Source organism: Acinetobacter sp. CS-2 (genome assembly GCF_016599715.1).
In the GTDB taxonomy this organism is placed as follows: domain Bacteria; phylum Pseudomonadota; class Gammaproteobacteria; order Pseudomonadales; family Moraxellaceae; genus Acinetobacter.
Map to the genome: position 1 here is coordinate 2,238,350 of NZ_CP067019.1, position 57,671 is coordinate 2,296,020.

A 57,671-nucleotide genomic window follows, 5' to 3' on the forward strand; every position below is an offset into this window, starting at 1 on the left:
TTGCTAACAGCACTTGATAACACTTTATGTGGCTGAATTGATGGTTCACTAAAAGAAACCAATGACACAACTTCTGCCTGAGTTAAGGGAGCACTAAAAATAGATATCGCCGTCAAACTCATAGCAACTGTATTTAATAAAAACTTCATTTCTCTAATCCTCAAATTTAATTCATTGATCTGATTCATCTGTTTTTTATGAGTGATCTTTTAAAGGGAGAAAAGATAAAAAACAGAGTTAGTATCGATTTAATACTAACTATACACAGGCAAAAATGTATTGTCACTATCTTTTTAGTAGTAACTATTTTATTTTTAGATTATGATGAAAAAATCAAGCCGGAATTGATTGGTTCAGGCGACAAAGTTTAAGTAAGGAACATGTATGACCAGCAGAGTAGTTCTCATTACAGGCGCATCATCGGGTATTGGGTTAGCAACCGCAGACCTTTTACATGAGGCAGGATTTATTGTTTATGGCACAAGCCGACAAGCAAAAAACTCATCAAACTATAAATTTCATCTGATTGAGTTAGATGTAAATCAAGACGACTCCGTCACTCACGCCATTGAAAAAGTGATTGCAAATGAAGGCCGAATTGATGTCTTAATTAATAATGCTGGGTTTGCAATATCACCCGCTGGTGCTGAAGAAAGTTCAATGCAACAAGCACAGGCTATTTTTGATACTAACTTTTTCGGTGCCGTTCGAATGACTCGCGCAGTTATTCCACACATGCGTCAGAAAAACTCAGGACTTATTTTAAATATCAGTTCGATTCTTGGACTTGTGCCTATGCCTTTTGGCGCTCTTTATGCTGCATCTAAACATGCACTGGAAGGTTATTCTGAATCTTTAGACCACGAGTTAAGATCACAAGGCATTCGTGTATCTCTGATTGAACCTGCTTATACCAATACTTCTTTAGGATTAAACTTACTTGAAGCAGACAATAAAGTTTCTTTTTACGATCAAATGCGTGAAAAGTTACATCGACAAATGATTAGCTCTATAAATAAGTCAGATGACCCACGTGTGGTTGCCCATACCATTTTAAATGTCATTGAAAGTCAACATGTTTTACCACGCTACACAGCAGGTAAAACTGCAAAAAACTTAAAAGCATTACGACGCTTTGCTCCTGTAAAAGTCTTTGACAAATTAATTCAGCGAAATATGAAGGTGTAGTACAGAACCAAAATCTAAAACATTAAAAAGTTCAAAACAATAGAGGTTCCAAATGAAAGCAGCTTATATAACCCGCTACGGCAATATTAATGATGTACAAATTGATGAACAACCGAGACCATCTCTAACCGAAAATGCGGTTCTTGTTAAAGTGCATGCAGCCAGTATTAACCCACTCGACTTAAGAGTTTTAGAAGGTGAATTTAAAGCAATTCTGCCCGTCCGATTTCCTTTCATCTTAGGCAATGACTTTGCAGGTACTGTCGTAGAGGTAGGCTCGAAGGTGTCGCAATTTAAAGTCGGAGATGAAGTCTATGCCAAGACCGATCTGAATGGTGCTTTTGCAGAATATACAGTCGTTCAACAGTCATCACTAGCGCTTAAGCCACAAAATATTTCGATGGAACTTGCAGCGTCTCTCCCGCTTGTTTCCTTGACTGCATGGCAAGCCTTGGTCGAAATTGCGAAAGTTAAAGCAGGACAAAAAGTATTAATTCATGCTGGTTCAGGCGGTGTCGGGTCAATTGCGATTCAGCTTGCCAAACATTTAGGTGCTACGGTTGCAACCACGACAAGTGAGAAAAATATTCCTTGGGTCAAAGCATTAGGTGCAGATACGATCATTGACTACAAAACGACTGATTTTGAGCAAGAACTTAAAGACTACGATGTAGTTCTAGATACTCAAGGTGGAAAAATCTTAGAAAAATCACTGAACGTTCTTAAACGCGGTGGACGTCTTATTAGTATTTCAGGACCTCCCGATCATGCTTTTGCAGAGGCAGTTAATCCAAACTGGTTTCTAAAATGTGTTATTCCGCTTTTAAGTTGGTCAATCCGGCATAAAGCAAAAAAACGCGATATTTCCTATTCATTTCTGTTTATGCAGCCGAATGGTCAACAGTTATCTGAAATTTCAAAATTAGTCGAGTCTGGAAAAATAAACCCAGTGGTCGATAAGACTTATACATTTAGCGAGATTAAAGATGCTTTCCACTATGTAAATACTGGACGGGCAAAAGGCAAAGTCATTTTAAAAATTTCTGAATAAAAGTGGAGATAAATATGAATTATCAATTATTTGGTCAAACAGGTTTAAATGTTTCACAAATTGCTTTAGGGACTGGTAACTTTGGCACAGGTTGGGGGTATGGTTCCTCACAAGAAGACGCCAAATTAGTATTGGATGCATATCTGGATGTAGGCGGCAATTTTATAGACACAGCAGATGTTTATCAATTTGGACAATCTGAGCAAATTCTAGGTGACTTATTACAAGGTATTCGCCACGAGGTTGTCTTAGCCACTAAATTTTCGGATGGTGCTTCGCTTGATACCAATCAACTACATAAAGGAAATAGCCGAAAAGCAATGCTTTATTCAGTTGAGCAAAGTCTACGCAGATTGAAAACGGATTATATTGATCTTTACTGGGTACATCATCCTGATAATGTTACACCGAGCGAAGAAATTCTAAGAGGGCTAGAGGATTTGGCTCGTGCCGGAAAGATTCTCTATGCAGGTTTATCAAATTTTCCAGCATGGCGACTATCTCGTGCAGCAACTATTGCAGAACTTAAAAATACAGTGCCTATTGCAGCGGCACAATTCCAACATAGTTTGGTCTATCGTGAGCCTGAAGCCGATTTAATTCCAGCTTCTCAAGCATTAGGATTAGGGATGGTGACATGGTCTCCTTTAGGTGGAGGAATGCTTACGGGTAAATATCGAAAGGGTGAAAAAGGCCGTGAAGAGGGTTTTGGCGGTAAGGTTTTTCAGCAAGAAAACTCGATTCAACGTACAGCAATTTTAGATGCAGTGCTTTCAATTGCTAATGAATTAAATGTATCTGCTGATCAGGTGGCGATTGCTTGGGCAGGTACACATGGAACTGTGCCAATTATTGGTCCAAAATCTCTACAACAAGCAAAAAGTAATTTAGGAGCAATTGATGTTGTATTGTCACCTGATCAAATCCAACTACTCGATTCAGTCAGTCAAATAATAACTTCAGATCAAAAGCGATTACCTATATTAAATATTGATGTAAAGCATAAAGCCATTATTGCTTAAATTTTAGTCACTATATTAGACATTCTCAATTCTTAGTATTCAAACTGGACTTATAGTTATGGAAGTAAATGACGTTCTCAAAGAATGGGAAGAAACTGAACAGAAAATTCTTAAGCATCTAGGCCCACCAGATTCTGTGCACTTATCAGAGTTAACTCAACGCTCAGGATTAGAGGTTTTTGAGGCTATTTTTTCTGGTGAGCTTCCCTCACCTCCAATTGGAGAAACGCTCGACTATATTCCTGTGCATATGGAATATGGGATTGCAGTCTTTCAAGGCCGACCACAACGCAAACATTACAATCCATTAGGTAGTGTGCATGGGGGCTGGTTTTGTACTTTACTTGATTCAGCTGTTGCTTGCGCTATTCATACTACACTCCCTGCTGGGAAAGCTTATACCACGCTTGAACTCAAAGTAAATATGGTACGTGCACTAACAGATGCGACCCCTCTTGTACGAGCAGAGGGAAAAATCGTCCATGTCGGACGCCAAACAGCGACTGCTGAAGGACGAATAATAGGGCCTGATGGAAAATTATATGCACATGCGACAACGACATGCCTTATTTTCGATGCTCCTGAAAAAACATCATAACAAATTTTAAAAACGCAGATTTTTTGATTCAACATCATTATTAAATTTAGAGGTGTAACATGACAGATAAAACTCTTTTTAGTTCCTATCAATTAGGCAACATTGAACTCAACAATCGTATTGTAATGGCTCCACTCACACGCAACCGCGCAGGGAAAGGACTTATACCAAGTGAGTTTGCTGCTGATTATTATGCTCAGCGTGCTAGCGCAGGTCTTATTATTACAGAAGCGACCCAAGTTTCTCCACAAGCTCAAGGATATCAAGATACACCTGGGCTATACACGACTGAACAAATTGATGCTTGGCGAAAAGTAACAAATGCCGTACATGCAAAGGGTGGAAAAATCTTTGTTCAATTATGGCATGTTGGGCGAATTTCTCATGTTGATTTGCAACCTAATGGGGCAAGTCCTGTCGCCCCGTCAGCGATTCGGGCAGACACAAAGACTTTTGTAAATAATACATTTACTGAAGTATCTGAACCCCGAGCATTAGAATTATATGAAATTCCCGCCATTATTTCAGATTTCCGCCAAGCGGCAGCGAATGCCATTACTGCTGGATTTGATGGTGTTGAAATTCATGCTGCGAATGGATATTTACTAGAACAATTTATAAAAGATGGTGCCAACCAACGTACTGATATATATGGTGGATCTATCGAAAATCGAGCACGATTATTACTTGAAGTGGTTGAAGCTATAGTCAGTGAAATTGGTGCTCATCGAACAGGTGTCCGTATATCTCCTGTATCTCCTGCTAATGCTATAAGTTGTAGCGATCCTCAACCTCAGTACAATTACATTACTGAACAACTCAATCAACTCGGTATCGTCTATTTGCATGTCGTTGAAGGTGCTACAGGCGGACCACGTAACATAGCGCCTTTCGATTACTCTGCTATACGCAACCGTTTTGAGCAGACCTATTTAGCCAATAATGGTTATGATTTAGAACTTGCGAATGCTCACCTTGAATCTGACGAAGCTGACCTATTTGCTTTTGGAAAATTATTTATTAGCAATCCAGACTTAGTTGAACGTTTAAAACACGGCCTTCCATTGGCTGAGTTAAATCCGGCAACATTGTACGGTGGAGGGGCGGAAGGTTATACCGACTATCCCAGCTATATAGGTTAATGCATATAACGACTAACAGTGAATATTGTCTCGATGTAGTTATTCATTATTAATAAATGACTTGTATTGAGGTTTTCTCAGCATTTGTATAAATAATTGATATGATCTTTGGCAAAAAATAAAGGAGGTAAATTACCTCCTTTTGCTAATTCAAAGCCTGTACCGACTGTTGCAACCGTTGCTGAATATCCTCAATAAAAACATTATATTGTTTAAATTAATCGATTTTTAGCCTCTAACTGACTTAGAATTTAAATAAAAATCATCGACTGTATCCAATCCCTCCTCAGAGTTTACTCTTCTGATAGATCTGATTTATTGAAATAAATAAATTAAAATTTAACTCAAACCAAAAGTCTTTCTAATACTTTTATCAACTGGGCCACTCGGCATAAATCGACGCAATTTACTTAATAAAGAGGCTTGCCCAGATGGTGTACGGCGCATTTGCCAATTATTGAGTGCCGCTGTAACAATTGTCTCAGCAACACTATCGGGCTGAGGTGCTTGATCAATCTGTTTTAAGATGGCATGAGTAGCTAAGTTGCGCTCATTGTCATATTCAGGAATTTTAGAACTTGCTAAAGGGCTATTCTTATCCAAATTGGTTTTAGTAAATGAAGGCTGAACAATTGATACACGAATTCCAAATTGGCGAAGCTCATGATCTAAAGACTCAGATAGCTAAAGGGCAAGAAGCTGAAATGCTTGCAGCCTATCAATTAGCCGTCTTACATGCAGCAGAAGATGTAGAAAATTCTTTAACAACCCTGTCCAAACAACAAGAGCAGTTAATCGCTCTTCAAGATGGAGAAAATGCATTAAAGCATGCACAGAAAATTGCTCTAATTGCCTATAAAAAAGGGATTAACAGTCGAATAGAAGTATTAAAAGCAGATTCAAATGCTTTGCAATTTTCAGATAGAAAGCTTCAAGCACAAACTGATTCAGCCCTTGCCGCTGTAGCAGTTTACAAATCTCTGGGTGGCGGCTGGCAACCTCAAAAATTTTAAGACAACCCTATTGCAATTGTAGGCACATAATTCATAAAACGAGAATCTGTTATGCTAGAACAATCCGTACGCCAGTCTTTAAGTACACACGATTTAAATCATGCCATCTTAAACGCCCCAATTCCCCTTGTAGTGGCATTATAAATATAGTTTGCTTTAGACAGCATTTTTTAAACTGCATTCCTTTATCTTCCGAATACAACTTAACGAAGCCAATTCAATCCAAATTTTAATGTGGGGGTAGGTTGAGAGGTAAAACTACAGATAAAAAATAAGCCCTTGTAAAAACAAGGGCTTATTTAGATATTTGGCGGAAGCGGTGAGATTCGAACTCACGGAGGACTCACACCCTCGTCGGTTTTCAAGACCGGTGCATTAAACCGCTCTGCCACGCTTCCAATGGCGGCTATAATATAAATAAAATTCCATCTTGGCAAATACTTTTCTATATTTTTCTTACCAACCGCTTAAAATAAAAACAAAATTTGTTAATCTGCTGAATTTTCAGGCTTTTCATAACGAATTTCATTCACATACCAGAGTTTTTCACCCGATGGAGTCAGCACCTTTACTTCATCATCTACCTGCTTGCCCAGTAAAGCCCGTGCCATAGGTGAATCAATGGAAATATGCTGTGGATGATGATCATAAATTTCATCTACACCAACGATGCGCAAGGTTTTTTGCTCACCGTCCTCGTTTTCAATATCCACCCAAGCACCAAAATATACTTTGCCCTCTTGCTCAGGTGAAAAATCAATAATTTTGAGCTCTTCTAAACGCTTGCCCAAGTAACGGACACGACGGTCAATCTTGCGTAAAATTTGCTTGTTGTATTGATAATCCGCGTTTTCCGATCGATCACCAAGACTCGCTGCCCAGTTCACTTTCCGGGTAATTTCTGGTCGCTCTTCGTGCCACAAGTATTGTAATTCTGCGACTAATTTGTCATGTCCAGCACGTGTAATTAAGTTAGATTTCATGATGATTTTTGAAGTTTTGCTTACAATTTCTTTACAAGAATGAGCTATTCTATCCCGTATTTACACACAACTAAAGTTTATAAAATTAATTCTTCAATAAAATTAATTTGTTATGCTACATTTTTCTAAAAATTTTCGTACAAAATTTGACAAGTATATTTTTCAGCCTTATTATGCGCCCATGTTTTTAGTTTGCTTAATTTTTAATCTATGTAGAAATTCTACATGATTCTCCTTTTAATCCTATGTCATTTTGAATGACGTCATGACTGCCCAACCCTTATTGAATTTATCAAACTTGTAAAAGTCTGAGGCCTGTTTGCCTTTGCTTTTAGGGCATAAATTACTTGTAGCGGAGACAACATGCACAGTAGTTCAACTTCTGGGGCGAGGCTTTGCCTTAAACCTTTAACTTCTTCTCTCTCGTTAAAAATTCTTGCATTTAGCACCGTGTTATTTCCATTCCATAGTATCAATGCAAGTAAGTCATTCCAGTACGATGCTGTGGTCAGCGGTAAACAGCTCACCGTGGTTTCAGTTGAAAACCCAACCACAGTATTTAAAGATGGCTCGCACCAGCATGGTTTTGGTTATGACCTGGCACGTAACTATGCCAACAGCTTGAATGTCAAGCTGGTGTTTAAAACTGTACCTGATAATGCCACAGCACTGAAATGGGTTTCACAAGGTAAAGCCAACTTTGCCATGACCACTGCAAATATCAGTGAAATTGAACAAAAGCGTTTAACCTCTTTTTCAGCAACCTGTGGTGATATAAGCAGCCTGCAACAGAATGGTCTAAATACCAGCCTGAACTGGGTCTTTAAACATGCAAATGATCCACTTGCCCAAACTGCAAGTGGCTTTGTCTGTCAGGGCAAACAGTCTGGTACAATTCGCCAATTGGCATCGTTCTATAATCAGAATGTGGTACAAGAACATTCATGGGATAGTATCCAACGTGACTTAAATCAGCGTATGCCGATTTATAAAGCCAGCTTTAAAAATACCGCAGCAAAATATGATTTAGATTGGCATTTGCTGGCAGCAATTGGTTATCAGGAATCGTATTTAAAACCGAATTCCGTTTCCCCGACCGGTGTTCGCGGATTGATGATGCTGACCAATAGCACTGCCAAAGCCATGGGGGTGAGTAACCGAACCGATCCGGCACAAAGTATTGAAGGCGGTGCGAAATATTACGACCAGATGTTAAGTCGATTTTCAGATGTCCCTTTGCCTGACCGTAACTGGTATGCGCTGGTTGCCTATAATATGGGACCGGGGGCAGTCGAGCAGATTCAAAACCGCATTCAGGCTCAAGATAAAAATCCGAACAACTGGGTTAACTTGTATAGTTATTTAGAGCGTAACAAGGCCAGCAATGGTCGTTACCGTCAAGCGGTACAATATGTAACCCGTATCCGTGCCTATCTAGAACATATTAAAACTTCAGAGTTAGTAAATATTTAATATCTTTCATAATATCTTCCAGATAAAAAAAGCTTACCCTAGGGTAAGCTTTTTTGTGCTTAAAATAACTTAAGCGATAGTTCTGAAGCAAAAAGCCCTTAAACTGTTTGCTCAAGCACTTTTTTGAATAAATCTTTTTGCTCTTGGCTTGGCTTGGCTGTTTGTAAAGCCATCAATTGAGACATATCGCCTTGAACTTTGATTTTACCAGTCATGAAGGCTTGCATTGCAGCAGCCATATCAAATTCAAGGAACACTTTACGCAGAGTTTCCCCATCCATGTTCAACGTGGTTTTCGCATTTGAAGATAGACCTTTTTTGATTGCACCACCATCAAGAGACAATTCTGTATTGCCTTGAGCATCAGACACCACCAGGTTGATGGCTAAATTTGCCAGTGCAGGTGGCAAGTTTAAATCACCAGCTTGCGCAGTTAATGTTTCTACAGTTGAAAACCAATCATCAGTTAAAAAGGCAGGCATGATCTTTCCTCAATTTATTTGTGCATTTGTGTCGCCTATCCAGACAACATCTTTGTGAAGCTATTTTGCTTGAAGCTTGTTATAGCATGTAAAATTGTTTTCTGCTTAACGTTTTTTGTACGATGCGTTCAATTTTTAAGTTTTTAATACATTTATTAAAGAAATCAGATATATAAAGTTAAATAAAATAGACACCAATGCTAAAATTGGTGTCTAAAAATGCGCTTAGTCCGCAACAAAACCTAAATTAACCATATTGATCCGTTTGTTTTGCCCTTCTTCTTCAGTTGAACAGCTGCCAGTGAAATCAATTTCACGCTGTGCATCTAAAGCTTCAAAGTCAAACAGTTCACGGTCAGCCAATTGTGAAGGCGATACATTCTGCATAGCACCAAAAATACTGTGTAAACGTTTTGGATACTGCTTATCCCATTCACGCAGCATGTCATTAATCATGGCACGCTGTAAATTTTCCTGTGAACCACATAAGTTACACGGAATAATCGGGAACTGGCGCATTTCTGCATATTTGATGATGTCTTTTTCTTCCACATAAGCCAGCGGACGAATCAGGATATTTTTCTTGTCAGATGACAACAGTTTCGGTGGCATGGCCTTTAAGCTGCCACCATGGAACAGGTTCAAGAAGAAAGTTGCCATAATGTCATCACGGTGATGACCCAAAGCGACTTTGGTCGCACCAATTTCTTGAGCAAAGCCATACAATGAACCACGACGTAGACGTGAACACACTGCACAGTAGGTTTTACCTTCAGGCGTCAGTTTTTTAGTAATACTATAAGTGTCTTTTTCCAGAATATAATAAGGAATTTTATTTTCCTCTAAATAACGTGGTAAGACATCTTCAGGGAAACCCGGCTGCTTTTGATCCAGGTTTACTGCAACTACATCAAAGTTGATCGGTGCAATGCGTTTAAATTGCAACAAAATATCCAGCAAGGTATAACTGTCTTTACCCCCAGAAATACAGACCATTACCTTGTCGCCATCTTCGATCATTTTAAAATCACGAATGGCATGACCGACTTGACGGCGAAGCTTTTTCAACAAACGGTAATATGCCGAACTAGTGGGCAGTTCTGGTTTGAAATTAAATCCTTGTTCGGACTCAACTGGCGAGTACATAGACGAGATTTACCCATAAATAAAAATACCGCGTAATTTTATCCGATTCAGTCTGAACACGCACCAAAAGAATGTAATTTCTGCAAATTGTTTATTACTACCCTTTTCATCTAAAACTCTCACGTTTATTTTGACCTGACGAGTTCAGTTTTGAGCCACAATGCTTGCCATTTGTACTTTTCCACAGTTGTCCACAAAACCTGTGGATAACTTTGTGGATTTTAAAACACTTGACAAGGTGTCAGACCTGTTATTTAAGGCTTCTATTTAAATTGATCATTTTTTGATCAATTTAAATATTAATTAAAATCAATTGTTTATATGTGTCAAGTTATCCTGATTAAAAAAAAATTAATATTTTTTTTGATTACTATCTCAACAAACGGTACTTGATTTTTACAAACTATTGGTAAAATTAATGGAGTAATACTTTCCATCTTGTTTTTTTTTGTTAAACTCCACTTGTACTGTTTGGAACACATGTTTTCTATTTATAAAAATGAAAAATAACTTTGTAAAAATTGGACTTTATTTTTTGGGGTGTGTAGCAGTTCAATCTGTTGCAACGACCAGTCATGCCGGCCAGACCATTTATCAATTAAAAGATTCGAATGGTACGACCTTGCTCACCAACAAGAAAAATCGTTACAACCATCTCAAAGTCGAGAAAAAAACGTATTACCCAGACAGCAATATCCATAGTTATAGTAACTGGGGTTCATCCGAAGCTTCGGTACTGCCGAGTTATAGCCGCAATAAAAATGCTTTCGATTCCATTATTAAACAAGCCGCGTCTCAACATGGCATATCTGAAGGTCTGATTAAAGCAGTCATGCATACTGAATCAGGCTTTAATGTCAATGCACGCTCACCTGTCGGTGCCCAAGGCCTGATGCAGCTCATGCCTGCGACGGCAAGACGTTTTAATGTTTCAAATGCCTTTGATCCCTATCAAAATATTATGGGTGGAGCAAAATATTTATCCTGGTTAATGAAACGCTTTAACGGCAATACCTCACTGGTTCTGGCCAGTTACAATGCGGGTGAAGGCAATGTAGCCAAATATGGCGGTATTCCACCTTTCAGAGAAACCCAGGACTATGTCAGACGTGTGAGCAGCCGTTTCAGCAACTTATATGCCAATGGCTTGGGTCATAGTTCGAACTCAACAAAATCTGGTTCCGATGGCGGCAAAATTATTGCCCAATCCAACAATGATAAATCCGCTTCATCACATGCAGCCCGTCGTTATAGTTCACAGCGTCAAATTATCATGGCATCCGATGGCAGTTTCACCGATGCCCCCGGCTCGTATGCCACGGCACATGCAACAGCTTCCGCAAGAATTTCAATTGTTGACAATTAAATTGTTTTAGAAACTGCGCCATTATCGAGTTTTCTTAATTTTTCCTTGAATTTTTAAGACTTACACCTCATATTTAGAAAGATGATTTTTGATTTATAAATCAGATTATTTTTTTATTATAAGAGGATTTTCCCAATGATGCGGATTGGTTTGTTCTTGCTAACCAACCTCGCGGTACTGGTAGTAGCTGGCATTATCTTGTCACTCTTCGGTGTCGGTAGTTACCATGGCGCGGGTGGCTTAAATCTAGGCAACCTGATGGTCATCTGTTTTGTCTTTGGTATGGTTGGCTCTCTCATTTCGTTGTTTATGTCGAAATGGATGGCAAAAAAATCTACCGGGACAGAGTTGATCGACCCCAATGCTCCGCGTAACCAGGCTGAAGCATGGTTATTACAAGAAATTGCGCAATTATCGCAACGTGCCGGCATTAACATGCCAGAAGTGGGTATTTTCCCATCTTATCAGTCCAATGCTTTCGCTACAGGCTGGAATAAAAACGATGCATTGGTTGCCGTTTCAACAGGCTTGCTCGAACGCATGAATAAAGACGAACTTCGTGCGGTGCTTGCGCACGAAATTGGTCACGTTGCCAATGGTGATATGGTCACGCTTGCCTTGATTCAAGGTGTAGTCAACGCCTTTGTCATGTTCTTTGCACGTGTGGTCGGTGACTTTATTGACCGTAATGTATTTGGTCGCGAAGATGGTGAAGCACCAGGCCTGGCTTATTTTGCCATTACCATGGTACTGGATATCGTGTTTGGTATTCTGGCCTCAGCGATTGTCATGTGGTTCTCTCGTCACCGTGAATACCGTGCTGATGAAGCGGGTGCACGTTTAGCCGGTAAACAGGCGATGATTTCTGCGTTACTGCGTTTACAGGCAGAATCAGAATTGCCAGATCAAATGCCGAAAGAAATGAAAGCTTTCTCTATTGCAGAAGGCAAAGAACAAGGTTTCAGCTTGGCTGCATTGTTCCAGACCCACCCTAGTATTGAACAACGTGTGGCTGCATTACAACAGTTAAATTGCCCATAATCTGTTTAGATAGACGGGATATAAAAAGCCTCCATGATGGAGGCTTTTTTGTGGCTAGATCCGCTAATAGACGGTCATTGAAATCAATGATTCACGCCACTTATGAGCGCTATATTGACAGCAATATCGTCGATTGATTGATCTTGCATGACCTTAAATATTCAGTGATTGCCACCATTGCCATAACCAGCCAAGTCCCAGCCATATGGCCATAATTAATAAAATGATAACAATAACGCCCAATAAGTCAGGAAGGTGCAGCCAGATCCAGGCCACGACAGGATTCCGCCAAAATGCAGAAGACTGCTGCTTCTGTTCCAGTCGTTCATGCAAAAAGGGATGGGTGACATGTGACTCACTACGAATCTGATATTCCTCACGAATATGATCATGCACAATGGCTAAGGCTTTACGACTAGGACGAATAAAAACGTCAAAAATCGTTCCAGCAACGGGAATAAAACCGACCACCGCATCCATCATAGCCAATCTCAGCACTGGAGTCAGTTTGCTTTGCGGTACACCAATTTGCTTGGCTTTATAAATGGCATAACAGGTCAATACAAAACCGGCAACATCGCCAGCCACAGGAATGGTACTTAAGGCAGCATCTGCCCCCACACCTTGTTTGGTGAATGGAATCCGTACAACCGAATCCATCATATTCGCGAACTTGGCTAAATCGCGTTCCAAACGTACGACTTCCTGTTGGCTCAATTTTTTTTGTTGTTGCTCTGGCATTGCCACATTCCAAAAAAATAATGATCTAAATAATCGAGATTACATCATGTCTTTTCTACATGCTGTGTATAGATATGATTAATGTAGTGAAAGCCGGCTGAAATCAAGCTACCTCAGCCTAATTTGACTGAGACATTTACAAAGATATCTTAACTATTGAACAGTCTTATATAACAAGAAAATCCTTCAATATTCTCTTTTCGCTAAAGGAATATTGAAGGATAGAACTAATCAGATTATGTTTTCGGTTTGGTTTTCAACAGGGTACGAATCAGCACATACATAAAGGGAATAAAAATCAGCACCAAAACGGTCGCAAACATCACTCCACCTAATACGCTCACCCCGATTTCCTGACGGCTAGCAGCCCCTGCACCAAAGGCAAATACCAACGGAATTACCCCTGCACCAAAGGCCAGAGAAGTCATCAGAATTGGGCGTAAACGCAGACTGGCCCCTTCCAGTGCAGCCTCAATCACACTGCGACCTTGTTGCTCGGCAAGTGCGGCAAACTCGACAATTAAAATGGCATTTTTACAGGACAAACCCATTGTGGTGAGCAAAGCAATCTGGAAATAAATGTCGTTTGGAAAACCGGCAAAATAACTGAACAGGATATTGCCGCCAATCCCCAAAGGAATGGCACTTAATACCGTCGTAGGAATAGACCAGCTTTCGTACAGTGCCGCCAGACATAGGAAAATAAAGCCGATTGACAGCACATACAGCAATAAAGCCTGATTACTGGACTGTTTTTCTTCATAGGACAAACCGCTCCATGCCACGTCTATCCCCGGGTGCTGTGCCACCAGTTGCTCAACATCCCCCATTGCCACGCCCGAGCTGACATCCTTGGCAGTATCCGCTTCCATTTGTAGGGCGGTATAGCCCATATAACGGTTTACCACATCTGGCCCGCCACTCCAGCTGACCGTGGCAAAATTGCTAAAAGACACCATCTGATTCAAGTCATTGCGCACATACCAATATTGCAGGTCTTCAGGTTTAGAACGGAATTCGGCATCGCCCTGCATCATCACCCGTTTAATCCGGCCGCGATCAATAAAATCATTGATATAGCTGCCACCCCATGCACTCGCCAAGGTACTGTTAATGGCGGTTTGTGACAGTCCATTGGCCATCGCCAGTTTCTGGTCAATATTGACCTTCAAACCGGCTTTATCAGGATTTGAACGCTTATCCAGATTTTCAAAAGTGCTGTATTGTTTTGCCTGCTGCTGCAATTGCTTAAACTGGCTATCCAGATAGGCACGACCTTGACCATTGATATCACGAATCCAGAAATCCAGCCCGTCAGTCTGGCCTAAACCACTGACCGAAGCCGGCATCGTCACATTAATCTGTGCATTCGGATTCTTTTTAAAATGCTTTAAGGCGCGTTCCCGAATCGCTTGGGCTGAATTTTCTTTGCCAGAACGCTCATCCCAAGGCTTTAAGGCAATAAAACCCTGACCTAAGTTTTGTCCCGTTCCCGCCATATTACGACCATAACGCACCATCACAAGATTTACATTCTGTTTTTCATTTTGCAAAAAATACTGTCTAATCTGCTCACCAATTTCGGAACTTTTCGACATCGGTGCACCATCTGCCAGCTTAAACTGCACATTGAGAATGCCCTGATCTTCACTGGGAATAAAACTGGTCGGCAAGGCCCGATAAAACAAGGCAAAAACACTGATCAGTGCAGCAAACAGTAGCAAACAAATGGCTTTATGCTGCAAAGTCAAAGTCGATAATTGAAGATAGCGCCTTTTTAAGCCATCCAAGTTTTGATTGAACCAAACCGCCCATCGGGCAGGCTGTGGATTCGGCTTTAAAATCAGAGCGCATAAAGCTGGCGTTAAAATCAGGGCAACAGCCAGCGATAAAGCCATAGCGACAACTAAAGTAATGGAAAACTGGCGGTAAATTACCCCGGTTGAACCACCAAAAAATGCCATGGGAATAAACACCGCTGTCAGTACCAGCGTGATCCCCACCAATGCCCCACTAATTTCCTGCATGGATTCAAGTGATGCCTGCTGAGCCGTCAGGTTTTTCTCATGCATCAGCCGCTCAATATTTTCCACCACCACAATGGCATCATCCACCAGCAGCCCAATCGCCAGGACCAGAGCAAAAAGGGTGAGCGTATTGATACTCAAGCCAAGCACATACAATATCGCCATCGTGCCCAGCAGGACCACCGGTACGGTAATTGCTGGAATCAGCGTCGCGCGCCAGTTTTGCAGGAACAGGAACATCACCACAATCACCAGCAACACGGCCTCCACCAGGGTTTTCACCACTTCTTTAATGGATTCTTTGACAAATGGCGTATTATCACGCGGATAAACCAGCTTATAGCCTTCAGGAAGCTGCTTCGAAATCTGCTCCACTTCAGCCTGAATCAGTGCTGAAGTCGCCAGGGCATTGGCACCGGAAGCCAGCGAAATACCTATCCCGGCAGAAGGAAAGCCGTTGATGGTATTCATGGATTGATAATTTTCTGCCCCCAGTTCAATTCGGGCGACATCTTTTAAATAAATAAAGCTGCCATCACGCGCAGATTTGACAATGATATTTTCAAATTCCGGCACCGTTTTTAAACGTGAACCAGAAGTGACTTTGGCATTTAAATACTGGTCTGCTACTGTCGGTAAATCACCCACCGCCCCTGCTGCAACCTGGGTATTTTGCGCTTCAATAGCGGCGCGGATATCACTCGGCATTAAATTGTATTGTTTTAATTTTAACGGGTTTAGCCAGATGCGCATGGCATATTGCGAACCAAAGACATCAACCTCCCCCACACCATCTATACGTGCCAGATCTTCTTCCAGGTGGGTCTGCATGTAGTCGGATAAGGCAATGCTGTCACTTTTTCCCGAAGCATCATATAGGCCAATGACCATGTGCGTGTCACCCAGTGACTTGAATACATTCACTCCCTGACGTTGCACTTCATCCGGTAAACGGTTCAGCACGCCATTAATTGCATTTTGTACCTGGACTTGTGCAGTATCGGGATCAGTGCCATTTTCAAAACTGATGTTAATGCGACTGCGCCCGGATGAATCACTGCTGGAACTAAAATACAGCAAATGATCAATGCCTTTTATTTGCTGTTCCAGCACCTGGGTGACACTTTCTTCCACCGTTTCTGCTGAAGCACCATTGTAGCTGGCACTGACGCTAATCCGTGGCGGGGCGATGTCAGGAAAGCGCTCTACCGGTAAATTCAGCGTTGCAAAAACCCCAAAAGCCATCAGGATAATGGCTAAAACACCTGCAAAAATCGGTCGATGAATAAAAAATCTAGACAGCATATATCCTGGTCACTTAAGTGCTAAGGTATAAAAAAATTCAACTCGATCATTGAATAACTAAAATGATTGATCTGATCTTGATCATCAATGACAAAACTATAAAAGCCAATCATATTTAACAGAAAAATAAGACTTTGCCTTAAATAAGGAGAAAATGTGAAGGAGTTTTCTTTATTAAATTACCACGGCTTTTAAAGCAAGCTTAGGACATATTTTTTACTATTGCATTTCAATATTTTAATTAAGTTAATGTAATTAATTTTTGCTTAAGCAAAACCAAATATGATGGTGCAAATTATTGAATATTTAAGTGCAATGAACTCTTATTCCCCCTTTAAAGGTAAAACCGGTGTTAAGCGTGTATTGAATGCAACCCAGTATTCTCTTGCTGGTTTTAAATCTGCATTTATCCATGAAGCCGCTTTTCGTCAAATCGTCCTGATCAATGTCGTACTCATTCCGGGCAGTTTTTTTCTTGATGTGACCGCGGTTGAACAAGCGCTCATGGTTGCTGTCTGCTTACTGGCTTTGATTGTGGAATTATTGAATTCAGCAATTGAAGCCGTGGTCGATCGTATTTCTTTGGACAAACATCCACTTTCAAAAAATGCCAAAGACATGGGCAGTGCTGCACAGTTTGTAGCCCTTGGCATCATCTTCTTTGTCTGGCTGATTATTTTAATCCAGTAATCATTTTACGGCTTTCATCTTTATCAATTTTCAAAAAGCACCTTTTATCAGGTGCTTTTTTATATCTCATTCTAAACTTTCTTTAAGACATAAAAAAACCCGGCTTGTGCCGGGTTTTTTGAATCAGTTCAGTGCTTAGTGAGCAGAGAATTGGTTCATAGTGTTTTTAGAGTCATCACCAGCTTTAAGGGCATTGTCACCAGCGAAGATTTCTTTGTGGTCGTCACCGATGTCAGAACCCGCCATTGCTTGGTGTTTCACACAAGCGATGGTACCGCGGATTTCTTTACGTTGTACGCCAGCAACATAAGCCAACATACCTTCAGAACCGAAGTAACCTTGAGCAAGCTCGTGAGTAGAAAGAGCAGCTGTGTGGTAAGTCGGAAGTGTGATCAAGTGGTGGAACACACCTGCTTCACGAGAAGCATCTGCCTGGAATGTACGAACTTTTTCGTCAGCTTCAGCAGCTAATTCAGTAGCATCGTACTCAGCGCTCATTAATTTAGCACGGTCGTAAGCAGAAACGTCTTTACCTTCAGCAACCCAACGGTCGTAAGCTTGTTGACGGAAGTTTAAAGTCCAGTTGAACGATGGTGAGTTGTTATAAACAAGTTTCGCATTTGGAACAACTTCTTTAACACGGTTCACCATGTGAGCGATTTCGTCAACGTTTGGAGTTGCAGTTTCGATCCAAAGCAGGTCAGCACCGTTTTGTAGGCTAGTTACACAGTCAAGTACAACGCGGTCGATTTGAGTGCCTTCGCGGAACTGGTACAAACCAGATGCTAAACGTTTAGGACGGTGAAGTTTACCATCACGTTTGATCAGAATTTCGTCTTCTTGCGCTTCTGAAATGTCAATTTCAGTTGTGTCTAAGTAGCTGATGTATTGAGAAGCGATGTCACCTGGCTCTTTAACCACTGGGATTTTTTGAGTCAAGTCAGCGCCTTCAGAGTCAGTACGTGCAACGATGATACCGTCGTCAAGACCCATTTCTAAAAATGCATAGCGAAGCGCGTGGATTTTCGCGATGAAGTCTTCGTGTGGAACTGTTACTTTACCAGCTTGGTGACCACATTGTTTAGCATCAGAAACCTGGTTTTCGATTTGTAGTGCACAAGCACCCGCTTCGATCATTTTCTTAGCAAGTAAGTAAGTCGCTTCTTCGTTACCGAAACCAGCATCGATGTCCGCAATAATTGGCACAACGTGAGTTTGGAAACCGTCGATTTGAGCAGTGATTTCAGCAGCTTTAGCAGTGTCACCAGCATCTTGTGCTTTTTTAAGTGCACGGAACAAATCGTTTAATTCTTTCGCATCAGCTTGACGCAAGAATGTATAGATTTCTTCGATCAATGCAGGAACAGAAGTTTTTTCGTGCATAGATTGGTCAGGAAGTGGACCGAATTCTGAACGAAGAGCTGCAACCATCCAGCCAGAAAGGTAGATATAACGGCGTTCAGTCGTACCGAAGTATTTTTTGTTCGCAATCATTTTTTGTTGTGCGATGAAACCGTGCCAGCAACCTAATGATTGAGTATATTTGCTAGAATCAGCATCATAAGCAGCCATATCACGACGCATAATCGCAGCTGTATATTTAGCAATGTCTAAACCAGTTTTGAAACGGTTTTGCATTTGCATACGTGCAGCGTCTTCAGCACTGATGTCTGCCCAAGTGTTGCCGAATTTCGCTTTTAATTCGCGGATTGCATCAATCGCTGTTTGGTATGTAGTCATGATATTTTCCTGTAATAATATTAGGATTTCATCAAGCGAAGGCTAAAATCACACTCATATTATTTGTTCAGATTTAGAGCGCTTCGTTAAGATGAACACAGATTAGATTGAGTTAAAAAATTAATCCAATATTCTCGATTAATTCCCAGTATTTATTTAAAAAATATGTAGATCAAAGTCTTATTATATTTATGTTTCAAAATTTTAAATTATTGTTTTAATTAACTTTATTTTAATTACTCAAAATCATTTTTTGCTTACAAAGTGTTCGTAATGCCGATTTTTTCTTCATTAGACTTAAGTCGTGCTTTGAAAGGAAAAAGCTTGACCAGCTACTTTTTTAGTCATTTATGTAAATTTTTAATCAAAATCATCAAAATATGACTGTATTTTATTTCTTCTATTTTCTCTTTATAGCTCACTCAATAAAGGCCTTTATCTGGTATTAAAATCTGCGAATTTTTCTCTCTGATTCATTTAACTTTACTTCAATAAGTGTGGCGTTTACCCTCGTTAATTCATTCATTAATTCATTTTATCTATATAAAATTCCACGATTATCCCGTCTCTTTTTTCATCAATATTCCTACACAAGCCTTGTCGCTTATGGCATAATCGAAATAATTTCATGAGCTTATTTTCGGTATTTCTTGTATGAATCTGGAGCGGGTCGATCTCAATCTATTAATATATCTTGATGTACTGCTTCGCGAAAAAAATGTCACGCGTGCCGCAGAACAATTGGGTGTAACCCAACCTGCCATGAGTAACATTTTGCGTCGTTTACGCAATTTATTTAATGATCCGCTGTTAATTCGTTCTTCTGAAGGAATGACCCCCACAGAACGTGCTTTGGAATTACAGCCACGTATCCGTGATGCCTTGTCTGATCTTTCAATGATTCTGGAACCGCGTACCGAGTTCCGTCCTTATACATCGAATCGTGTTTTCCGCATTATGACCTCGGACTATGCTGAAGCGACTTTAGTACCACGTTTGGTTAAAGCCTTACGCTCCGAAGCACCCAATGTGGTACTGGACTTTTTAACTCCCAGTGACGTGTCCTACCGTGACATGGAACAAGGCAAAGTCGATCTGGCGATTAACCGTTTCAATGAAATTCCGCAAAGTTTCCACCAGGTCCTGGTCTGGCGAGACAGTTTTTCCTGTTTGCTCAATAGCAAGCATCCTGCTGCAGGAAATTTAAACCTTAAAAGTTATTTAGATGCACAGCATATTTGGGTCTCTAAAACAGGGATGGGTGTTGGCTTTGGGGTCAATCCTGAAAAACAGGCCGGTTTGGGCTGGATTGATCAGGCTTTGGAACGTATTGGTCAAAAGCGTAAAATTTCGGTATTTACCCGTCACTATCAAATGCCCGGATTATTGGCTGCCAATGTTGACCTCGTTGCGACTTTGCCAACACGCATTGCACGTTTACAGGCTAAAAACCAGAACCTGCTGATGAAAGATCCACCCTTCTATATTCCCGAGTTTGAATTGAAGATGGCATGGTGTCCGTTATTGCATCATCACCCAGCACATCGCTGGTTGCGCCAGCTCATTCTATATGTGGCTCGCCAAATGATCGAAGAAGAAAATCGTGAATTTTTAATGAATAATTCGCAATTTTCACATTATTAAGCACAATTTTTCTTAAATTCTTCTTTTTTAAGCTTATACTGTATTTAGTCGGGTAGTCATTTCATTACTACCTGACCTTCTTTTATGTTAAAAATATTCATAATAATGATGATCCACAGGTGGATTTGTGAGCCTCTTTCAAAATATCGTCATCATCATCATCCTCATTGCGGGTGCGGGATTCTTATCGCTCACCGAAATTGCCCTGGCGGGTGCACGTAAAGTTAAACTAAAAATACTGGCTGAATCAGGGGATGAACGTGCTCAGCAAGTGTTGGATTTACAGGAAAATTCAGCAGACTTTTTTGCAGCTTCACAAATCGGTTTAAATGCTGTTGCTATTCTTGGCGGTATTTTAGGTGAAGGTGCTTTCCGTCCTTATTTTCTCGAGCTAGTTTCACGTTTCTATACGGGTGCGTGGGCTGAAACGATCGGTTTTGCCTTGTCTTTTACTTTAGTCACGTCATTATTCATTCTGTTTGCAGACTTGATGCCAAAACGTCTGGCCATGATTGCACCGGAAAAAATTGCTGTATCTGTGATCAACCCGATTCAAATTTTTATTAGCGTATGTCGTCCACTGGCCTGGTTCATTAATGCCATTGCCAATCTGTTATTTCGCCTGTTCAAGGTCAATACCACCCGTGAAGACAACATCACCTTTGATGATATTTCTGCTGTCATGGATGCAGGTGCGCAGGCAGGTGTATTACAGAAACAGGAACATCACTTTATTGAAAACGTGTTTGAGCTTGAAGAACGTAATGTTCCTTCGAGTATGACAACTCGTGAAAATGTCATCTATTTTACTTTGAAAGAATCTGAAGCCAGTATCCGGCAAAAACTGGCTGAATATCCTTATTCCAAGTTTCTGGTGTGTAGTGAAAATATTGATGATGTGATTGGTTATGTTGATGCTAAAGATATTCTGGTGCGTATTCTGAATAACCAGTCTTTACTGCAACTCAATGAAAGTACCATTCGTAATGTATTGACCATTCCAGATACTTTGACTTTATCTGAATTACTGGACCGTTTCCGTTCCACCAAAGAAAAGTTTGCGGTGGTAATTAACGAATATGCCTTGGTGGTTGGCGTAATTACCTTGTCTGATATTATGATTACCGTCATGGGCGACTGGGTCACGCCAATTGAAGCTGATCAGCAAATTATCAAGCGCGATAACAATTCCTGGCTGATTGATGGTAGCACGCCAATTGAGGACCTGAAACATGCCCTTGAAATTGATGAAATGCCGGATGAAGAAAATTATGAAACACTTGCCGGTTTCATGATGTACCGTCTACGCAAGATTCCACGCCCTGCCGATACAGTGATCTATGGTAACTATAAATTTGAAGTAGTGGATGTTGACCATTTTAAAATTGACCAACTCTTAGTTACGCGTCTTTTAAAACAGGTCGAAACCGATGAAAATAAAGAAGAATCAGATTAATCTGATTCTTCTCACCTTAACTTAAAATAAAAATTAGATAGATAAAAACCATGAATATTTCAGTGACCGCCCTGCTCGCCTGCCTGAGTTTCTATTCAGGTCTTTATATGATTTATTATTTTTTCACCCGGCAAACCCAGCCTGTGATTCTGATTTTAGCAATTGTATTGCTTATTTTAGCGTGCTGGATCACGCCCTATAGTTATGAACGCTCAAGAAAAAATTATGATTCAACCATGCGGATCGGTGAGTTTTTCTGGTATCCCTTGATCAGCTGGTGGCGACTTTTTATTTGGCCCATCAGCATATTACTGGCTTGGCTTTATACATAAATTTTTTCTGCTTATTCATGCACAAAAAAGCACCACAAGGTGCTTTTTTAACGAAATACTTAACCTGAGTTCGACATAAAAAAGAAACAAAGAAAAAGCCTTTGAAGTTGTAAGATTTTGGTTCTAAAGACAAAAAACTGCAACAACAAAGGCTTTCCCGTGGATTATATTACTGAAATATTCTGTTTAATAGATGACTTTTGCAAAGATTTTGAATCAACATTAAAAACGGCTCTCATTTCCGACCAACAACCAAGACGACAGAGAGCTAAAGCCCTGTGTTTATCTGAAATCATGACCATCACGGTACTGTTCCATCAATCAGGTTTTAGATTCTTCAAATATTATTACAACCATATGATTCGACCCTTCTGGAAAGAAGCATTTCCTACACTGCCCAGCTATAACAGAATGATTGAATTATTACCTCAATGTCTGACAGCATTAACGTGTTTCTTTCATCAAATTAAAGGTCAATGTACAGGAATTAGCTTAATTGATTCAACTAAACTGATCGTTTGCCATAATCGTCGTATTGCAAGGAATAAGGTTTTTAAGGGCCTGGCAGGACGAGGAAAAAGCAGTACGGGTTGGTTTTATGGTTTTAAATTACACATGGTTATCAATCAATTAGGTGAAATTATTAATATTGCATTTACATCAGGAAATGTTCACGATGTCAAAATGCTGGATGTGTTAGGTCAAGGCTTAAGTGGAGTTTTACTCGCAGATAAGGGATATATCAGTAAAGCTAAAGCCGAAGTTTTATCACAGCGAGGGCTTAAGATTTTAACGACTGGACGTAAGAATATGAAGAACCTGCCTCAATATAATGAGATGGAGAAGCAGCTTCTTTCAAAACGGGGATTGATTGAAACCGTGAATGATCAGCTAAAAAACTTGCATCAGATTGACCATACCCGACATCGCTCGGTTAACAATTTTATGGTCAATCTAATGGCAGCAATCATCGCTTATTGTTTATCACCAAATAAACCAACATTTAAAAACATGCTTAATTATCAATCAAATTAAGTCGAACTCAGGTTACTTAGTACTTGCTGATCAGTTCATCCAGTACAGCCTGATAGTGAATAGTAATGTCATCTTCCAGAATCTTGTAAGCATTGTCGAACTGCACCATTGGCCAGCCTTCTTTCCAGAACGGGAAAATATTATGCAAGTCGTGAGTCACAGTCGCATCTTCACGGGTAATGGCCTGTGCAATTTGTGATAAAACCTGTGCTGTTTCGGCCCCATCAATAGCTAAGTAATCAATGCCGTGCGCTTTTAAAATACGAATACGGTCTTTTTTATAACGAATTTTTTTACTTTGTGCTTCATTTAAATGTAGGGCCAAAGTGACAGCTTCAACAAACTTGCTTTCAAAACTGGCATTTAAAGCAACTAGGGCATTTTTATGTGCCTCTTGACGACCAGCTTTACCCCCATTACGGATCATCTCATTCGCTTCAGTATTTAGCACATCGCTTTTCATGGACTGTAAAATGTCTAAAATTTCGATATCGCTTAAAGATTCAGGAGATTGATCAGTCATGAACTGTCCTTGGACAAAAATAAGAAAGGGCTATTTTCGCATAATTCCTCACTGAATACAGGAATAAAATTAAGCTCCCGAGTCGATTCATCATTTAGCGGTTTAAAACATGACCCTAAGATTAAGTAAATTGGCGCAATACATCTCAGCCATTATGAATATGCTAAAAACTCATGCCTGCATGTGAAATAAATAGAGCTTAGCCTTGAAATAAGGAATCTGTAATTTTCTGATTTTTCTCTGTTAAATGCTTTCAAATCCTTTATATTAGCTCTAATTTTTATGTTTCTTTAATTCTTATGATCAGTAATAAACAAACGGCAATTTTTTTAAATCAATTGCGGGAACAGTACCCGGCAGCATTTAAAAGAAATTATTTGTTTTACAGCATGATCAAAACTAAAGGAATTTTAGATGAACTGAAGGAGCTAATTCCCTGGGTTCTGGCCGCAATGATTTTTATCTCGCTTTCGATGAGTTTGGGTCATTTCATTGCTAGCCAATTTCCGCAATTCAATGCTTTTCGTGCCCAAGGCATTGCTGTGTTAGCCATTATGTTGTTGTTTATGCTTTATACGCCCGTGGTCATCAAACAGATCAAACATAGCTCTACTTCTTTATATCAGCAACTTCGCCATACTCCGGTTAAACTTGCTGTACTCATTGTGCTACAAGCCATCAATATCGCTTATATTGAAAGTACGGTTTTACAAATTATTCTTTTTTTCTTTGCCTTGAGTTTTGGTTTTGTTCGTTTTTATAAAGAAAATATGTTCCGTGAAGGTACACAAAACGAACAATATTTTTATCTGCAAGAAACCCGCCGCATTTGTTTTTGGGCCTATAAGCAGGTGTTAAAGATTCAGTTAAAAAGCCTATTCCTGAGAAAAAACTCATCTGCCCTTCATAAGCTACAACAACAAGAAAAACAGTTTATCGATTTGCATATACAGCTGATTCGTTATGAAAATGAACTGTGCAAAACACACAAGCATATAGATGTCGAAACCTATCTGGATAGCTTGATGTAGATGACATAACCATTTTAAGAGGAAAAGTTTAGTCAAAGCCCTATTTTATAGCGATAAGCACATGAATTGATTGAAAAGAAAGCAAATACACGGAAAGATACTTGCCAAGTTTTATTTCCTCCACTATTATGGCGCACATGCCCGAGTGGTGAAATCGGTAGACACAGGGGATTTAAAATCCCCCGCCCACAAAGCGTGCCAGTTCGAGTCTGGCCTCGGGCACCATTTTAATATGTATTAAAGTAGTGCGACAAAAGATCCAGCGATAAGCTGGTTTTTTTATGCCTGAATGATTAGAGTAAATCATTTAATCCAATAACAAGAAACAATAACCATGAACCTGCTAAAAATATATCATCTGCTCTTAATCAATTTGTTGATATGTATGAGTTCAAACTTGGTTTATGCCCAAGAAACTCTGGAAAAACAACCAACTGAAATTATTTATGACCTGTTTTCTGGAACCATTAGCGAAGATAAAGAGCAACTCATGTTAAACCACTGTACTTTGGCAAAGTATCAGTATCCCCTGCATTTTAATCATAGCGAAGATGAAAAACGAATTCGAAAACTCATTCAACAAGACCCAAACTTCTGGCTTAATTTAAGCGCTCATACTTATGAAGAAAACAATAAATATCATTTAGTCGTGAATGGAATATCCGAAATTCATCTGAAAGCCAGTTGCCATCTGACCGATCTGCTGTCCAATTTAGACTCACCGAAAAACACAACCCACCAATAGAGAGTGACTTACCACTCTCTATTTGATACCAGTTCTTCCATTTCAATATCCATATAACCGTTCTCTTGCACCACCATCATCATGGCTTCAGCAATATAATCGGCCGCCGTATCATCCAAGGAAGAATCCAAATCCTCAAATTGCGGTTTCATCTTATTGATTAGAATCACGGTTTCAGCAGCAAAATGATAAATTTCAGCTTCAGATAAATCAGGCTTAGCCACCTTCTTTGCAAACTGTTTAATGGCCTGCTTAACTTCAGCCACAAGAATATCGGGATAATATTCATCATCAAACATCGGGAGAAGTAAATCTTCAAACATACAACACTCAAAAAAGACATGCATTAAAGCGAGCTTGTATAACACAAAGCAACAAAATTACCAAACGCTACAATAAAAAAGGTGATTTCCCCCATTTTTATTGACATGTCTTTGAAGTAATTAAATATGAGTCAACAATTACACCTTAAACTAAAAAAGCTCGATACCTTATCGAGCTTTTTTATATACCTAGGTTATACACCCAGATTATTCATCGCCTGCCATACTTTAATGGCATCACTCATTGCCTTGACGTCATGTGCTCGTACCATGCAGGCCCCCTGTTGAATACTAAATAAATGAGCAGCAACAGAACCCATCGCACGATTTTGAGCATCCGCCCCACCCAGAGCTTCACCAATAAAGCGCTTCCGGGAAAGTGCCGATAAAATTGGATAACCCATATCATTCAATTTATAAAATTCATTTAACAGCTTCAAATTTTGCTGTGCATTTTTAGCAAAACCAAAGCCCGGATCAATCACAATATTTTCAGGTTTTACCCCAGCCTGTATTGCATCATCTACTCTCTGCTGTAGCTCTTTAATCACATCAGTGGTTACATCATCATACTGGTCTAAATTATTCATAGTGGTGGGTTCGCCACGCATATGCATAATAATTACAGGAATATTCAACTCAGCAGCGGTTAGCAAGGCATGAGGACGGGTTAATGCACGCACATCATTCCAGATATGCGCCCCTGCTTGAACAGCAGCTTTTATCACTTCGGGTTGTGAGGTATCAATTGAAATAATGACATCATGCTTGGCCAATTCTTCAACTACAGGCACTACACGGCGTATTTCTTCATCCACCCCCACCACAGAAGCACCGGGACGGGTTGATTCACCCCCAACATCAATTATGCTTGCACCATCCTCTATCATCTGCAAGGCATACACTATGGCTTGGTCTTTGGTATTATGCTTTCCGCCATCACTGAAAGAGTCTGGAGTGACATTCAGAATCCCCATAACGTGGGGCTGAGACAAGTCCAACTTCATTTGACCACATTGCAGCATTCGATTAGGTAATGGCATCAATTGCATTATATTTCTCCTTCAAGCAATCCGGCTATTCTAACAACTCTACAATTTTACAGTCTGAAATCTTTTCAGACACCATTGCCTTATCCATAAAAAAAGAGCCTCATTTGAGACTCTTTTTTCTAACCATCCAACTTAGCTCGCTGGTAATGGTGGAGGAGTTGCAGAACCATCTGTTGGTGTTACATCAATCACCGGATTTTCAGCAACATATACTTTAGGTGGTTGTGGTTCACGACCTTCCATGATGTCACGGATTTGGTCACGATCGATCGTTTCCCATTCCATCAAAGCTTTCACCATGGCATGCGCGATCTCTTTGTGGTTTTCCAGAACCTCACGAGCAACTTTATACTGTTCATCCAGAATGCGGCGAACTTCGGCATCTACCTGCTGTTGCGTTGCTTCAGAAATGGTACGACTACCGACATTTCCAAAGAAACCGTTTTGGTTTTCATCTTCATAAACCATCACACCCATTCGGTCAGACATACCGTATTTAGTCACCATTGCACGTGCCATTTTAGTGGCACGTTCAAAATCATTTGAAGCACCGGTCGACATCTGATTGATAAACACTTCTTCGGCAATACGGCCACCAAATAAAATGGAAATCTCATTCAGCATCTTGTCTTTGTAATGACTAATTGCATCTTGTTCCGGCAACTGCCAAGTCACACCCAAAGCCCAACCACGCGGCATAATGGTCACTTTATGTACAGGGTCAGTACCCGGCAAAATTTCAGCCACAATCGCATGACCGGCTTCATGGTAAGCAGTAGCACGACGTTCTTCTTCACGAATCACCATCGATTTACGTTCAGGACCCATATAGATCTTATCTTTAGCATCTTCAAAGTCATGCATGTCGACTGTGTTCTTGTTACGACGGGCAGCAAATAACGCTGCTTCGTTTACAAGGTTCGCCAATTGTGCACCAGAGAAACCTGGAGTACCACGTGCCAGCACTCTGACATCCACACCCGTGTGTGAAGGCAATTTTTTCAAGTGTACATTCAGAATCTGTTCACGGCCTTTAATGTCTGGAAGGCCTACCATCACCTGACGGTCAAAACGGCCTGGACGAAGCAAGGCTTTATCCAGTACATCGGCACGGTTGGTTGCAGCAATGACGATAATGCCTTCATTACCTTCAAAACCATCCATTTCTACCAGCATCTGGTTGAGTGTCTGTTCACGTTCATCGTGACCACCGCCAGTACCTGAACCACGGTGACGACCGACCGCATCAATCTCGTCAATGAAGATGATACATGGTGCATGGCGTTTCGCCTGTTCAAACATGTCACGTACACGTGATGCACCGACACCCACGAACATTTCAACAAAGTCAGAACCCGAAATACTGAAGAATGGAACTTTTGCTTCACCAGCAATCGCTTTGGCAAGCAAGGTTTTACCGGTACCTGGAGGACCAACCATCAATACGCCTTTAGGAATACTTGCGCCCAGACGTTTAAATTTAGATGGATCTTTCAAGAAATCTACAATTTCAACAACTTCTTGTTTAGCTTCATCACAGCCAGCAACATCGCTAAAGGTGACTTTAATCTGGTCTTCAGACAGCATTTTGGCTTTCGATTTACCAAAGCTCATCGGACCGCTTTTGCCACCTGCACCACCACCCATGTTGCGCATAAAGAACATGAATAACAAAATGATTAAAAGTACAGGGAAGCTAGCGATAAGAAGTTGCATCAACAAACCTTGACGTTGCGGTGCAGTCCCTTCTACAACAACATTATGTTTAATGAGATTTGGCATCAGTTCCGGGTCTTGAACCGCAGGACGAATGCTTTCAAACTCTGAACCGTTTGTTTTTTCACCACGAATTCTTTCGCCATCAATGGTGACTTGCTTAATTTGACCAGCATTCACCGCTGAAACAAACTCTGAATAATTCATTGCAGTCGGTTGATTGCGGTCACTGATGTTACTGAAAATCAGAATCAGCACACCCAGTATAACCAGCCACAATACGGCATTCTTGAAGAGATCGCTCAAAGCTTTATTCCCATATCAATCTAATTTGATCATGCCCAAAAATGGGTGACCCTAATTTAAGCTGAAGATCAGCTTTGCAATATTTTAAAAATGTACAAAATGCACAATTTTTAACGTCTTGGCAAGTAAACTTTATGTAGAGGCCTTCTTACGACCTTGCCCGATTAAAAATACTTCTTTAGAACGGGCACGTGAAGCGGCAGGTTTTGCCGTCTTCAATACATCAAAGCTATCTACAACTTGTTTACGGAATTCGTCAAATCCGGTGCCCTGGAAAACCTTGACGATAAATTGGCCTTTCGGTCCTAAAACCTTGTTGGCAAAATCTAAAGCCAGTTCACACAAGTAAATTTGACGCGGTTGATCTACAGCCTTATTACCTGATGTATTGGGGGCCATATCCGAAATTACAACGTCTACAGTCCTTCCGTTTAAAATATTTAACAATTTTTCAAAAACTTCTTCCTCACGGAAGTCACCTTGCAGGAAGGTCACATCCGGCAAGGCATCCATAGGTAAAATGTCGGAGGCAATCAACAAGCCTTTGTCACCGACTAATTTACCTGCAATTTGTGACCAACTGCCGGGTGCAGCACCCAGGTCAACCACCGTCATGCCTGGTTTAATAATTTTGTATTTTTCTTGAATTTCAAGAAGCTTATAAGCAGCACGCGCACGATAACCTTCCTTTTGTGCTCTCTTTACAAAAGGATCATCCAAATGCTCGCGCATCCACTCTCGACTACTTTTTGACAACTTCTGGTTGGTAATGCGTGTCGCCATAACTCTCTAAATAATAAAAAACTTCTAATAGGTGATTGTACGTGAAAAACATAGGCCTTGCAGTATACATCTGTATCTAAATCCAATCTTTGAAAGGTTTTTTTCAATAATTGAAATCGATTATTTCAACAGAATATAAAGCGTTTAAACTTGGCATTTGTTATACTAAGCCGTTTTTAAAATTAGGTTATCTTTATGGCGGCTTTATCTATTCAGGAACGTAAACGTTTACGTCAAATCGGACATGCATTAAACCCGGTGGTTATGCTGGGCGATAAAGGTTTGACTGAAGCTGTAGTCGAAGAATTAAACCGCGCTTTAAACGATCACGAATTGATTAAAGTGAAAATCGTAGCGGAAGATCGTGAAGAACGCGCATCTTTAATCGAAGATCTTTCAGCTCAGACTGGTGCTGAAGTTGTTCAAAAAATTGGTAAAATTGCGCTGATTTATAAAAAAGCAGCAAAACAGAATGCCAAATTATCCAACTTGGTTCGTCACGCTCATTTGTCTAACTAAGCAGATTTTATGGCAAGTTACGAACTTAGCGCCTTTGATCGTCGCTTTCAATCGATCTCCCTGGTTGCTGCGATTGAACAACAAAGCCCATATAGCTTAAATGTGGGCTACTGGTTACGCGACCCCAACCAGTTCATACAATGGCCTGAACTGGTTCAAGACTACCCTCGTCAAGATTTCTTATGGGAACACACCTGTTTTGAAATTTTTATTGGTGTACAGGGTGAGGATTTCTATCGCGAAATCAATCTGTCGCCTTCCCAAGCGTGGCAGGTCTATCAGTTTGAGGAATATCGCTATCCGGAAGATATGCCGCCTCAAGCCGCCGATGACATCGAACTGAACCAGCTTAAACGCACACATTATGGTTTAAATGTGAGCCTTGATTTAACCGAGTTTATGTTAAAGCACAAATTGCAATGGTCGGATTTGTTTCTGGGCTTAAGCGCTGTACTGAAAACCTCGCAAGGCGAACAATATTATGCCATGCAACACAGCAGTCCAAATGCGGACTTTCACAACAAGCGTGATTGGCTACATCAGTTCTAGAGCATAGCAGCAATATTCAAACAGTAAAAAAGTGAGGCAAAATACCTCACTTTTTTATGTCTTCAATGTGTACCTGAAGAAAACTAGCATAGGGTCCTTCCTCGCCAGTATAAGTAGACATATCTACTTATATGTCAGCTTTTTAAAGTAGGTTCCTCATCCGACTTCACTGACACCTTTTTCCACACATCTAAAGTATGTTCTTTAGAACGTTTTAAAGTTTCAGCCAGATGATCTTTATGTTTCACTGAAATTTGGCTGACATCGTCTTTTAACTCTTTGCCAAGTTTCGATAAGTCTTCAATCACCGCATTAAATTCAGCTTTTACGAACTCTTTCAATTCTGCCAAATCTTTCTGTGAAAAATTGAGTTGCTTTTTAATGGTTTCAATACGCTGAAAAAGGTCTTGTTTTAAACTCTGAATCTGCTCTTGAACATTTGCCTGTACCTCCTTTGCTTCAACTTTTACATTTTCAGTTGACTCTGTCACGGCTTCTGTCACTTTGTGCTGCGCTTCTTTAGTGGCCTGCTCCAACTTGTCTGCACCTTCTGCGACCACCTCTTTTAAAGTGGTTTTTGGTTTTGTTGGCTTGTGTTCTAAGGTCATGATCTTTTTTCCTATAGTTATTACATGAGAGCTCTAGCGTATTCCGTTTTGATAAAATTTAAGTTTTGATTTGTTAGACAATTCTAATTTGCTTACATTTTACATACATAGATGCAGAAGCAGACTTTAAGCCAAAAAGCAAGGGATTTATCTCATACTTTTACTGTAAAGCCGTTGGACTTAAAGGCGGTTTCTGCGTATAATGCCGTGTTAAGTTCAAGCGAGCAGACAAGGAGGATAGGTTTTATAATAGCCTTCCTTTTTTTTCGTCTACTCGCTTTTTTACAGCCTAAATTTCAGGAGCTTTGGTTTGAGCACCCCAGCAATTTTAGCCCTTGCCGATGGTACTATTTTTAAAGGTACTTCAATTGGCGCATCGGGTAGTACGACTGGTGAAGTCGTTTTCAACACTGCCATGACTGGCTATCAAGAAATTTTGACTGACCCTAGTTATGCACAACAACTTGTCACCCTGACTTATCCGCATATTGGTAACACAGGTTGTAATGATGAAGACGCTGAGTCAGGTCGAATTCATAAAGTATGGGCCAACGGATTGATCATTCGTGACCTGCCTTTATTGCATAGCAACTTCCGTTCAACTCAATCTCTAGGCGAATACTTACAACAGCACAATGTTGTGGCAATTGCTGACATCGATACGCGTAAACTCACTCGTATTTTACGTGATAAAGGCGCGCAGAATGGATGTATCCTTGCTGGCGAAAATATCACAGAAGAAGAAGCTTTAGAAAAAGCACGTGCGTTCGGTGGTCTTAACGGTTTAGACCTTGCAAAAGAATGCTGTGACCCTGAAGGTTTCGAATGGACTGAAGGCTCTTGGACACTTGGAAAAGGTTTCTCCCAACCTGAACTTAAATTCCATGTTGTTGCATACGATTACGGTGTCAAAACCAACATCTTACGTATGCTTGCAGACCGCGGTTGTAAACTGACTGTTGTTCCTGCACAAACTCCTGCTGCTGACGTGTTAGCGTTGAATCCAGATGGCGTGTTCCTGTCAAATGGTCCCGGCGATCCAGCAGCATGTGACTATGCAATTGAAGCTGTAAAAACAATTGTAGAAACGACTGAAATTCCAGTATTTGGTATTTGTTTAGGCCACCAGATTCTTGCACTTGCCTCAGGTGCAAAAACTGTGAAAATGCCTCACGGTCACCACGGTGCCAACCATCCTGTACAAAATCTTGAAGATGGTACAGTGATGATTACTTCTCAAAACCACGGCTTCGCAGTAGATACAGATACGCTACCGGCTAACTTGAAAGCAACGCACAAATCACTGTTCGACCAAACCTTGCAAGGTATGCATCGCACAGACAAACCTGCGTTCAGCTTCCAGGGTCACCCTGAAGCAAGCCCTGGTCCACATGACTGCGCACCATTGTTCGATCATTTCATCGAACTTATCGAAGCATCTAAGAAGTAATTAAGGAAGCATCATGGCTAAACGTACAGACATTAAAAGCATCTTAATTATCGGTGCAGGTCCGATTGTGATCGGTCAGGCATGTGAGTTTGACTATTCAGGCGCGCAAGCGTGTAAAGCACTTCGTGAAGAAGGCTACCGTGTTATTTTGGTCAACTCTAACCCAGCGACCATCATGACTGACCCTGCTATGGCAGATGCAACTTACATCGAGCCAATTACCTGGCAAACTGTAGCTGCAATCATTGAGAAAGAACGCCCAGATGCAGTTCTTCCAACCATGGGCGGTCAAACTGCATTGAACTGTGCCCTTGCCCTAGACGAGCACGGCATTTTAGAAAAATACAATGTTGAATTGATCGGTGCGACCAAAGAAGCGATCGAAAAAGCTGAAGACCGTAAACTCTTCGACCAGGCAATGCGTAAAATTGGTCTTGAATGTCCAAAAGCTGACGTTGCTGAGTCAATGGAACACGCGCTTGAAATTCAAGCACGTTTCGGCTTCCCGGTCATTATCCGTCCTTCATTCACCATGGGTGGTTCAGGCGGCGGTATCGCGTATAACCGTGAAGAATTCATTGAAATCTGTGAACGCGGTTTCGATCTTTCTCCAACTAAACAGTTATTGATTGATGAATCACTCATTGGCTGGAAAGAGTACGAGATGGAAGTTGTTCGTGACAAAAACGACAACTGTATCATCGTATGTACAATCGAAAACTTTGACCCAATGGGCGTGCACACAGGTGACTCAATCACTGTTGCTCCTGCTCAAACGCTGACTGATAAAGAATTCCAGTTACTACGTAATGCATCTTTAGCTGTTTTACGTGAAATTGGTGTAGAAACCGGCGGTTCAAACGTTCAGTTCGGTATTAACCCGAAAGACGGCCGTATGGTTGTGATCGAGATGAACCCACGTGTTTCTCGTTCATCTGCATTGGCATCTAAAGCAACTGGTTTCCCGATTGCGAAAATTGCTGCGAAATTGGCTGTGGGTTACACCCTTGATGAGTTGAAAAACGACATCACTGGCGGTACAACACCTGCATCATTCGAACCTGCAATTGACTACGTTGTTACCAAGATTCCTCGTTTCAACTTTGAGAAATTCCCACAAGCGGACGCAACTTTAACCACGCAGATGAAATCTGTAGGTGAAGTGATGGCGATTGGTCGTAACTTCCAAGAGTCTATGCAAAAAGCGCTTCGTGGTCTTGAAGTGGGTGCTTGCGGCTTTGATGAAAAAATCGAAGTGGGTACTGAAGGTGCGAAAGAAAAGATCCTGCAAGAACTTAAAGTTCCAGGTCCTGAGCGTATCTGGTACGTAGGCGATGCATTCCGTCATGGTTTCACCCTAGACGAAGTATTTGCTGCAACAAATATTGACCGCTGGTTCTTGATCCAGATCGAAGACATCATCAAAACTGAAAACCAAATCAAAACTTTAGGTTTTGGTGACTTAAATGCCGACAATATCCGTGCATTTAAACGTAAAGGTTTGTCAGATCTTCGTATTGCTGGCTTGATGGGCATTTCACAAAAACAATTCCGTAAACACCGTTGGAACTTGGGTGTGACTCCAGTTTACAAACGTGTAGATACCTGTGCCGCTGAATTCGAATCTGATACAGCGTACATGTACTCAACTTACGATGAAGAATGTGAAGCGAATCCATCGACTAAAGACAAAATCATGGTCATCGGTGGCGGTCCTAACCGTATTGGTCAAGGTATCGAGTTCGATTACTGCTGTGTACACGCTGCCCTTGCCATGCGTGAAGACGGTTATGAAACCATCATGGTGAACTGTAACCCTGAAACGGTTTCTACAGATTACGACACTTCTGATCGTTTGTACTTCGAACCGATTACCCTTGAAGATGTACTTGAAATCGTGCGTGTCGAGAAGCCTAAAGGCATTATCGTACAATACGGTGGTCAAACACCGTTGAAATTGGCTCGTGCTTTGGAAGAAGCTGGTGCGCCAATTATTGGTACATCACCTGATGCGATTGACCGTGCAGAAGACCGTGAACGTTTCCAGCAAATGATTCAACGTCTGCAACTTCGTCAGCCGAACAACAGCATCGTAAAATCTGCTGAAGAAGGTATGGCTGAAGCGGCGAAAGTTGGCTACCCACTGGTGGTGCGTCCTTCTTACGTTCTTGGTGGTCGTGCGATGGAAATCGTTTATAACGATGACGAATTGAAACGCTACCTACGTGATGCAGTTCAGGCATCGAACGAAGCGCCTGTTCTTCTTGACCACTTCTTGGATGATGCCATCGAAGTTGACGTGGACTGCGTATCTGACGGTAAAGACGTTGTGATCGGCGGTATCATGCAGCACATTGAACAAGCCGGTATTCACTCAGGTGACTCTGCATGTTCGATTCCTCCTTACTCTTTATCTCAAGAAGTACAGGACGAAATGCGCCGTCAAACGATTGCCATGGCGAAAGAGCTTGGCGTAATTGGTTTGATGAACGTTCAGTTTGCGGTTAAAGGCACTGATGTTTACATTCTTGAAGTGAACCCACGTGCGTCTCGTACTGTACCGTTCGTTTCTAAGTGTATCGGTGAATCTTTAGCTAAAGTTGCTGCACGTTGTATGGCGGGTCAATCTCTAGAATCTCAAGGATTCACTTCAGAGATTATTCCTAAACACTTCTCTGTAAAAGAAGCGGTGTTCCCATTCAACAAATTCCCGGGTGTTGACCCAATCCTTGGCCCTGAGATGAAATCGACTGGCGAAGTGATGGGTGTAGGTAAAACATTCGGCGAAGCATTCTACAAAGCTGTACTAGGCGCGAATGAACGCTTACCTGGCCTTCCAACCGAAGGGGAAGTGAAGCATGCATTCATCTCTGTACGTGATTCTGACAAGCCTCGTGCTGTTGGTATTGCGAAGCAGCTAGCTGGTTTCGGCTTCAAAATTCTTGCGACTGGCGGCACCTATGACGTGATTAAAGCAGCAGGTATTGAATGTGAACGTGTGAATAAAGTAACTGAAGGCCGTCCAAATATTGTTGACCGCTTGAAAAATGGCGAGATTCACCTCATTATCAATACAACTGAAGGCAAACAAGCTCAGCAGGATTCATTCTCGATCCGCCGCTCTGCTCTTCAAGGTAAGGTGTATCACACAACAACTTTGAATGGCGCAGACGCTGTATGTCAAGCTTTAGCAATTAAATTGCCGATGGATGTTTACCGCTTGCAAGACCTTACCAAAGGTTAATTAAGTTACCGAGAAGTCCCGCTACCTCTCGGTGGCGGGCTTTTTTTATTTATAAACCAGCTGTATTTTTTTAATTTAACTTAGAGGGACAACAATGCAACGTTATCCTATGACTCCTGAAGGCAAAATTGCCCTAGAGAAAGAATTACACCAACTAAAAAGTATTGACCGTCCACGTATTACTGCAGCGATTGCTGAAGCACGTGAACATGGGGACTTGAAAGAAAATGCAGAGTACCACGCAGCGCGTGAACAGCAAGGCTTTTGTGAAGGTCGTATTCAGGACATCGAAGGTAAACTCGGTGCTTGCCAAGTCATTGATGTAAAAACGCTTGAGCAAAATGGCCGTGTGGTTTTTGGTGTAACGGTAACGATTGAAAATATCGACACAGAAGAACAGAAGACTTACAAAATTGTTGGCGATGACGAAGCGGACTTTAAGATCAACAAGATCTCAGTAAACTCTCCGATCGCACGTGGCCTGTTGGGTAAAAACGAAGGCGACGAAGTGAAAATCGTTACTCCGCAAGGCGAAGTTGAATACGAAATTGTTAAAGTTGAATATATCTAAGTTTTAAATAGATATTTTAGGCTGTAAGAACCCCTCTGATGAGGGGTTTTTTATATTCAGCCTTCTGCTACAGAAAGCTGAGTTCCAGCTTATTTTAAAAGTCCCGATGCAAATAACTGAAATGCATGTAAAGCCTCATGCAGGACCTTCTCAGGATGCTCACTTGAGGCGACCCACAGTGCCGCATTCATGGCAGCACCATTAAGCAATACTGCCGCTGCAATTAAATCGGAAGATTTATTATTTGTATCAGGACAAGTAGGCAGTCTAGAGGATGGTAGCCCTGAGCCTAATTTCGAAAACAGGTAGAGTTAGCTTTTAGCAATCTCAGCCAAACACTTGCAGCGGCAGGTTGTACTTTCGATGACATCGTGGATGTCACCACCTTTCATACCGATCCTGAACGGCAATTTGAAAGCATCATGAAAGTTAAAAATCAGGTATTTACACAAAAGCCTTATCCCAACTGGACAGCTGTGGGCGTGACCTGGCTCGCTGGCTTTGACTTCGAAATCAAAGTGATCGCTCGTATTCCTTCACAAGCCATCACAATTAACCTCTAGGCTTTTATCTCCTGACTTTAACACGACTACAACCCTGCCCGATTGCAGTCCAATTGGGTATAATTCCTTGTCCTTTTAACCCATGATTCTTGTATGTCTGAAAAGTTAATTAATTCTCCTGTGAATCACTGGTGCGAGTTCGAATTCATCTCGAAAACGGTGAAGAATCCAAACATTCATATCAAGGGCAATTACAGCTATTACTCAGCCTATTGGGATCAGGGATTTGAGCGTTGTGTGGTGCGTTATCTGCATGACAAGCCCGCTACACTAGAGAAGCCTATCGATCAGCTCTATATCGGCAATTTCGTCTGTTTTGGCGCAGAATGCGTAATTATGATGGGCGGCAACCAATTACATCGTACCGACTGGATTTCAGCCTTTCCATTCGATACACGCAGCTTTGTTCCTGCTGGCAACACAGTGATTGGCGATGGCTGCTGGATTGGCTCACGTGCCATGATTATGCAAGGGGTAAAGCTGGGCGAAGGTGCAGTAGTTGCAACTGGTGCGGTCGTCACCAAAGACGTGCCACCTTATGCCGTGGTCGGTGGTGTGCCTGCAAAAACTATTAAATACCGTTTTTCCGAAACTGATATAGAAAAACTGCTTTCACTTAAGCTTTATGAGCTAGATGAAAAGCAGTTTTTAAAAATGCGTGAGCAGTTGCAGATGGATGATGTAGATAAGCTAGTTCAATATTTTGAATAAATAAATACTTAAAATTTGAGCACTTATAAAATTAATGTTAAATTAATCAAAAATTTAGAGCATTAATTTCATGGATAAAAGATACTAAGTTTTCGTAAGCTCAACTTTTACAGATTTAGAAGAAGAGCGTAAGCACATTATTCCAACATTAATGGAAATGGACTGCATTCCTGCAGGAATGGAGTTGTTCCCAGCTGCTGACGAAGAACAATGGGATTTTATCAAAAAGGTCATTGATGACTGTGATTACTACCTTTTACTTATAGGGGGCAGATATGGTTCGCTTAGTCCCGAAGGTATAAGTTACACCGAAATGGAATACGATTATGCTGTTTCTAAAGGTATGAAAGTAATTGCTTTAGTACATGGTGAACCAAATAACTTACCTCAAATCAAATGTGAGAAAGACTCTAAACTACAAAATAAATTGGAAAAGTTTAGAGAAAAAGTATGTACTGGACGTCTAGTAAAATTTTGGACTAATAAAGATCAAGTGGCAGGAATAGTTGCACTTAGTTTAACTAAAACAATAAAAATGCATCCTGCAATAGGTTGGGTTAGAGCGAGTTTAGTTCCATCCGAAGATTCATCCCAAGAAATTCTTAAACTAAGAAATGAAATTACAATTTTAGAGAATAAAATTCAAAACTTAAAAAGCAAACCTGATGGTATCGAGAATTTATCTCAGGGTGATGATGAAATAATGCTAGATATTTTATATAAAGCTCACAAAGCAAATGATGATCGCTATGCATCTAAAAATTCTTATCAAGTTCCAGTTACACTAACTTGGAACCAGATTTTTTCTTTTTTATCACCCAGCTTAATTGTAGAAAATTCCGAAGAAAATTTATTATCGCTTTTAGGCGATTGTATTTATGTAAATTGCCATGAAGAAATTATAGAGTTTTTTGAAAAAAATAAATTGAAAAATCGTTCTAATCGAAGAGCTTATAATGAAGACCTAAGAACCATTATCGTTCAATTTAGAGCATTAAAATTAATTGAATTAAGTACAAAAAAACATCCACCTTCTGATAACAATATTTATTGGTCTCTCACTCCATATGGCGATCAGCTTATGACTGAACTAAATGCCATAAAAAAATCTAGTTAAAATGCAGAAATAAAAAAGATCACTCAAACCGAGTGATCTTTTTTTTCCTATAAAAAATCACATTATGCTTTTTGATCTTCTAAATGCTTAGCCCAATGCCGAACAAACCACGTTTTACCCTCACCCCAACGTGCATCTAATGCCAAAACAGCACCACATTGCAAACGATCTACATAGTTTGTGAGTTGAATACCTAAACGCTCACGATCCCATAGATCTCCTTCCCACGCTTTAGTAATATTTTCAAAATTATCACGTTGCCAATTCAATTGATCTTGTTCAGTCATTTCTAATTCATTATTAATAAGTTACTACACTTATCATATGACAATTTTAAAGAACTGTTCACATCTATTTTTACAGATGGTTGCAAATAAAAAATCTGCTTACAATTTCCTCAGACTTTAGTTTTAAGCCCGCTAGTTTTTTAACAAAATCATGATAGATTAAATTATAAAATTGTTTTAGGGAATAAATTATCCCCATGAAATTACTAGGTTTTATTTTAATAGAAATACAGCTAGTATCAAATTTCAAACGTTTTTATTGAACAAGAAGTTCTAGTCTTAATACGATATATTTTAGTAAGGATTATAAGGAGAAATACACATGGCTTATCAAAATATCTTAGTACCAGTTGACGGTTCAGAAACAGCTTATGCAGCAGTGGCTAAAGCAGCTGAGTTTGCTAAAGCATTTGGCAGCAAAATTACAGTAGTTCAAGTTTTAGCACTTGATCCATATATCGCAGCGGAATACATTTCTGCTAGCCAAACCAATGACTTGATTGAACGTGCTCGTAATGCGATTGTTGATTCGCTAGCAGCAGCAAAGGCAAAATTCAATGAACAAGGCCTTGAAGTGGAAACTAAACTTCTTGAAGGACAAGTGATTCACCGTGAAATTGTGAGAGCTGCTGAAGATAGCCATGCTGATTTGATCATCATTGGTTCACATGGTCGCACAGGTCTGAAAAAACTGTTCCTGGGTAGCGTTGCTCAAAGTGTACTCGGAGAATCTCATATTCCGGTGCTGATTGTTCGCCAATAATATTCCCTTATATTTCCCATCTTTAACTAAAGGTGGGAAAATTTTATTCTGATCATCTACAGCTTTTATCAACCATTCATCCACTGATATTGTTTTAAATTAATTTTATCTCCAATCACCATTACCCCTTCTGCCACTAATTTTAATCGTTGAACATTTTCTCCGCTTTCATTTAATTTGTTTAGGCTAATTTTTCCTTGAGAGTTGATAACCCTATGCCAGGGAATTTCCGCCGCTGAATCCAGATGCTTTAATACATAACCAACTAAACGCGCATGTTTCGGCAAACCTGCCATACGGGTGATCTGTCCATAACTGGCAACTTTACCATATGGAATTAAGGCAACCACTTGCAGAATTTGACGCGCCAACTCATCACTGGAACGACCTGAATGTTCTGGCATATAATCTCCTTAAATCATCCCATTTAAACTTTCAAGCTATAAAAAAAGCCCGTTATGAGCTTCTTTTATTTGTGTTTTACGCTTAGAAATTATCCGGACTTTCCAGACGTTTCACCACCTGTACTTTCTCCGGATTATGCATGACTGCAACACCATCTTCGGCTTTTTTATCAATTAAGGCATCCGGGTTATATACGGTAATAGTTTCATTGCCGTTGGCATCTTCACCAACAATATACTGGAAACCTTTGCGGTTCATTTTATGGCACAAGCGTTGATACCAGCCCTTAAAACCGGTGGTTTCTTCCTGTGGATTGTAATAAAAAGCATTCATGACCGCGGGCAAACCCAGTCCACAGACTACGCCTGAAAGTAAAACGGCAATAAAGGTATAACCAATCAGGATACTGCTGTACTCACTGAGTTCAGGAATATTCGCTACCGCCAGAATTAAAGCAAGCGAGATTCCGCCGCGCACCCCACCCCATGATAAAATTGCCAAACTACCGTTATAGCTTTTGTTTCTAAAGTTCGGAAAAAATGCAAAGGACAGATAGTTGGCAGCAAAGCGCGAAGCATGCAGAATCAGGAACGCCACAATCCCGCCCAGAATTAAACTAATGCTTAAATCCAGAATAAACAGTTCCAGACCAATCAAGGTGAACAAGAAGGAATTGATGATCCCTTCAACGGTATGCCAGAAATGGTTGACTTCACGAATTTCGCGTTCCTGTAAAATTTCCTTCCACTTATTCCCAACCACCAAACCGCCAATCACACAGGCAATGGGTGCCGAAGCATGGGCAAATAAAGCCACCAAGTATGAACCACAAGCCAGTAATGCGGTGGTTAAAATCAAAGATTCCATTTCGTGTTTGCCACGAAGCAATCTTAAAATGCCCAGACCAAAACCCCAGCCAATAATTATGGCCACCACAATCTCGTAAAGCAAAGTTTGCAACGTACCCACAATGGTAAAATGCTCACCCTGCAATACATATAATAAAGTCATGAATACGGCGATACACATGGCATCATTAAATAGTGATTCACCTTCCAGTTTGACCATCAGGTGATGCGGTGCACGTACCGAACTGAGTACACCTTTAATTCCGATCGGGTCGGTCGCACCCAATGCAGCACCTAACAGTAAAAGCACCAATAAATCGACATGCTTGCCAATTAGAAATTGATAGCCATATAAAGTGACACCAAAAAACACCGCACACAGCACCAGTGCAATACTGGCCAAAATACTGATCGGTTTCCAGTGGCTTTTTAAATCGGACACTTTAAATTTTAAAGCGGAAGAGGTCAGGATAAAACAGATCACGCCATTGATTAAAAAATCATAGAAATCAATATGACGAACTGCTTCTTCAATATTGTGAATATTAATGGTGATGAACTTGTTGCCACTGAGTAAACTGGCACCCCATTGTAAAATAAAGACGAAAATTGCCGAAACAATGGGTACACCTATCGCCTGTGGGAAACCTAAAATACGCTTATTAAAAATAGTCGTTGCAATTGAAAGCGCAAAAATAACTGTAAAGACCTGAAGAAAAAAGAAATTTCCCATTAAAGTTCCAATTTGAGCGATTGATTGGAATAAAGCGAACGCATCCCACCATTTCCAAATAAATATTTAATTCAATACTATTTATTCACCGAATCAGTTTAACCATTTTTTCTTTGACCCACAAAATAGTTAAGTTTTTTTACATATTTTTAGCAATGATTTAACATAGCCCAAGATCCTTTTATTTAGTCTCTCCTCATTTTTTTCATTTCTCTCTACATTAAGTTGAATTTAACCATGCATCAAACAGTTAAAACCATATTTCGGCTTTTTTTTGCAGGGATCATTTTTCTTATTACCTTGACTTTATTTTTGAGTATTTTTTCAAAAAGCCGAGAAATTATAAAAGCAGATCAAGCTTTTCAGTACGCCACGCAGATTTCCTTAAAATCTACACCTGACAAACAACTGGTGCTGGTCTCGAATAATCAACGTCCGGATCAGGCCATTTATATTGTGATTGCCCAGAACGGTTATATTGCCAAATTAAACTGCCAGCATTATCTGCAAGATATTTGTACAGATGAATATAACCAGTCCCATACCCGGCAAATCCAGCAATTAGACCTATTAAAAGTAGGTCAACAGCATTATATCCAGCAGGTTAGTTATCAAGATAGTCGTACCCAAAAGCAGCAGCAATGGTCTTATTCCAAGCCGCAAATTCAGCAATTTTATCAGGCTGATATTTCAGATTTAAAATATCACCTGTTTAGTATGGCACTGTTTGCATTGGCAGCACTGTATGTGTCTATTCGAATTATCCGGAACTTTAAACAGTTTATTCATGGTTAACAAAAAAAGAGGATTTAATATCCTCTTTTTTTAATGCTTCATTGCTATTTAAATGGCTTGATTAAAAGTATCACAATCGTTGATCTGACCTGATTTCAACCCGGTTTCAAACCATTTCATACGCTGCTGGCTGCTGCCATGGGTAAAACTATCGGGTACCACCTGCCCGGTCGCACGTTTCTGTAAATAGTCATCACCAATCTTATGCGCTGCATCCATGGCTTCTTCAATATCACCCTGCTCCAGAAACTGGGTACGTTGCTGGTTATGATACGCCCAAATCCCGGCAAAACAGTCTGCCTGTAATTCCTGACGTACAGAAAGCTGATTGCCTTGCACTTCACTCGATTGGGCACGGGCCTTTTGCACTTGTGCCGAAATACCTAACAGCGTTTGCAGATGATGTCCCACTTCATGAGCCACCACATAAGCCTGGGCAAAATCACCGGCCTGATCCTGGCGGGACAATTCCGTGCTATTTTGCTCACCGGAAATACCCATTTGCTGACGCATATCTTTAAAGAAAGCCGTATCGATATACACTTTCTGATCTGAAGGACAATAGAAAGGCCCCATGGCAGATTGTGCGGTACCACAGCCCGAATCCACGATGCCATTAAACATCACCAGTTTCGGTGCGGCATACTGCGCATTAAGCTGCTGCTGGAACACTTGGCTCCAGGTATCTTCGGTATCTGCCAATACCGTACCGACAAAATCCATGGCTTCCTGCTGTTCCGGGCTTGGATTCTCCAAACCTCTGGTTTCAGCCGGTTGTGATTGTGAAGTGACCTGTTTGGTGGCCTGATAAGCCTGTTGAGGATCGACTCCAAAAAACTTCCAGGCCACGAATGCGACGATCAGCCCCAAGATACTAATCCCACCTGCTTTAGCTCCGCCACCACCACGACGGTCTTCTACATTGCTACTGATTCGACGTCCTTTCCAGCGCATAGTGCTTTTCCTTAGAATTAGCTCAATCTATTTTAGCGAGCTTTTTCATCATTAAGCCTGTTTTGACTTGGACTTCATCTTCTGAATAACGCTAACCATAATTAAAACCAACAATCCAGCAACAAAACCAATCCCCAGATTAATTAAGGTCGGAGTCACTGCGCCAATAATATTGCCCATTGTAGGAAGGTGTTGTACATAATCGACCGAATCTTCAGTGAAATGATGAAACCATGGAATGGTATGAGTAATAATTCCGCCACCCACTAGGAACATGGCAATGGTTCCGACAATGGTCAAAGTTTTCATCAGTTTTGGGGCAAACGCCAGCAAACCGCGTCCCACAGTTTGCTTGAAACCCGATGCCTGCTTGGTTAAGTACAATCCCAGATCATCAATTTTGACAATCATGGCGACAAAACCATACACCCCAATAGTCATGATAATCGCAATGGCTGACAGCACCATCACCTTAGTACCAAAAGCAGCTGTTGCAACGGTACCCAATGAAATCACCACAATTTCAGCAGACAAAATAAAATCGGTACGAATCGCCCCTTTGATTTTTTCTTTCTCGAACTTGGCCAAATCGGTTTCAATGGCATTGAATTCTGCTTCAGCTGCTTCTTCCGTCGTGGCTTTTTTGTGCTGCACACTGTGCAGCACTTTTTCTACCCCTTCATAACACAGGAACAGACCACCAATCATCAATAACGGATTGATAAGCCATGGCGCGATCACACTAATCAGCAAGGCCAGAGGCACCAGAATCAGCTTATTCACGAAAGAGCCTTTGGCTACCCCCCAAACCACAGGCAGTTCACGCTCTGCACGCACACCACTCACCTGTTGGGCATTGAGTGCCAGATCATCACCCAATACGCCTGCGGTTTTTTTTGCCGCCATTTTACTCATGACAGCAACGTCGTCTAAAACAGTTGCAATATCATCTAATAATATTAATAAACTACTCGCCATTCTTGTTATCCCTAAAGGTTCTATCGGCTATTTTAAAGAGAAAGATTCAAAAAAACTGTATCCACATCATTAAATTGTTCTTATTTTTTCAATGATCTGTTTTTATAGTGCCTGACATTCAAAAACATTATGCCGTACAATAAGACAATACATCAGCATATAAGTATGTAGTATTCACTACTTTGGAATAGAGAGATAATGAGTAATCAAGACAATCGTCCTGTTATTTTGACTGGCGACCGCCCAACCGGACAACTTCATTTAGGTCATTTTGTAGGTTCTTTACGTTCACGCGTAGGTTTACAGGATTCTCACCATCAACATCTCCTTCTTGCTGACGCCCAAGCTTTAACCGACAACGCCGATAACTTTGAAAAAGTACGCCGTAATATTATTGAAGTGGCAACAGATTATTTGGCTGTAGGTATTGACCCGACCAAAACCACGATCTGTGTTCAGTCCTGCTTGCCAGCACTGAATGAACTGACCATGTTGTATCTCAACTTCGTCACCGTGGCTCGTCTGGAACGCAACCCGACCATTAAATCTGAAATTCAGATGCGTGGCTTTGAGCGTGACATTCCGGCTGGTTTCCTTTGCTATCCAGTAGCTCAAGCAGCTGACATTACCGCCTTTAAAGCGACTGTAGTGCCAGTAGGTGAAGACCAGATTCCAATGATCGAACAGACCAACGAAATCGTGCGTCGCTTAAACCGTCAGATTGGTCATGAAATTTTACCTGAATGTAAGGCACTGCTTTCCAATGTTGGTCGTTTACCAGGTTTCGACGGTAAGGCAAAAATGTCGAAGTCTTTGGGCAATACCATTGTGCTGGATGCATCTGACAAGGACATCAAAAAAGCTGTGAATGCCATGTATACCGATCCAAATCATTTGCGTATTGAAGATCCAGGTCAGGTGGAAGGCAACGTGGTATTTACTTACCTAGATGCTTTCGATACCAACAAAGAAGAGCTGGAAGAGTTAAAAGCACATTATCGTCGTGGCGGTTTGGGCGATGGTACGGTGAAAAAACGTCTTGAAGGCATTTTGAAAGAACTGATTGGCCCTATTCGTGAACGTCGTATGGAATTACAGAAAGATCCTGACTACATCATGGATATTCTAAAAACCGGGACTGACAAGTGCCGTGATATTACCCAGCAAACGCTTGATGAAGTGAAAGCAGGACTTGGCGTTTTCCACTTCTAAACACTGTATATTTTTAAAAGCCCTTCTTTTCTAGAGGGGCTTTTTTATAGCTAAAAAATGAGCAATCAATCACACTAACCCAGAGTGATTAACCTGAATTAACACAACTTAACTAAAAGCATCATGAAATGACTCAGCATTCATTTTAAGATGTCTTAAATGCTTAGAGCTACCCCTAGTTCTAACATTCTCCTTAACCGAACTGTGCAAACAGATTCGTTGTTCTACGCAATGATCACCCCAATCATTGCGTATTTTTTTGCCTGATTTTCAAGCCATCATAAGTTTCAGGCAATAAAAAACCCGCACTGAGCGGGTTCTTTTCATTCACAATTTATGCATGTTTATGACGCATATGCGGGAACAAAATCACGTCACGGATGCTTGGTGCATTGGCAAAAATCATCACTAAACGGTCAATACCAATACCCTCGCCTGCTGTAGGAGGAAGACCGTATTCAAGTGCTTCAATGAAGTCTGCATCAAAGTGCATTGCTTCATCATCGCCGGCATCTTTTTCAGCTACCTGTGCCTGGAAACGTTCTGCTTGGTCAATCGGGTCATTTAATTCCGAGAAACCATTGGCCAGCTCACGACCACCGATGAAGAATTCAAAACGGTCAGTAATGTGCGGATTTTCATCATTACGGCGCGCCAATGGAGAAGTTTCCGCTGGATATTCGGTAATGAATGTCGGTTGACGCAGTTTGGTTTCCACAGTTTCTTCAAATACGATAGTTTGAAGTTTACCCAGGCCAAAACCAGGTTTCACCTGTTCTTTCAATTCTTCCTGAACAAATTTAGCCAGGAATTCACGGTCATTTACATTTTCAGGCGTAAATTGCGGGTTGTGTTCCAGAATGGCATCAAACATCGAAATTTTCTTGAATGGACCCTTGAAGCTATACACTTCTTCACCGTAAGGCACGTCAGTTGTACCCAAAATATCTAGCGCCAGTTTCTCCAGCATATTTTCAGTTAAAGCCATCAAGTCTTTATAGTCTGCATAAGCCTGATAGAATTCAATCATGGTGAATTCTGGGTTATGACGGGTTGAAACCCCTTCATTACGGAAGTTACGGTTAATCTCGAATACACGCTCAAAACCACCTACCACCAAACGTTTCAGGTAAAGCTCAGGTGCAATACGCAAGAACAAAGGCATGTCTAACGCATTGTGATGTGTTTCAAATGGACGCGCAGAAGCACCACCTGGAATCACATGCATCATAGGCGTTTCCACTTCCATGAAGCGTTCATTGCTTAAATAGGCACGAATCCCAGAAACCACTTTGGCACGAATTTCAAAGGTTTTACGGGTTTCTTCGTTTACGATTAAATCCAGGTAACGTTTACGGTATTTGACTTCTGTATCAGTTAAGCCATGGAATTTGTCTGGAAGTGGACGCAGTGACTTGGTTAAAAGTTCAAATTGCTCGATGTGTACATACAGGTCACCTTTACCTGAACGGCCGATATAACCTTCAACGGCAATGATGTCACCAAGATCTAAGCTTTTGATGGTTTCCAGTACTTCAGGTGCAAGTTCTTTACGTGCAACATAAAGCTGAATACGGCCAGTCATGTCCTGGATCACGATGAATGACCCACGGTTCAACATCACACGACCAGCCACTTTTACATGGACGTGTTCGCCAGCTTCAATTTCTTCTTTAGATTTTTCAGCAAATTGGTCTTGTAAGTCTTGTGCATAGTGCTCACGCTTAAACGCGTTTGGCCATGGACTAATACCAGTTTCTTTTGCGTGGTCTTGAATCTGCTTTAACTTGGCATGACGCTGTGCAATTAAATCGTTTTCGGAAATGTGTGGTTCAGAAGTCGATTGAGCGTTATGTTGCGTCATCTCTGCCTCGAATATGTGTAAAAAACGGAAGTTGCATAGCATAGCAGATTTAGTGCAAATTTCGAATGTCTTATTGCTATACAAATGCACTGATTTGCTAAAAGCCGGGTTTCTTTAGGGACTGTTCTAAATTTTGTGTAAGTACTTAATTTTCATTTATCCTACTGAGGATAATAAAAAGAGGTACTTCACATGGATGAAGCTACAATCAAAAGTATGGCAGCTGAATTAGCTAAAGGTTTAAAAACTCCTGAAGATTTAAACCAAATGACAGCCATATTTAAAAAGTTCATGATTGAAACCGCTCTGAATACTGAGCTTTCTGAACATTTAGGCTATGAAAAGCATCAACCTAAGAAAGGATCTAATGCACGTAATGGTTTTAGCTCCAAAACAGTTCTAACACAAGATGGGCAGCTTGCTTTAGATATCCCTCGTGATCGTGACGGCTCTTTTGAACCACAGATTATTAAGAAGCATCAAACGCGCATTACTAGCATGGATGATCAAATTCTTTCGCTATATGCGAAAGGAATGACAAATAGAGAAATTGTTGCTTTCTTTAAAGAAATGTACGATGCCGATGTATCTGCCTCCCTTATTAGTAAGGTGACGGATGCTGTCATTGAACAAGTGACAGAATGGCAAAATAGAACACTCGATAGTCTTTATCCTGTTGTCTATTTAGATTGCATTGTTGTTAAGGTTCGTCAGCATTCAACAGTAATCAATAAATCAGTTTATTTAGCATTAGGCATTAACCTGGATGGCCAAAAAGAACTTCTTGGCATGTGGCTTGCTCAAACAGAAGGTGCCAAATTCTGGCTGTCAGTCATGACAGAGCTTAAAAATCGAGGAGTGCAAGATATTCTTGTTGCCTGTGTAGACGGGCTAAAAGGCTTTCCTGATGCGATAGCCTCTGTCTACCCTCATACTGATATCCAGCTGTGTATCGTGCATGTTGTACGCAATAGCCTGAGATTTGTGAGCTGGAAGGACTACAAAGCTGTAACAGCAGGATTGAAGGCGATCTATCAAGCAAGTACAGAAGAAAATGCTTTAAATTCCCTAGGTATCTTCTGCGATCAATGGAATCACCAGTATCCAAAAATTGGAGAATCCTGGCGGGCAAATTGGGAAAATATCCGAACGATCTTTAGCTATCCTGCTGAAATACGCCATGCGATTTATACAACAAATGCAATTGAATCATTGAATAGCGTGATTCGCCATTCAACTAAAAAGAGAAAGATCTTCTCTTCTGATGATTCAGTGAAAAAGGTCATTTATTTAGCAACTTCAAATGCTGCTAAAAAATGGACCATGCCAATTCAAAATTGGCGTTTAGCGATGAATTGGTTTACGATTCAGTTCGATGATCGATTAAAAGATCATTTATAAAAAATGGAACTTACACAAAATAATTTACAGGCTCGTTCTTTACTTCATCTGGCTAGGCTTTAGTAAGCTGTTTAACACTCTCATAACCCTTTTAAACCCGTTTTCCATCATTTCCCGATAGTCTTTAGACCTATCTACATTCACCCTGAGTATGTTTTTTCCATCTATCTGCTCCAGAACATATTTCTTTAAAGCACCCTTCCATTTTTTAACTTCTTCACCTTCCAAATCTTCAATACTCTCTCAAACCCTAGCTAAATGTTTAAAGATCACCACTTTCAACTCTATCCAAATGCTTATAATTGTAGCAACCATACCGTTGCCGTAGGTCCATTGGCTATAGCTAAGGAGGCCATATACCTGCCGTACTTTTAAGGTAGAGGCTGCAATTAAAATTGCATAACTTCATGTTTCCATAGCGTGGCCAACTCTCCAAAACATGCTGTCCATAAAAGTAGAGAAACCATTTTTTACACCATCGCTACATTTTGTTATTGAATACTGAGTTCAATAATCAATAACACCAAGTATTTATTTTTAATAAATAATTTATTTTTAAATTAAGTTCATTAGATTGATCTGAAATACACCTTAGACCAAAAGCTAACTTCTTTGTTCAGCCAAGTCACTTACAATAGATTCAAGAAAAATAGTTGAAAAGTAATCTATTCGACTGTGTCTATCTTTGTGAATAAAGAAAGTATGAACTAAAAAAATGACGACATGCCCTTTAAAAATCCTATTTTTGCATGGACTCGATTCTTCACGTGAATCAGCCAGATTCCATGCTATTAACGCCGATCATAAATATTGTATCGATGTAGATTATCGCAACCTGAATTTTCAAACCGTCGCTAATTTTTACCGGGAAATTATTGCCAAAATTCAACCGGAAATTCTGATTGGCCATAGCTTGGGGGCTTACTGGGCCTTGAAAATGTCAGTCCTATACAAAATTCCGGCGATTATTGCCAATCCCAGCCTAAGCCCAGACTTTCGTGCTGATTATCCACCTATTAGCGAAGATGATCTGGAACATGATATTGCACAAATTGCCTATCTGGAATTAGGCGATGAAGAACTGGATATGTATGCTGTACAACAGCAACTCGAACCCTATATGCAGGTTCAGGCCGTCGAAGGGGGGCATCATCGTTTAGCCAGTCCAGAAAATATCAATGGACTGCTTCAGCATATGCAGACATATTTTCTGAAAAAATAAAAAAGCCTTGGAATAACCAAGGCTTTTTTCATATGCTTTAATCAAGCAACAGCTTGTTCTGGCTGCGATTTTTCATCTAACACAGACCAAATATCTAAGCCCAGGTCATTATGCAAATCTGGCAAATCCAGAAAAACACTTGCCCCTAAAACTTCATGCTCGCATTTATTCACTAACTGTTTGACTGCTTTTAGCGTACCGCCAGTGGCTAACACATCATCTACGATAATGATTTTTTGCGCTTGAACATCAGCCGACATTTCCAGACGGTCCATACCATATTCCAGACTATAACCGACACCAACCACTGGTGGTGGTAATTTTCCTGCTTTACGAACCAGCAATAAACCTTTGCCTAAACGTTGCGCCAATAAACTTGCAAGTACAAAACCGCGCGCTTCAACTGCGACAAAACTGTCGACTTCTGCCAATTTTTCAGCAGGAATACTCGCAACTAAAGCATCGGTTAATAACTCAATGTTTCCCATAAATAATGGAGTCAAGTCATAAAAACAAATACCTGGTTTAGGGAAATCCTGGACCGTACGAATGTTAGACCACAAAGTTGTAGACAGATTGCTCATGGGAGAAAAGTATTTTAAAAGAGAATATATGAATTTTAACGCTTTATTAGGCCCATGACCAGTCAGCGCTTACTTTTAAACCATAATAAAAATAATCACAAAATTATAACCTACTGATTTAGTTATTTAATTTTTTAAATAAATAATAGGTATAGATTTATCTAATCATATAATAACAAATACGGGATTTTTTTTCTGCACGACCTTAGTCTATAAAGACCCCTCATCCACTTTAACTACGCTGGGAGCCAAAATTTTGTTTGTCACACTGTTTAAAAAGGAAAGCTAATTTATATTGCTCCACTTCTGACTATTTTCATGCTTTAAAGACCAGTTTTGTCCTTCTCAGCAATTCTGGTTTCAATTTCTGTCCTTAAACTCCGATATTTGCTTTACATTGTAGACAGAACTGCGTAAAAATTTGCTTGAATGTGTACATTGAAAGTCATATCAATAGAGTCACACGGTATATGGAATATTACTGACCGCATATTTTTGAAAAGTCAGTGTTTTGGAGAGTCAAATGAAGAAATATCAATGCATCGTTTGTGGATGGATTTATGACGAAGCTGAAGGTTGGCCACAAGATGGGATTGTCGCAGGGACCAAATGGGAAGATATCCCGGATGACTGGACCTGCCCGGATTGTGGTGTATCAAAAGTTGATTTCGAAATGGTAGAAGTCTGAGTATTGATACAAAAGACCATAGTGAATGGTCTTTTTTTATGTCTTATTAAAGAAAAACAGTCTGGAGAATAATATGCATCCTATCGTCATCATTGGTTCTGGTATGGCCGGCTATACCGCAGCACGTGAATTTCGCAAGCTTAATCCCGAGCATGAGCTGGTCATGATCTGTGCAGATGATGCGGTAAACTATGCCAAACCGACACTTTCCAATGCTTTAGTTGGAAACAAGGCACCTGAACAAATTGCCTTGGGTGATGCAGCTAAAATGGCGACGCAACTGAATATGCGTATTGAAGCCCATACCTGGGTCAAAGAAATTCAAGCAGCCCAACATCAGCTGATTTTAGAAAAAGATGGACAGCAAAGTACTCAGCCTTATGCCAAACTGGTTCTTGCAGTGGGTGCTCATCCTGTTCGCGTAGCGATTGCAGGCGATGGCAGTGATGATATTCATGTCGTCAATAATTTAGAGGACTACAAGGCATTTCGTAAAAATCTGGATCAACATCACGATAAACGTGTAGTGATTTTAGGTGCCGGTCTGATTGGCTGTGAATTTGCCAATGACTTGCAAAACACAGACCATCAAGTGACTGTGATTGATTTGGCTCCTCAACCTTTGGGCCGCCTATTACCCGCCCATGTTGCAACGTCTTTCCAGGAAAAACTTGAGGATACCGGTATTCACTTTGTTCTGGGTACCACGGTTGAAAAAGTCATCAAAGTGGAACAAGGCGATTATCAAATCACGTTAGCCAATGGTCAGTCTGTGGTTGCCGACATTGTGCTTTCTGCGATTGGTTTACACCCGAATCTGGACTTAGCAAAAGCTGCTGATATTCATTGCAGTCGCGGTATTTTGACCAATAGCCATCTGGAAACCAACCAGGCAGATATTTATGCCATTGGGGACTGCGCCGAAGTCAATGGTTTGCTGTTGCCGTATGTCATGCCAATTATGCAACAGGCACGTGCCTTAGCCAAAACCTTGAATGGTGAAAAAACCCATGTGCATTACCCGGCAATGCCGGTTGCGGTCAAAACACCTGCGGCACCTCTTACAGTACTTCCTGCACCTGTGGACGTTGATGTAAACTGGGAAACAGAAGAACTCGAAGATGGAATGATTGCTAAAGCGCTCGATAGTGAAAATACATTACGTGGTTTTGTCTTGTTGGGACCAAGTGCTGCCAAACAGCGTTTGCTTCTCACAAAACTGGTGCCGGACTTGATTCCTGCTGCAGTTTAAGATTTTAATACCAAGGACATTTTTTCAGCAAAATGTCCTTTTTTAGGAAAATAACAATGGATAGCGCACTCAGTTTTACGGGTTCTCCCTATACATCTTTTATGCATGAAACCAAAGTCAATTTAGGTAATGGCGTTGAACTTCATGTGGAAATGGGTGGAAATCCGGAACATCCTGCCATCATACTGATTATGGGTTTAGGTGCGCAAATGTTGTTTTGGCCTGATTTTTTCTGCAAATCCCTGATTGACCAAGGTTATCGCGTAATTCGTTTTGACAACCGCGATATTGGCTTGTCTTCCAAAATCCGTCATTCTGGTCCACGTCTCAACACATTGAAATTGATGGGACGTTTTGCCTTAGGCTTACAAAATCAAGGTGCGCCCTATAACTTATATAATATGGCAGAAGATGCAGCACTACTAATTGATCGTTTGGGTCTGCAACAAGTCTCGGTCATTGGCGCTTCCATGGGAGGCATGATTGCACAAATTCTGGCAGCAAAACATCCACAAAAAGTCAGTAATCTGGGCCTGATGTTTACTAGTAACAATCAGCCGCTGTTACCGCCGCCTTTTCCCAAACAGCTGTTTGGCCTGATTGGCAGACCAGAATCGACTGATGAAGAAGGCATTGTGAACCATAGCGTGAAGGTATTTAACATTATTGGCTCACCTGGATATATCAATCAACTGGAAATTATTCAGACAGCACGCAAATTATATCAACGAAGTTACTATCCAGCGGGTGTACTTCAACAGTTTTTAGCAATATTATGTACAGGTTCTTTGCTACAATTGGGTAAGCAAATTCAGCAACCTACCCTCGTGGTACATGGCTCTCGTGATCGTTTATTGCCACCGAGTCATGGCAAAGCAGTTGCAAAGGCAATTACTGATGCTAAGTTTGAATTAATTGAGGGAATGGGGCATGATATCCCACCGCATTTTATTCCATATCTGAGCGGATTATTTGCTGATCACTTTAAATCAAAACATTAGGACACTATGGCTGCATTACCCTCTTTAAGACAGCTGTCATACCTCGTTACACTGTCTGAAACGCTGCATTTTACTGAAGCTGCGCGCCGTTCATTTGTGACCCAGTCAACCTTGTCTGGCGGGATCATGGAGTTAGAGCGCTTGCTAGGTGGAGTACTTGTTGAACGCGATCGCCAAAATGTACGTTTAACTCCGCTTGGTGAACAGGTTGTTGCACGAGCCCGTGTTCTTTTGGCAGATGCCCAAGACCTGATGCGTTTAAGTCGTGAAATGAGCGAACCTTTAACAGGTGATCTACATTTAGGGATTATTCCCACAATTGCACCTTTTATTCTGTCGCAACTGCTAGATGAAGTGCATAAACAACTTCCTAAAATTCAGCTGCACTTGCACGAAGCACAAAGTGAAAAAATTGTCGAAAAACTCGAACATGGTAATTTGGACATGATCGTGTTGGCATTGCCTTTTGATACACGTGGCTTAAAAGTTGCAGAAATTGCAAAAGAAAATCTGTATCTGGTTTACCATAAAGCGGATCAGAATGCACAGAATGCCCGCAATTTGGATGATCTGGATTTATCGCGCTTAGTATTACTTGAAGAAGGTCATTGTTTACGCAACCATGTGTTAAGTGCCTGTCCAATTGGTGAACGCAAAAATGATCATCGCTTAAAAGCAAGTTCATTACCGACACTGATAGAAATGGTTTGTTCAGACTTAGGCTTTACCCTGCTTCCTGAAATTGCGATTCATACCCATATGATTAAAGCCAATTCAGACTTGGTGGTGAAACCTATAGAGGCAGCGCCAAGCCGTACCCTTGCCCTGGTGACACGTAAAAGTACCCCATTGCAAAGCGAGTTTGATGTCCTGTTGCAAATCTTGCAAAAAATCACACAGACTCTTCATTAAAAGATTCAATCTATTAAAAGGAGCAACTGCTCCTTTTTTTATGCTTAATGTAAAGTATGCAGGCTCACTTTTTTAATCAAATGCCTTATTTCTTTCATAAAAAAATGCTTAGCACTCGGATAAACTTTAATTAAAACAAATGGACAACTTCTCATACATAGGAATAAATAGAGAAAACTACATTCAAGAAATTACTCACTTCTGAATTGCAAACACCATCAAAAGTGAGCAATTCCAGGCAACCATTTAATTACTTTATATACTTGATAAGTAAGCGTCCGCTGAACACACCTTCTGAATTCATCCTATAAGCCTTAATTTAGTCCCCACTTAGAAACAAGTGGGGACTTAAATTTATGACTACAAATAATCAGACATCCATCGCATCTCTTGCGAAAAAACGAAGAACATACAGTGCTGAATTTAAACAGCAGATCGTTCAGGCTTGTAAAGCACCGGACGTTTCAATTGCTTCAGTCGCTTTGCAACATGGATTGAATACAAATCTTGTATCCAAATGGATTCGCTTAATTGATGCTAAGCCAGGGAGTGATCGCTCACCACTACCGAATAAACCTGCATTTATTGCCTTATCTTGCTCTGCACCATTAGATCCTACTCCTACTGACATGTTAAAAGTTCAAATTACTTTACCCCACTCAAAAGCAGAAATTGGCTTGAAATGGCAAGTATCAGAAATACCTGCCTTGGCAGAATTACTCAAGGTGCTGGCAACATGATCCGTATCGATGAAATCTGGTTGTCTACTCAGCCCATGGATATGCGTGCAGGAATGGATACGGCCATGGCGCAGATTATGAAAGCCTTTGGCTCAATCAAACCGCATTGCGCCTACCTGTTCTGTAATAAACGTGGCCATCGTATGAAAGTGCTGGTACATGATGGACTGGGCATCTGGCTGTGTGCCAGGCGGCTGGAACAGGGAAAATTCCACTGGGCTAAAGTTCACCAGGGTGAAAACGTAGCTCTCAACCCGGAACAGTTACAGGCATTAATCCAGGGTTTGCCTTGGCAGCGCATTGGACGACAGCAGGTGGTCACGATGCTCTAAACCAAGCTCGGCTATTCTGCCATCCTCCAAACGTTCTATTTCCTCTGCGTCATGACCTCAGGCATACTGCGGTCATGAATACGCTGCCTGACTTAAGCCAACTGACCCATGAACAACTGCTGGAATTCACCAGACAGTTGGCGATGCAGCATCAGTCTCTGGCACAATCAAATCAAGAATTAGAAAAATCAAACCAGCAATTGGATGCCAAAGTTCAGCATCTTTCTATTCTCAATCAAAAATACGAGCATGAACTGGCGCTGTTTAAAAAGCATAAATTCGGCAGTAAAAACGAACATCTCACCGCAAAACAAATCCATCTATGGGACGAAGCGGTCGAAGAAGATATCGCAGCCGTTGATCTGGAATTAGAACGATTAAATGCAGATAAAACCCATGCAGCGACACAGAAAGCCACAGTCAACAAACCTAAACGTCGACTGCTGCCAGATCATCTACACACCATCCGTATTGAGCATGAACCTGCATCAACCCAATGCAGTTGTGGCTGCCAGTTACGTCGTATCGGCGAAGATATCAGTGAAAAACTGCATTTCAGACCGGCACAGTTCTACAAGGAACAGCATGTCCGTGGCAAATGGGTCTGTGATCAGTGTGACACCCTGACTCAGCAAGCGATGCCTGCCTATGTGATTGATAAAGGCATTGCTTCACCTGAACTGCTCAGCCATGTGCTGGTATCGAAGTATGCCGATCATTTACCGCTGTACCGTCAGCGCCTGATCTATCAGCGGGCTGGCATTGATCTGTCCAGATCCACTTTATCTGACTGGATTGGTCGCTGCGGTGTGGAACTGGAACCTCTGGCTAATGCCTTAAAACAGGTGGTGTTGCAACAGCGGGTGATCCATGCCGATGAAACGCCGGTCACCATCATGCGGATGGGTGATGATGAGAAAAAACCGAAGAAAGGTTATGTCTGGGCCTATGCCACCACACAGTACAATCCAGTTCAAGCGGTGATCTATGACTTTCAGGATAGTCGTTCAGGTCAGCATGCTGAAGAGTTCCTGAAAGGCTGGCAGGGTCATCTGGTCTGTGATGATTACAGTGGTTATAAAGCACGCTTTAAATCAGGCCAGGTCATTGAGGTGGGCTGCATGGCCCATGCACGTCGTAAATTCCATGAACTGCATGTGACCGGGAAAAGTCAGGTCGCTGAACAGGCATTAGTGCTGATTCAGAAACTGTATGCCATAGAAGCAGAACTCAGGAAAAAGACGGATGGTACAGCGGAAGACCGCCGCGAATACCGACAACAGCATAGCCAACCGGTGATGCAACAACTATATGAATGGCTCAACCAACATCATCTGACGGTGCCATCGAGTTCTCCCACCGCCAAGGCCATCAATTACACTCTGAAGCGTTGGCCAGCTTTAAGCCGCTATTT

Annotated in this window: 54 protein-coding genes, 2 tRNA genes and 5 pseudogenes (2 of these 61 running past the window's edge); 38 read left to right on the forward strand and 23 right to left on the reverse strand. The window is 40.9% G+C overall.

Annotation, left to right across the window (positions count from 1 at the left end; genetic code table 11):
• A protein-coding gene (locus tag JFY49_RS11025) for an alpha/beta fold hydrolase (RefSeq protein WP_200224863.1) crosses the window boundary here: on the reverse strand, window positions 1-149 show its 5' portion. It extends 865 nt beyond the left edge of the window; 149 of the gene's 1,014 nt are visible here — the first part of the coding sequence; its start codon is at window positions 147-149; the stop codon falls past the left edge of the window.
• Window positions 150-197: 48 nt separating this feature from the next.
• On the opposite strand from JFY49_RS11025, the gene JFY49_RS11030 reads away from it, so the two are divergent.
• The 6 genes from JFY49_RS11030 to JFY49_RS11055 are packed head-to-tail and all read left to right on the forward strand — an operon-like array spanning window position 198 to window position 5,001.
• Window positions 198-371 carry a hypothetical protein gene (locus tag JFY49_RS11030; RefSeq protein WP_200222889.1) on the forward strand — a complete coding sequence of 58 codons (174 nt, stop codon included), beginning with the start codon at window positions 198-200 and terminating at the stop codon, window positions 369-371.
• 13 nt (window positions 372-384) lie between these two features.
• A complete protein-coding gene (locus tag JFY49_RS11035; protein ID WP_200222900.1) occupies window positions 385-1,188 on the forward strand; it encodes an oxidoreductase in 804 nt (267 codons plus the stop codon).
• A gap of 52 nt (window positions 1,189-1,240) precedes the next feature.
• Entirely contained in the window at window positions 1,241-2,239 is a 999-nt protein-coding gene (locus JFY49_RS11040; protein ID WP_200222907.1) for an NADP-dependent oxidoreductase, read from the forward strand.
• A 14-nt stretch (window positions 2,240-2,253) separates the two neighbouring features.
• Window positions 2,254-3,261 carry an aldo/keto reductase gene (locus tag JFY49_RS11045; protein WP_200222909.1) on the forward strand — a complete coding sequence of 336 codons (1,008 nt, stop codon included), beginning with the start codon at window positions 2,254-2,256 and terminating at the stop codon, window positions 3,259-3,261.
• A gap of 58 nt (window positions 3,262-3,319) precedes the next feature.
• Window positions 3,320-3,859: a PaaI family thioesterase gene (locus tag JFY49_RS11050; RefSeq protein WP_086196247.1), complete on the forward strand. Its 540-nt coding sequence runs from the start codon at window positions 3,320-3,322 to the stop codon at window positions 3,857-3,859.
• A gap of 59 nt (window positions 3,860-3,918) precedes the next feature.
• Complete coding sequence (locus JFY49_RS11055; protein ID WP_200222911.1) at window positions 3,919-5,001, forward strand: alkene reductase; 1,083 nt, start codon at window positions 3,919-3,921, stop codon at window positions 4,999-5,001.
• A gap of 339 nt (window positions 5,002-5,340) precedes the next feature.
• Here the strand turns inward: JFY49_RS11055 and JFY49_RS11060 are convergent.
• Window positions 5,341-5,685 (reverse strand): annotated as a pseudogene (locus JFY49_RS11060) (short-chain dehydrogenase/reductase); the annotation flags it as partial.
• Between JFY49_RS11060 and JFY49_RS11065 the strand changes: the two are divergent.
• A pseudogene (locus JFY49_RS11065) lies at window positions 5,679-6,014 on the forward strand (TolC family protein); the annotation flags it as partial. The pseudogenes JFY49_RS11060 and JFY49_RS11065 overlap by 7 nt on opposite strands.
• A 308-nt stretch (window positions 6,015-6,322) precedes the next feature.
• Here JFY49_RS11065 and JFY49_RS11070 read toward each other — a convergent pair.
• Window positions 6,323-6,412, reverse strand: a tRNA-Ser gene (locus JFY49_RS11070).
• 90 nt (window positions 6,413-6,502) lie between these two features.
• Window positions 6,503-6,997, reverse strand: coding sequence for a transcription elongation factor GreB (greB, locus tag JFY49_RS11075; RefSeq protein ID WP_166167429.1), 495 nt, complete (start codon window positions 6,995-6,997; stop codon window positions 6,503-6,505).
• A 363-nt stretch (window positions 6,998-7,360) separates the two neighbouring features.
• On the opposite strand from greB, the gene JFY49_RS11080 reads away from it, so the two are divergent.
• Window positions 7,361-8,470 (forward strand): transglycosylase SLT domain-containing protein, encoded by a 1,110-nt coding sequence (locus tag JFY49_RS11080; RefSeq protein ID WP_200222918.1) that lies wholly within the window; start codon window positions 7,361-7,363, stop codon window positions 8,468-8,470.
• Window positions 8,471-8,568: 98 nt separating this feature from the next.
• Here JFY49_RS11080 and JFY49_RS11085 read toward each other — a convergent pair whose 3' ends face one another.
• Window positions 8,569-8,952: an SCP2 sterol-binding domain-containing protein gene (locus JFY49_RS11085; RefSeq protein WP_086196256.1), complete on the reverse strand. Its 384-nt coding sequence runs from the start codon at window positions 8,950-8,952 to the stop codon at window positions 8,569-8,571.
• A 225-nt stretch (window positions 8,953-9,177) separates the two neighbouring features.
• Window positions 9,178-10,098 (reverse strand): tRNA 2-thiocytidine(32) synthetase TtcA, encoded by a 921-nt coding sequence (gene ttcA, locus JFY49_RS11090; protein ID WP_200222925.1) that lies wholly within the window; start codon window positions 10,096-10,098, stop codon window positions 9,178-9,180.
• Between the two features lie 499 nt (window positions 10,099-10,597).
• On the opposite strand from ttcA, the gene JFY49_RS11095 reads away from it, so the two are divergent.
• Both JFY49_RS11095 and htpX read left to right on the forward strand, forming a co-directional pair.
• Window positions 10,598-11,464: a lytic transglycosylase domain-containing protein gene (locus JFY49_RS11095; protein ID WP_200222926.1), complete on the forward strand. Its 867-nt coding sequence runs from the start codon at window positions 10,598-10,600 to the stop codon at window positions 11,462-11,464.
• 135 nt (window positions 11,465-11,599) lie between these two features.
• A complete protein-coding gene (gene htpX / locus JFY49_RS11100; protein ID WP_166167439.1) occupies window positions 11,600-12,505 on the forward strand; it encodes a protease HtpX in 906 nt (301 codons plus the stop codon).
• Between the two features lie 153 nt (window positions 12,506-12,658).
• Here the strand turns inward: htpX and JFY49_RS11105 are convergent, their stop codons facing one another.
• Both JFY49_RS11105 and JFY49_RS11110 read right to left on the reverse strand, forming a co-directional pair.
• Window positions 12,659-13,246, reverse strand: coding sequence for a DUF4112 domain-containing protein (locus JFY49_RS11105; protein WP_180176567.1), 588 nt, complete (start codon window positions 13,244-13,246; stop codon window positions 12,659-12,661).
• A 236-nt stretch (window positions 13,247-13,482) separates the two neighbouring features.
• Window positions 13,483-16,578 carry a multidrug efflux RND transporter permease subunit gene (locus tag JFY49_RS11110; protein WP_200222933.1) on the reverse strand — a complete coding sequence of 1,032 codons (3,096 nt, stop codon included), beginning with the start codon at window positions 16,576-16,578 and terminating at the stop codon, window positions 13,483-13,485.
• Window positions 16,579-16,893: 315 nt separating this feature from the next.
• Here JFY49_RS11110 and JFY49_RS11115 point away from each other — a divergent pair, with 315 nt between their 5' ends.
• Window positions 16,894-17,268, forward strand: a complete 375-nt coding sequence (locus JFY49_RS11115; protein ID WP_200224865.1) for a diacylglycerol kinase — start codon at window positions 16,894-16,896, stop codon at window positions 17,266-17,268.
• 135 nt (window positions 17,269-17,403) lie between these two features.
• Here the strand turns inward: JFY49_RS11115 and JFY49_RS11120 are convergent, their stop codons facing one another.
• The gene (locus JFY49_RS11120; RefSeq protein ID WP_086196262.1) at window positions 17,404-19,008 is read right to left on the reverse strand and encodes an isocitrate lyase; all 1,605 of its coding nucleotides are present in this window, start codon (window positions 19,006-19,008) and stop codon (window positions 17,404-17,406) included.
• 654 nt (window positions 19,009-19,662) lie between these two features.
• Here JFY49_RS11120 and JFY49_RS11125 point away from each other — a divergent pair.
• From JFY49_RS11125 to JFY49_RS11140, 4 genes are all read left to right on the forward strand, one after another.
• Entirely contained in the window at window positions 19,663-20,652 is a 990-nt protein-coding gene (locus JFY49_RS11125) for a LysR family transcriptional regulator (protein ID WP_086196263.1), read from the forward strand.
• A gap of 127 nt (window positions 20,653-20,779) precedes the next feature.
• The gene (locus JFY49_RS11130; protein ID WP_200222935.1) at window positions 20,780-22,108 is read left to right on the forward strand and encodes a hemolysin family protein; all 1,329 of its coding nucleotides are present in this window, start codon (window positions 20,780-20,782) and stop codon (window positions 22,106-22,108) included.
• 56 nt (window positions 22,109-22,164) lie between these two features.
• Entirely contained in the window at window positions 22,165-22,440 is a 276-nt protein-coding gene (locus JFY49_RS11135; RefSeq protein ID WP_395518553.1) for a hypothetical protein, read from the forward strand.
• A gap of 159 nt (window positions 22,441-22,599) precedes the next feature.
• Window positions 22,600-23,475 (forward strand): IS982 family transposase, encoded by an 876-nt coding sequence (locus tag JFY49_RS11140; RefSeq protein ID WP_200222939.1) that lies wholly within the window; start codon window positions 22,600-22,602, stop codon window positions 23,473-23,475.
• A gap of 16 nt (window positions 23,476-23,491) precedes the next feature.
• Here the strand turns inward: JFY49_RS11140 and JFY49_RS11145 are convergent, their stop codons facing one another.
• Entirely contained in the window at window positions 23,492-23,998 is a 507-nt protein-coding gene (locus JFY49_RS11145; protein ID WP_086196266.1) for a hypothetical protein, read from the reverse strand.
• 299 nt (window positions 23,999-24,297) lie between these two features.
• On the opposite strand from JFY49_RS11145, the gene JFY49_RS11150 reads away from it, so the two are divergent.
• From JFY49_RS11150 to JFY49_RS11160, 3 genes are all read left to right on the forward strand, one after another.
• On the forward strand, window positions 24,298-25,029 hold the full coding sequence (locus JFY49_RS11150; protein WP_200222941.1) for a hypothetical protein: 732 nt from the start codon (window positions 24,298-24,300) through the stop codon (window positions 25,027-25,029).
• A gap of 139 nt (window positions 25,030-25,168) precedes the next feature.
• Window positions 25,169-25,254 (forward strand) — tRNA-Leu (locus JFY49_RS11155).
• 160 nt (window positions 25,255-25,414) lie between these two features.
• Complete coding sequence (locus JFY49_RS11160) at window positions 25,415-25,774, forward strand: hypothetical protein (RefSeq protein ID WP_200222943.1); 360 nt, start codon at window positions 25,415-25,417, stop codon at window positions 25,772-25,774.
• Window positions 25,775-25,782: 8 nt separating this feature from the next.
• On the opposite strand, the gene JFY49_RS11165 is transcribed toward JFY49_RS11160, so the two are convergent.
• From JFY49_RS11165 to rlmE, 4 genes are all read right to left on the reverse strand, one after another.
• On the reverse strand, window positions 25,783-26,097 hold the full coding sequence (locus JFY49_RS11165) for a DUF5713 family protein (RefSeq protein ID WP_200222945.1): 315 nt from the start codon (window positions 26,095-26,097) through the stop codon (window positions 25,783-25,785).
• Between the two features lie 194 nt (window positions 26,098-26,291).
• On the reverse strand, window positions 26,292-27,149 hold the full coding sequence (gene folP / locus JFY49_RS11170; RefSeq protein WP_200222947.1) for a dihydropteroate synthase: 858 nt from the start codon (window positions 27,147-27,149) through the stop codon (window positions 26,292-26,294).
• Window positions 27,150-27,281: 132 nt separating this feature from the next.
• Window positions 27,282-29,171, reverse strand: a complete 1,890-nt coding sequence (ftsH, locus tag JFY49_RS11175) for an ATP-dependent zinc metalloprotease FtsH (protein ID WP_200222954.1) — start codon at window positions 29,169-29,171, stop codon at window positions 27,282-27,284.
• Window positions 29,172-29,303: 132 nt separating this feature from the next.
• Window positions 29,304-29,954 (reverse strand): 23S rRNA (uridine(2552)-2'-O)-methyltransferase RlmE, encoded by a 651-nt coding sequence (gene rlmE / locus JFY49_RS11180; RefSeq protein ID WP_086196272.1) that lies wholly within the window; start codon window positions 29,952-29,954, stop codon window positions 29,304-29,306.
• A 195-nt stretch (window positions 29,955-30,149) separates the two neighbouring features.
• On the opposite strand from rlmE, the gene yhbY reads away from it, so the two are divergent.
• Window positions 30,150-30,473 (forward strand): ribosome assembly RNA-binding protein YhbY, encoded by a 324-nt coding sequence (yhbY, locus tag JFY49_RS11185; RefSeq protein ID WP_086199214.1) that lies wholly within the window; start codon window positions 30,150-30,152, stop codon window positions 30,471-30,473.
• 9 nt (window positions 30,474-30,482) lie between these two features.
• Window positions 30,483-31,022, forward strand: coding sequence for a DOMON-like domain-containing protein (locus JFY49_RS11190; protein ID WP_086196274.1), 540 nt, complete (start codon window positions 30,483-30,485; stop codon window positions 31,020-31,022).
• 134 nt (window positions 31,023-31,156) lie between these two features.
• Here JFY49_RS11190 and JFY49_RS11195 read toward each other — a convergent pair whose 3' ends face one another.
• Window positions 31,157-31,630: a hypothetical protein gene (locus tag JFY49_RS11195; protein WP_200222956.1), complete on the reverse strand. Its 474-nt coding sequence runs from the start codon at window positions 31,628-31,630 to the stop codon at window positions 31,157-31,159.
• 310 nt (window positions 31,631-31,940) lie between these two features.
• On the opposite strand from JFY49_RS11195, the gene carA reads away from it, so the two are divergent.
• From carA to greA, 3 genes are all read left to right on the forward strand, one after another.
• On the forward strand, window positions 31,941-33,080 hold the full coding sequence (gene carA / locus JFY49_RS11200; RefSeq protein ID WP_200222965.1) for a glutamine-hydrolyzing carbamoyl-phosphate synthase small subunit: 1,140 nt from the start codon (window positions 31,941-31,943) through the stop codon (window positions 33,078-33,080).
• A gap of 13 nt (window positions 33,081-33,093) precedes the next feature.
• A complete protein-coding gene (gene carB, locus JFY49_RS11205; protein WP_086196277.1) occupies window positions 33,094-36,324 on the forward strand; it encodes a carbamoyl-phosphate synthase large subunit in 3,231 nt (1,076 codons plus the stop codon).
• A gap of 94 nt (window positions 36,325-36,418) precedes the next feature.
• Window positions 36,419-36,895 (forward strand): transcription elongation factor GreA, encoded by a 477-nt coding sequence (gene greA / locus JFY49_RS11210; protein WP_086196278.1) that lies wholly within the window; start codon window positions 36,419-36,421, stop codon window positions 36,893-36,895.
• A gap of 89 nt (window positions 36,896-36,984) precedes the next feature.
• On the opposite strand, the pseudogene JFY49_RS11215 reads toward greA, so the two are convergent.
• Window positions 36,985-37,134: pseudogene (locus JFY49_RS11215) on the reverse strand (TetR/AcrR family transcriptional regulator); the annotation flags it as partial.
• Between JFY49_RS11215 and JFY49_RS11220 the strand changes: the two are divergent.
• From JFY49_RS11220 to JFY49_RS11230, 3 genes and pseudogenes are all read left to right on the forward strand, one after another.
• Window positions 37,085-37,458 (forward strand): annotated as a pseudogene (locus tag JFY49_RS11220) (RidA family protein). The pseudogenes JFY49_RS11215 and JFY49_RS11220 overlap by 50 nt on opposite strands.
• Window positions 37,459-37,551: 93 nt before the next feature.
• Complete coding sequence (locus JFY49_RS11225) at window positions 37,552-38,169, forward strand: CatB-related O-acetyltransferase (RefSeq protein WP_200222967.1); 618 nt, start codon at window positions 37,552-37,554, stop codon at window positions 38,167-38,169.
• A gap of 139 nt (window positions 38,170-38,308) precedes the next feature.
• On the forward strand, window positions 38,309-39,286 hold the full coding sequence (locus JFY49_RS11230) for a DUF4062 domain-containing protein (RefSeq protein ID WP_320159620.1): 978 nt from the start codon (window positions 38,309-38,311) through the stop codon (window positions 39,284-39,286).
• A gap of 71 nt (window positions 39,287-39,357) precedes the next feature.
• Here the strand turns inward: JFY49_RS11230 and JFY49_RS11235 are convergent.
• Window positions 39,358-39,573 (reverse strand): annotated as a pseudogene (locus tag JFY49_RS11235) (P-loop ATPase); the annotation flags it as partial.
• Between the two features lie 322 nt (window positions 39,574-39,895).
• On the opposite strand from JFY49_RS11235, the gene JFY49_RS11240 reads away from it, so the two are divergent.
• Window positions 39,896-40,336, forward strand: coding sequence for a universal stress protein (locus JFY49_RS11240; RefSeq protein WP_166167484.1), 441 nt, complete (start codon window positions 39,896-39,898; stop codon window positions 40,334-40,336).
• A gap of 68 nt (window positions 40,337-40,404) precedes the next feature.
• Here JFY49_RS11240 and JFY49_RS11245 read toward each other — a convergent pair whose 3' ends face one another.
• The gene (locus JFY49_RS11245; protein WP_200222969.1) at window positions 40,405-40,740 is read right to left on the reverse strand and encodes an MGMT family protein; all 336 of its coding nucleotides are present in this window, start codon (window positions 40,738-40,740) and stop codon (window positions 40,405-40,407) included.
• 82 nt (window positions 40,741-40,822) lie between these two features.
• Window positions 40,823-42,322, reverse strand: coding sequence for a cation:proton antiporter (locus tag JFY49_RS11250; RefSeq protein ID WP_200222973.1), 1,500 nt, complete (start codon window positions 42,320-42,322; stop codon window positions 40,823-40,825).
• Between the two features lie 237 nt (window positions 42,323-42,559).
• Between JFY49_RS11250 and JFY49_RS11255 the strand changes: the two genes are divergently transcribed.
• On the forward strand, window positions 42,560-43,117 hold the full coding sequence (locus JFY49_RS11255) for a hypothetical protein (protein WP_200222981.1): 558 nt from the start codon (window positions 42,560-42,562) through the stop codon (window positions 43,115-43,117).
• A 48-nt stretch (window positions 43,118-43,165) separates the two neighbouring features.
• On the opposite strand, the gene JFY49_RS11260 is transcribed toward JFY49_RS11255, so the two are convergent.
• Both JFY49_RS11260 and JFY49_RS11265 read right to left on the reverse strand, forming a co-directional pair.
• Complete coding sequence (locus JFY49_RS11260; RefSeq protein ID WP_200222983.1) at window positions 43,166-44,071, reverse strand: neutral zinc metallopeptidase; 906 nt, start codon at window positions 44,069-44,071, stop codon at window positions 43,166-43,168.
• Window positions 44,072-44,122: 51 nt separating this feature from the next.
• Window positions 44,123-45,049 carry a DUF808 domain-containing protein gene (locus tag JFY49_RS11265; RefSeq protein ID WP_200222985.1) on the reverse strand — a complete coding sequence of 309 codons (927 nt, stop codon included), beginning with the start codon at window positions 45,047-45,049 and terminating at the stop codon, window positions 44,123-44,125.
• A 198-nt stretch (window positions 45,050-45,247) separates the two neighbouring features.
• Between JFY49_RS11265 and trpS the strand changes: the two genes are divergently transcribed.
• Window positions 45,248-46,261, forward strand: coding sequence for a tryptophan--tRNA ligase (trpS, locus tag JFY49_RS11270; RefSeq protein WP_200222987.1), 1,014 nt, complete (start codon window positions 45,248-45,250; stop codon window positions 46,259-46,261).
• A 334-nt stretch (window positions 46,262-46,595) separates the two neighbouring features.
• On the opposite strand, the gene lysS is transcribed toward trpS, so the two are convergent.
• Window positions 46,596-48,125 (reverse strand): lysine--tRNA ligase, encoded by a 1,530-nt coding sequence (gene lysS, locus JFY49_RS11275; RefSeq protein ID WP_200222989.1) that lies wholly within the window; start codon window positions 48,123-48,125, stop codon window positions 46,596-46,598.
• 192 nt (window positions 48,126-48,317) lie between these two features.
• Here lysS and JFY49_RS11280 point away from each other — a divergent pair, with 192 nt between their 5' ends.
• Window positions 48,318-49,526, forward strand: coding sequence for an IS256 family transposase (locus JFY49_RS11280; RefSeq protein WP_171547054.1), 1,209 nt, complete (start codon window positions 48,318-48,320; stop codon window positions 49,524-49,526).
• Between the two features lie 715 nt (window positions 49,527-50,241).
• A complete protein-coding gene (locus JFY49_RS11285; RefSeq protein WP_180082782.1) occupies window positions 50,242-50,748 on the forward strand; it encodes a YqiA/YcfP family alpha/beta fold hydrolase in 507 nt (168 codons plus the stop codon).
• Between the two features lie 41 nt (window positions 50,749-50,789).
• Here JFY49_RS11285 and JFY49_RS11290 read toward each other — a convergent pair whose 3' ends face one another.
• Window positions 50,790-51,332, reverse strand: coding sequence for an adenine phosphoribosyltransferase (locus tag JFY49_RS11290; RefSeq protein WP_166167506.1), 543 nt, complete (start codon window positions 51,330-51,332; stop codon window positions 50,790-50,792).
• 523 nt (window positions 51,333-51,855) lie between these two features.
• On the opposite strand from JFY49_RS11290, the gene rubA reads away from it, so the two are divergent.
• The 7 genes from rubA to tnpC form a co-directional block, all read left to right on the forward strand.
• Window positions 51,856-52,020 carry a rubredoxin RubA gene (rubA, locus tag JFY49_RS11295; protein WP_086195931.1) on the forward strand — a complete coding sequence of 55 codons (165 nt, stop codon included), beginning with the start codon at window positions 51,856-51,858 and terminating at the stop codon, window positions 52,018-52,020.
• A 73-nt stretch (window positions 52,021-52,093) separates the two neighbouring features.
• Window positions 52,094-53,272 carry a rubredoxin reductase RubB gene (gene rubB / locus JFY49_RS11300; RefSeq protein WP_200222990.1) on the forward strand — a complete coding sequence of 393 codons (1,179 nt, stop codon included), beginning with the start codon at window positions 52,094-52,096 and terminating at the stop codon, window positions 53,270-53,272.
• A gap of 56 nt (window positions 53,273-53,328) precedes the next feature.
• Entirely contained in the window at window positions 53,329-54,273 is a 945-nt protein-coding gene (gene estB, locus JFY49_RS11305; RefSeq protein ID WP_200222991.1) for an esterase EstB, read from the forward strand.
• A gap of 6 nt (window positions 54,274-54,279) precedes the next feature.
• Window positions 54,280-55,185 (forward strand): LysR family transcriptional regulator OxyR, encoded by a 906-nt coding sequence (gene oxyR, locus JFY49_RS11310; protein ID WP_200222992.1) that lies wholly within the window; start codon window positions 54,280-54,282, stop codon window positions 55,183-55,185.
• Between the two features lie 356 nt (window positions 55,186-55,541).
• A complete protein-coding gene (gene tnpA / locus JFY49_RS11315) occupies window positions 55,542-55,925 on the forward strand; it encodes an IS66-like element accessory protein TnpA (RefSeq protein ID WP_002114018.1) in 384 nt (127 codons plus the stop codon).
• Complete coding sequence (tnpB, locus tag JFY49_RS11320; RefSeq protein ID WP_162689812.1) at window positions 55,922-56,257, forward strand: IS66 family insertion sequence element accessory protein TnpB; 336 nt, start codon at window positions 55,922-55,924, stop codon at window positions 56,255-56,257. Before tnpA ends, tnpB begins: the two co-directional genes overlap by 4 nt.
• A 74-nt stretch (window positions 56,258-56,331) precedes the next feature.
• On the forward strand, window positions 56,332-57,671 hold the 5' portion of the coding sequence (gene tnpC, locus JFY49_RS11325; RefSeq protein ID WP_200222996.1) for an IS66 family transposase. It continues 265 nt past the right edge of the window; only the first 1,340 of its 1,605 coding nucleotides appear in the window; its start codon is at window positions 56,332-56,334; the stop codon falls past the right edge of the window.

Coding starts and splice junctions, on each gene's coding strand:
- JFY49_RS11035 (WP_200222900.1), top strand. CDS start 385: ATGACCAGCAGAGTAGTTCTCATTACAGGCGCATCATCGGGTATTGGG.
- JFY49_RS11255 (WP_200222981.1), top strand. CDS start 42,560: ATGCATCAAACAGTTAAAACCATATTTCGGCTTTTTTTTGCAGGGATC.
- JFY49_RS11055 (WP_200222911.1), top strand. CDS start 3,919: ATGACAGATAAAACTCTTTTTAGTTCCTATCAATTAGGCAACATTGAA.
- estB (WP_200222991.1), top strand. CDS start 53,329: ATGGATAGCGCACTCAGTTTTACGGGTTCTCCCTATACATCTTTTATG.
- JFY49_RS11260 (WP_200222983.1), bottom strand. CDS start 44,071: ATGCGCTGGAAAGGACGTCGAATCAGTAGCAATGTAGAAGACCGTCGT.
- JFY49_RS11285 (WP_180082782.1), top strand. CDS start 50,242: ATGACGACATGCCCTTTAAAAATCCTATTTTTGCATGGACTCGATTCT.
- JFY49_RS11085 (WP_086196256.1), bottom strand. CDS start 8,952: ATGCCTGCCTTTTTAACTGATGATTGGTTTTCAACTGTAGAAACATTA.
- greB (WP_166167429.1), bottom strand. CDS start 6,997: ATGAAATCTAACTTAATTACACGTGCTGGACATGACAAATTAGTCGCA.
- JFY49_RS11115 (WP_200224865.1), top strand. CDS start 16,894: ATGAACTCTTATTCCCCCTTTAAAGGTAAAACCGGTGTTAAGCGTGTA.
- folP (WP_200222947.1), bottom strand. CDS start 27,149: ATGCAATTGATGCCATTACCTAATCGAATGCTGCAATGTGGTCAAATG.
- yhbY (WP_086199214.1), top strand. CDS start 30,150: ATGGCGGCTTTATCTATTCAGGAACGTAAACGTTTACGTCAAATCGGA.
- JFY49_RS11225 (WP_200222967.1), top strand. CDS start 37,552: ATGTCTGAAAAGTTAATTAATTCTCCTGTGAATCACTGGTGCGAGTTC.
- JFY49_RS11280 (WP_171547054.1), top strand. CDS start 48,318: ATGGATGAAGCTACAATCAAAAGTATGGCAGCTGAATTAGCTAAAGGT.
- JFY49_RS11050 (WP_086196247.1), top strand. CDS start 3,320: ATGGAAGTAAATGACGTTCTCAAAGAATGGGAAGAAACTGAACAGAAA.
- JFY49_RS11195 (WP_200222956.1), bottom strand. CDS start 31,630: ATGACCTTAGAACACAAGCCAACAAAACCAAAAACCACTTTAAAAGAG.
- JFY49_RS11245 (WP_200222969.1), bottom strand. CDS start 40,740: ATGCCAGAACATTCAGGTCGTTCCAGTGATGAGTTGGCGCGTCAAATT.
- rubB (WP_200222990.1), top strand. CDS start 52,094: ATGCATCCTATCGTCATCATTGGTTCTGGTATGGCCGGCTATACCGCA.
- JFY49_RS11110 (WP_200222933.1), bottom strand. CDS start 16,578: ATGCTGTCTAGATTTTTTATTCATCGACCGATTTTTGCAGGTGTTTTA.
- trpS (WP_200222987.1), top strand. CDS start 45,248: ATGAGTAATCAAGACAATCGTCCTGTTATTTTGACTGGCGACCGCCCA.
- carB (WP_086196277.1), top strand. CDS start 33,094: ATGGCTAAACGTACAGACATTAAAAGCATCTTAATTATCGGTGCAGGT.
- JFY49_RS11040 (WP_200222907.1), top strand. CDS start 1,241: ATGAAAGCAGCTTATATAACCCGCTACGGCAATATTAATGATGTACAA.
- JFY49_RS11125 (WP_086196263.1), top strand. CDS start 19,663: ATGAATCTGGAGCGGGTCGATCTCAATCTATTAATATATCTTGATGTA.
- JFY49_RS11160 (WP_200222943.1), top strand. CDS start 25,415: ATGAGTTCAAACTTGGTTTATGCCCAAGAAACTCTGGAAAAACAACCA.
- greA (WP_086196278.1), top strand. CDS start 36,419: ATGCAACGTTATCCTATGACTCCTGAAGGCAAAATTGCCCTAGAGAAA.
- htpX (WP_166167439.1), top strand. CDS start 11,600: ATGATGCGGATTGGTTTGTTCTTGCTAACCAACCTCGCGGTACTGGTA.
- JFY49_RS11190 (WP_086196274.1), top strand. CDS start 30,483: ATGGCAAGTTACGAACTTAGCGCCTTTGATCGTCGCTTTCAATCGATC.
- JFY49_RS11095 (WP_200222926.1), top strand. CDS start 10,598: ATGAAAAATAACTTTGTAAAAATTGGACTTTATTTTTTGGGGTGTGTA.
- JFY49_RS11045 (WP_200222909.1), top strand. CDS start 2,254: ATGAATTATCAATTATTTGGTCAAACAGGTTTAAATGTTTCACAAATT.
- JFY49_RS11145 (WP_086196266.1), bottom strand. CDS start 23,998: ATGACTGATCAATCTCCTGAATCTTTAAGCGATATCGAAATTTTAGAC.
- JFY49_RS11265 (WP_200222985.1), bottom strand. CDS start 45,049: ATGGCGAGTAGTTTATTAATATTATTAGATGATATTGCAACTGTTTTA.
- JFY49_RS11165 (WP_200222945.1), bottom strand. CDS start 26,097: ATGTTTGAAGATTTACTTCTCCCGATGTTTGATGATGAATATTATCCC.
- ttcA (WP_200222925.1), bottom strand. CDS start 10,098: ATGTACTCGCCAGTTGAGTCCGAACAAGGATTTAATTTCAAACCAGAA.
- JFY49_RS11080 (WP_200222918.1), top strand. CDS start 7,361: ATGCACAGTAGTTCAACTTCTGGGGCGAGGCTTTGCCTTAAACCTTTA.
- JFY49_RS11150 (WP_200222941.1), top strand. CDS start 24,298: ATGATCAGTAATAAACAAACGGCAATTTTTTTAAATCAATTGCGGGAA.
- JFY49_RS11290 (WP_166167506.1), bottom strand. CDS start 51,332: ATGAGCAATCTGTCTACAACTTTGTGGTCTAACATTCGTACGGTCCAG.
- rlmE (WP_086196272.1), bottom strand. CDS start 29,954: ATGGCGACACGCATTACCAACCAGAAGTTGTCAAAAAGTAGTCGAGAG.
- JFY49_RS11030 (WP_200222889.1), top strand. CDS start 198: ATGAGTGATCTTTTAAAGGGAGAAAAGATAAAAAACAGAGTTAGTATC.
- JFY49_RS11120 (WP_086196262.1), bottom strand. CDS start 19,008: ATGACTACATACCAAACAGCGATTGATGCAATCCGCGAATTAAAAGCG.
- lysS (WP_200222989.1), bottom strand. CDS start 48,125: ATGACGCAACATAACGCTCAATCGACTTCTGAACCACACATTTCCGAA.
- JFY49_RS11105 (WP_180176567.1), bottom strand. CDS start 13,246: ATGCCAGAGCAACAACAAAAAAAATTGAGCCAACAGGAAGTCGTACGT.
- JFY49_RS11250 (WP_200222973.1), bottom strand. CDS start 42,322: ATGGGAAATTTCTTTTTTCTTCAGGTCTTTACAGTTATTTTTGCGCTT.
- tnpA (WP_002114018.1), top strand. CDS start 55,542: ATGACTACAAATAATCAGACATCCATCGCATCTCTTGCGAAAAAACGA.
- tnpB (WP_162689812.1), top strand. CDS start 55,922: ATGATCCGTATCGATGAAATCTGGTTGTCTACTCAGCCCATGGATATG.
- oxyR (WP_200222992.1), top strand. CDS start 54,280: ATGGCTGCATTACCCTCTTTAAGACAGCTGTCATACCTCGTTACACTG.
- rubA (WP_086195931.1), top strand. CDS start 51,856: ATGAAGAAATATCAATGCATCGTTTGTGGATGGATTTATGACGAAGCT.
- JFY49_RS11240 (WP_166167484.1), top strand. CDS start 39,896: ATGGCTTATCAAAATATCTTAGTACCAGTTGACGGTTCAGAAACAGCT.